51 protein-coding genes, 3 rRNA genes and 2 pseudogenes (2 of these 56 running past the window's edge) are annotated in these 57,671 nt (G+C 67.5%); 41 read left to right on the forward strand and 15 right to left on the reverse strand.

Annotated elements, in window-relative coordinates:
- The 14 genes and pseudogenes from MVF96_RS09375 to MVF96_RS09440 form a co-directional block, all read left to right on the forward strand.
- Positions 1-614, forward strand: partial view of a N5-glutamine methyltransferase family protein gene (locus tag MVF96_RS09375; protein ID WP_137810075.1) — the 3' portion only. Its footprint begins 295 nt before the window's first position; the window shows 614 of its 909 coding nt (coding positions 296-909); its start codon lies off the left edge, out of view; the stop codon is at positions 612-614.
- A gap of 4 nt (positions 615-618) precedes the next feature.
- Positions 619-1,278, forward strand: coding sequence for an L-threonylcarbamoyladenylate synthase (locus MVF96_RS09380; RefSeq protein ID WP_137810076.1), 660 nt, complete (start codon positions 619-621; stop codon positions 1,276-1,278).
- On the forward strand, positions 1,275-2,534 hold the full coding sequence (locus MVF96_RS09385) for a serine hydroxymethyltransferase (RefSeq protein WP_137810077.1): 1,260 nt from the start codon (positions 1,275-1,277) through the stop codon (positions 2,532-2,534). The genes MVF96_RS09380 and MVF96_RS09385 overlap by 4 nt, the downstream gene beginning before the upstream one ends.
- A gap of 51 nt (positions 2,535-2,585) precedes the next feature.
- Positions 2,586-3,784: pseudogene (locus MVF96_RS09390) on the forward strand (glycosyltransferase family 4 protein).
- 283 nt (positions 3,785-4,067) lie between these two features.
- Complete coding sequence (locus MVF96_RS09395) at positions 4,068-4,481, forward strand: hypothetical protein (RefSeq protein WP_004021250.1); 414 nt, start codon at positions 4,068-4,070, stop codon at positions 4,479-4,481.
- Positions 4,478-5,227, forward strand: a complete 750-nt coding sequence (atpB, locus tag MVF96_RS09400) for a F0F1 ATP synthase subunit A (RefSeq protein WP_055474992.1) — start codon at positions 4,478-4,480, stop codon at positions 5,225-5,227. The genes MVF96_RS09395 and atpB overlap by 4 nt, the downstream gene beginning before the upstream one ends.
- A gap of 136 nt (positions 5,228-5,363) precedes the next feature.
- Complete coding sequence (locus MVF96_RS09405) at positions 5,364-5,615, forward strand: F0F1 ATP synthase subunit C (RefSeq protein ID WP_004021252.1); 252 nt, start codon at positions 5,364-5,366, stop codon at positions 5,613-5,615.
- Between the two features lie 47 nt (positions 5,616-5,662).
- Positions 5,663-6,151, forward strand: coding sequence for a F0F1 ATP synthase subunit B (locus tag MVF96_RS09410; RefSeq protein ID WP_055474991.1), 489 nt, complete (start codon positions 5,663-5,665; stop codon positions 6,149-6,151).
- 2 nt (positions 6,152-6,153) lie between these two features.
- Entirely contained in the window at positions 6,154-7,578 is a 1,425-nt protein-coding gene (locus MVF96_RS09415) for a F0F1 ATP synthase subunit B/delta (protein WP_137810078.1), read from the forward strand.
- Positions 7,579-7,664: 86 nt separating this feature from the next.
- Positions 7,665-9,293, forward strand: a complete 1,629-nt coding sequence (atpA, locus tag MVF96_RS09420; protein WP_055474989.1) for a F0F1 ATP synthase subunit alpha — start codon at positions 7,665-7,667, stop codon at positions 9,291-9,293.
- 45 nt (positions 9,294-9,338) lie between these two features.
- Entirely contained in the window at positions 9,339-10,262 is a 924-nt protein-coding gene (locus tag MVF96_RS09425) for a F0F1 ATP synthase subunit gamma (protein WP_055474988.1), read from the forward strand.
- A gap of 68 nt (positions 10,263-10,330) precedes the next feature.
- Entirely contained in the window at positions 10,331-11,779 is a 1,449-nt protein-coding gene (gene atpD, locus MVF96_RS09430) for a F0F1 ATP synthase subunit beta (RefSeq protein ID WP_010842985.1), read from the forward strand.
- A 9-nt stretch (positions 11,780-11,788) separates the two neighbouring features.
- Positions 11,789-12,169, forward strand: a complete 381-nt coding sequence (locus MVF96_RS09435; protein ID WP_055474987.1) for a F0F1 ATP synthase subunit epsilon — start codon at positions 11,789-11,791, stop codon at positions 12,167-12,169.
- A gap of 216 nt (positions 12,170-12,385) precedes the next feature.
- Positions 12,386-12,826, forward strand: a complete 441-nt coding sequence (locus MVF96_RS09440; RefSeq protein ID WP_058252759.1) for a DUF2550 domain-containing protein — start codon at positions 12,386-12,388, stop codon at positions 12,824-12,826.
- Here the strand turns inward: MVF96_RS09440 and MVF96_RS09445 are convergent.
- A complete protein-coding gene (locus tag MVF96_RS09445) occupies positions 12,823-13,515 on the reverse strand; it encodes a cob(I)yrinic acid a,c-diamide adenosyltransferase (protein WP_137810079.1) in 693 nt (230 codons plus the stop codon). The genes MVF96_RS09440 and MVF96_RS09445 overlap by 4 nt on opposite strands.
- A gap of 98 nt (positions 13,516-13,613) precedes the next feature.
- Between MVF96_RS09445 and murA the strand changes: the two genes are divergently transcribed.
- From murA to MVF96_RS09480, 7 genes are all read left to right on the forward strand, one after another.
- The gene (gene murA / locus MVF96_RS09450) at positions 13,614-14,870 is read left to right on the forward strand and encodes a UDP-N-acetylglucosamine 1-carboxyvinyltransferase (protein WP_058252773.1); all 1,257 of its coding nucleotides are present in this window, start codon (positions 13,614-13,616) and stop codon (positions 14,868-14,870) included.
- 138 nt (positions 14,871-15,008) lie between these two features.
- Positions 15,009-16,280, forward strand: a complete 1,272-nt coding sequence (gene mdo / locus MVF96_RS09455) for an NDMA-dependent methanol dehydrogenase (RefSeq protein WP_137810080.1) — start codon at positions 15,009-15,011, stop codon at positions 16,278-16,280.
- A 96-nt stretch (positions 16,281-16,376) separates the two neighbouring features.
- Positions 16,377-17,474 carry a MadB family AAA-type ATPase gene (locus tag MVF96_RS09460; protein WP_247452084.1) on the forward strand — a complete coding sequence of 366 codons (1,098 nt, stop codon included), beginning with the start codon at positions 16,377-16,379 and terminating at the stop codon, positions 17,472-17,474.
- The gene (madC, locus tag MVF96_RS09465; protein WP_137810082.1) at positions 17,471-19,018 is read left to right on the forward strand and encodes a MadC family VWA domain-containing protein; all 1,548 of its coding nucleotides are present in this window, start codon (positions 17,471-17,473) and stop codon (positions 19,016-19,018) included. Before MVF96_RS09460 ends, madC begins: the two co-directional genes overlap by 4 nt.
- Positions 19,019-19,096: 78 nt before the next feature.
- The gene (locus tag MVF96_RS09470) at positions 19,097-20,272 is read left to right on the forward strand and encodes an iron-containing alcohol dehydrogenase (RefSeq protein ID WP_137810083.1); all 1,176 of its coding nucleotides are present in this window, start codon (positions 19,097-19,099) and stop codon (positions 20,270-20,272) included.
- Positions 20,272-21,651 carry a MadS family sensor histidine kinase gene (locus MVF96_RS09475; RefSeq protein ID WP_137810084.1) on the forward strand — a complete coding sequence of 460 codons (1,380 nt, stop codon included), beginning with the start codon at positions 20,272-20,274 and terminating at the stop codon, positions 21,649-21,651. Before MVF96_RS09470 ends, MVF96_RS09475 begins: the two co-directional genes overlap by 1 nt.
- Positions 21,648-22,304 carry a MadR family response regulator transcription factor gene (locus MVF96_RS09480; protein ID WP_058252764.1) on the forward strand — a complete coding sequence of 219 codons (657 nt, stop codon included), beginning with the start codon at positions 21,648-21,650 and terminating at the stop codon, positions 22,302-22,304. Before MVF96_RS09475 ends, MVF96_RS09480 begins: the two co-directional genes overlap by 4 nt.
- Here the strand turns inward: MVF96_RS09480 and mftM are convergent.
- On the reverse strand, positions 22,234-23,202 hold the full coding sequence (gene mftM / locus MVF96_RS09485; protein ID WP_247451909.1) for a mycofactocin oligosaccharide methyltransferase MftM: 969 nt from the start codon (positions 23,200-23,202) through the stop codon (positions 22,234-22,236). The two genes, MVF96_RS09480 and mftM, sit on opposite strands and share 71 nt — an antisense overlap.
- 736 nt (positions 23,203-23,938) lie before the next feature.
- Here mftM and MVF96_RS09490 point away from each other — a divergent pair.
- From MVF96_RS09490 to rrf, 3 genes are all read left to right on the forward strand, one after another.
- A 16S ribosomal RNA gene (locus MVF96_RS09490) occupies positions 23,939-25,461 on the forward strand.
- Positions 25,462-25,915: 454 nt separating this feature from the next.
- A 23S ribosomal RNA gene (locus tag MVF96_RS09495) occupies positions 25,916-29,047 on the forward strand.
- A gap of 189 nt (positions 29,048-29,236) precedes the next feature.
- Positions 29,237-29,353: ribosomal RNA gene (gene rrf / locus MVF96_RS09500) — 5S ribosomal RNA — on the forward strand.
- Together the 16S, 23S and 5S rRNA genes form the textbook arrangement of a ribosomal RNA operon.
- Before the next feature lie 67 nt (positions 29,354-29,420).
- Here the strand turns inward: rrf and MVF96_RS09505 are convergent.
- Positions 29,421-30,299, reverse strand: a complete 879-nt coding sequence (locus MVF96_RS09505) for a universal stress protein (protein WP_058249974.1) — start codon at positions 30,297-30,299, stop codon at positions 29,421-29,423.
- Positions 30,300-30,389: 90 nt separating this feature from the next.
- Here MVF96_RS09505 and glsA point away from each other — a divergent pair, with 90 nt between their 5' ends.
- Positions 30,390-31,823, forward strand: coding sequence for a glutaminase A (gene glsA, locus MVF96_RS09510; protein ID WP_247451910.1), 1,434 nt, complete (start codon positions 30,390-30,392; stop codon positions 31,821-31,823).
- A 46-nt stretch (positions 31,824-31,869) separates the two neighbouring features.
- A complete protein-coding gene (gene nucS, locus MVF96_RS09515; RefSeq protein WP_058249976.1) occupies positions 31,870-32,553 on the forward strand; it encodes an endonuclease NucS in 684 nt (227 codons plus the stop codon).
- A gap of 173 nt (positions 32,554-32,726) precedes the next feature.
- On the opposite strand, the gene MVF96_RS09520 is transcribed toward nucS, so the two are convergent.
- Positions 32,727-33,692, reverse strand: coding sequence for a coiled-coil domain-containing protein (locus MVF96_RS09520; RefSeq protein WP_058249977.1), 966 nt, complete (start codon positions 33,690-33,692; stop codon positions 32,727-32,729).
- 152 nt (positions 33,693-33,844) lie between these two features.
- Complete coding sequence (gene mce, locus MVF96_RS09525; RefSeq protein ID WP_211538756.1) at positions 33,845-34,315, reverse strand: methylmalonyl-CoA epimerase; 471 nt, start codon at positions 34,313-34,315, stop codon at positions 33,845-33,847.
- 85 nt (positions 34,316-34,400) lie between these two features.
- Here mce and MVF96_RS09530 point away from each other — a divergent pair, with 85 nt between their 5' ends.
- The 4 genes and pseudogenes from MVF96_RS09530 to MVF96_RS09545 all read left to right on the forward strand — a co-directional run bounded on the left by MVF96_RS09530 (position 34,401) and on the right by MVF96_RS09545 (position 38,356).
- Entirely contained in the window at positions 34,401-35,603 is a 1,203-nt protein-coding gene (locus MVF96_RS09530; RefSeq protein ID WP_065629062.1) for an acetyl-CoA C-acetyltransferase, read from the forward strand.
- 62 nt (positions 35,604-35,665) lie between these two features.
- The gene (locus MVF96_RS09535; protein WP_058249980.1) at positions 35,666-36,061 is read left to right on the forward strand and encodes a DUF3817 domain-containing protein; all 396 of its coding nucleotides are present in this window, start codon (positions 35,666-35,668) and stop codon (positions 36,059-36,061) included.
- A 92-nt stretch (positions 36,062-36,153) separates the two neighbouring features.
- Complete coding sequence (locus MVF96_RS09540; RefSeq protein WP_203235917.1) at positions 36,154-37,305, forward strand: MFS transporter; 1,152 nt, start codon at positions 36,154-36,156, stop codon at positions 37,303-37,305.
- 95 nt (positions 37,306-37,400) lie between these two features.
- Positions 37,401-38,356, forward strand: a pseudogene (locus tag MVF96_RS09545) (tetratricopeptide repeat protein).
- Between the two features lie 73 nt (positions 38,357-38,429).
- Here MVF96_RS09545 and glgB read toward each other — a convergent pair.
- From glgB to MVF96_RS09570, 5 genes are all read right to left on the reverse strand, one after another.
- A complete protein-coding gene (gene glgB / locus MVF96_RS09550) occupies positions 38,430-40,652 on the reverse strand; it encodes a 1,4-alpha-glucan branching protein GlgB (RefSeq protein WP_159370585.1) in 2,223 nt (740 codons plus the stop codon).
- A 7-nt stretch (positions 40,653-40,659) separates the two neighbouring features.
- On the reverse strand, positions 40,660-42,660 hold the full coding sequence (locus tag MVF96_RS09555) for a maltotransferase domain-containing protein (protein ID WP_058249983.1): 2,001 nt from the start codon (positions 42,658-42,660) through the stop codon (positions 40,660-40,662).
- 163 nt (positions 42,661-42,823) lie between these two features.
- The gene (locus tag MVF96_RS09560) at positions 42,824-44,920 is read right to left on the reverse strand and encodes an ATP-dependent DNA helicase (RefSeq protein WP_247451911.1); all 2,097 of its coding nucleotides are present in this window, start codon (positions 44,918-44,920) and stop codon (positions 42,824-42,826) included.
- Between the two features lie 124 nt (positions 44,921-45,044).
- Positions 45,045-45,656: an isochorismatase family protein gene (locus tag MVF96_RS09565; protein ID WP_247451912.1), complete on the reverse strand. Its 612-nt coding sequence runs from the start codon at positions 45,654-45,656 to the stop codon at positions 45,045-45,047.
- 49 nt (positions 45,657-45,705) lie between these two features.
- Positions 45,706-47,010, reverse strand: coding sequence for a nicotinate phosphoribosyltransferase (locus tag MVF96_RS09570; RefSeq protein ID WP_065629058.1), 1,305 nt, complete (start codon positions 47,008-47,010; stop codon positions 45,706-45,708).
- Between the two features lie 19 nt (positions 47,011-47,029).
- Between MVF96_RS09570 and clpS the strand changes: the two genes are divergently transcribed.
- The 11 genes from clpS to rdgB all read left to right on the forward strand — a co-directional run bounded on the left by clpS (position 47,030) and on the right by rdgB (position 54,641).
- Positions 47,030-47,353 carry an ATP-dependent Clp protease adapter ClpS gene (gene clpS, locus MVF96_RS09575; protein WP_033203522.1) on the forward strand — a complete coding sequence of 108 codons (324 nt, stop codon included), beginning with the start codon at positions 47,030-47,032 and terminating at the stop codon, positions 47,351-47,353.
- Positions 47,354-47,423: 70 nt separating this feature from the next.
- Positions 47,424-47,999 carry an oxidative stress transcriptional regulator AosR gene (gene aosR, locus MVF96_RS09580; RefSeq protein ID WP_137810879.1) on the forward strand — a complete coding sequence of 192 codons (576 nt, stop codon included), beginning with the start codon at positions 47,424-47,426 and terminating at the stop codon, positions 47,997-47,999.
- A 48-nt stretch (positions 48,000-48,047) separates the two neighbouring features.
- On the forward strand, positions 48,048-49,148 hold the full coding sequence (locus MVF96_RS09585; RefSeq protein ID WP_159370588.1) for a P1 family peptidase: 1,101 nt from the start codon (positions 48,048-48,050) through the stop codon (positions 49,146-49,148).
- 112 nt (positions 49,149-49,260) lie between these two features.
- Entirely contained in the window at positions 49,261-49,668 is a 408-nt protein-coding gene (locus tag MVF96_RS09590) for a M67 family metallopeptidase (RefSeq protein ID WP_065629055.1), read from the forward strand.
- A gap of 2 nt (positions 49,669-49,670) precedes the next feature.
- Complete coding sequence (locus tag MVF96_RS09595; RefSeq protein ID WP_065629054.1) at positions 49,671-49,958, forward strand: MoaD/ThiS family protein; 288 nt, start codon at positions 49,671-49,673, stop codon at positions 49,956-49,958.
- 2 nt (positions 49,959-49,960) lie between these two features.
- Positions 49,961-50,932, forward strand: a complete 972-nt coding sequence (locus MVF96_RS09600) for a PLP-dependent cysteine synthase family protein (protein ID WP_065629053.1) — start codon at positions 49,961-49,963, stop codon at positions 50,930-50,932.
- A 25-nt stretch (positions 50,933-50,957) separates the two neighbouring features.
- Positions 50,958-51,587: a rhomboid family intramembrane serine protease gene (locus tag MVF96_RS09605; protein ID WP_137810875.1), complete on the forward strand. Its 630-nt coding sequence runs from the start codon at positions 50,958-50,960 to the stop codon at positions 51,585-51,587.
- Positions 51,587-52,393: a glutamate racemase gene (murI, locus tag MVF96_RS09610; protein WP_203235942.1), complete on the forward strand. Its 807-nt coding sequence runs from the start codon at positions 51,587-51,589 to the stop codon at positions 52,391-52,393. Before MVF96_RS09605 ends, murI begins: the two co-directional genes overlap by 1 nt.
- A 78-nt stretch (positions 52,394-52,471) precedes the next feature.
- Positions 52,472-53,236: a cyclic nucleotide-degrading phosphodiesterase gene (locus tag MVF96_RS09615; protein ID WP_058249993.1), complete on the forward strand. Its 765-nt coding sequence runs from the start codon at positions 52,472-52,474 to the stop codon at positions 53,234-53,236.
- 35 nt (positions 53,237-53,271) lie between these two features.
- Entirely contained in the window at positions 53,272-54,027 is a 756-nt protein-coding gene (rph, locus tag MVF96_RS09620) for a ribonuclease PH (protein WP_058249994.1), read from the forward strand.
- Entirely contained in the window at positions 54,027-54,641 is a 615-nt protein-coding gene (gene rdgB / locus MVF96_RS09625; protein ID WP_226513020.1) for an RdgB/HAM1 family non-canonical purine NTP pyrophosphatase, read from the forward strand. The genes rph and rdgB overlap by 1 nt, the downstream gene beginning before the upstream one ends.
- A gap of 28 nt (positions 54,642-54,669) precedes the next feature.
- Here rdgB and MVF96_RS09630 read toward each other — a convergent pair whose 3' ends face one another.
- The 5 genes from MVF96_RS09630 to MVF96_RS09650 form a co-directional block, all read right to left on the reverse strand.
- On the reverse strand, positions 54,670-55,308 hold the full coding sequence (locus MVF96_RS09630) for a GNAT family N-acetyltransferase (RefSeq protein WP_058249996.1): 639 nt from the start codon (positions 55,306-55,308) through the stop codon (positions 54,670-54,672).
- Positions 55,305-55,877 (reverse strand): TetR/AcrR family transcriptional regulator, encoded by a 573-nt coding sequence (locus MVF96_RS09635; RefSeq protein ID WP_137810873.1) that lies wholly within the window; start codon positions 55,875-55,877, stop codon positions 55,305-55,307. The genes MVF96_RS09630 and MVF96_RS09635 overlap by 4 nt, the downstream gene beginning before the upstream one ends.
- Positions 55,878-56,023: 146 nt before the next feature.
- On the reverse strand, positions 56,024-57,130 hold the full coding sequence (locus tag MVF96_RS09640) for a glycosyltransferase (RefSeq protein WP_137810872.1): 1,107 nt from the start codon (positions 57,128-57,130) through the stop codon (positions 56,024-56,026).
- A 49-nt stretch (positions 57,131-57,179) separates the two neighbouring features.
- A complete protein-coding gene (locus MVF96_RS09645) occupies positions 57,180-57,530 on the reverse strand; it encodes a DUF3817 domain-containing protein (RefSeq protein WP_247451913.1) in 351 nt (116 codons plus the stop codon).
- Positions 57,527-57,671 carry the end of a hypothetical protein gene (locus tag MVF96_RS09650; protein WP_058250000.1) on the reverse strand. The gene runs 293 nt beyond the window's last position, so the window shows 145 of its 438 coding nt (coding positions 294-438); its start codon lies beyond the right edge, outside the window — the gene reads right to left on this strand; its stop codon occupies positions 57,527-57,529. Before MVF96_RS09650 ends, MVF96_RS09645 begins: the two co-directional genes overlap by 4 nt.

The raw sequence follows: 57,671 nt of genomic DNA on the forward strand, positions 1-57,671 counted from the left end.
AGACCGAGTACCTCCTCGAATGGGCGGTCGACCGACTCCGGGCCACCCCCGGACCGCATTCCGCGGCCGATTTCTGCAGCGGCAGTGGGGCACTGGCGATCGGCATCGCCGCGATGAGTCCGGCGACGCGGGTCGTGGCGATCGAGGCCGACGAGGACGCGCTGGTGTGGTTGCGTCGCAACGTCGCCGCCGCGACACCGGCCGTCGGGTCACGGGTCGACGTCGTCGCCGCGGACGTCACCGACCCGGATCAGGTCGGGGGAGCCGTGCCGGCCGGCAGCGTGTCGGTCCTGGTCACGAACCCGCCCTACGTGCCGCTCGACGCCGTGGTCGGACCGGAGGTCGCCCACGACCCGGCTCGCGCGGTCTTCGGCGGCGCGGACGGGATGTCGGTCATCGTGCCGATGGTGCCGGTCATCGCCCGCACGCTGACGCCGGGTGGCGTCGTCGGGATCGAACACGACGACACGACCGCCGACGCCGTCGTGTCGTGCCTGCACGCGCACGGCGACTTCGAGGAAGTCACCCGTCACACCGATCTGACGGGCCGGCCGAGGTTCGTGACGGCGCGCCGACGGCAGGCCGGGTCCGTCGGACGCGGCATGGCAGGATGATCGCGTGAGCACTGTTTTCGACTGCAACGATCCACAGAACCGCTCGTCGGGGATTCGGGCGGCGGTCGGGGCGGCGAAGGCCGGACGGCTGATCGTGATGCCCACCGACACGCTCTACGGAGTCGGTTGCGACGCCTTCGATTCCGACGCCGTCGGTGCACTCCTCGCGGCCAAGCACCGGGGACGCGACATGCCCGTGCCGGTCCTGGTCGGTTCGTGGCACTCGATCGACGGCCTGGTCCTGTCCGTCCCGCAGCCCGCACGCGACCTGATCGAGGCTTTTTGGCCGGGCGGTCTGAGTCTGGTTGTCCGACAAGCACCCTCGCTGGCATGGGACCTCGGCGACACCGACGGCACCGTCATGCTGCGGATGCCGCTGCACCCGGTCGCGATCGACGTGCTGCGCGAGGTGGGGCCGATGGCGGTCTCGAGCGCGAACGTCTCGGGGCGTCCGCCGGCGACCACCGCCGACGAGGCGCGCGACCAACTCGGTGACGAGATCGCGGTGTATCTCGACGGTGGCCCGGCGCCGGCCGCGCAGGCGTCGACGATCGTCGATGTCTCCGGGCCGAGTCCGCGCATCCTGCGCGAGGGTGCGGTCTCGACGGACGCCGTCGCCGACGTACTCGACACGGACCCGGCCGCGCTGCTCGCGGAGCGATGAGCCCCGACGCGCCGAGGTTCGGACCACCCGGCGTCGAGGCGGGCGGCGCCCCGACCGGCGACGCCGCGGTCGACGCCCTGGTGAGCCGCGAGGTCGGCCGGCGCCGCGACACCTTGCAGCTGCTCGCCAGCGAGACCGAGCCGACGCCCGGGGTGCGGGCCGCGATGGCGTCGGTCTTCGACGCGAAGTATGCGGAGGGGTATCCCGGCGCGCGCTACCACGGCGGTTGTGAAGTGGCCGACGAGCTCGAGGAGCTCGCCGTCGGACGGGCCCGCGCGCTGTTCGGCGCCGAGTACGCCAATGTCCAGCCGCTGTCGGGGAGTGCGGCCAACCTCGCCGTCTATGCCGCCTTCGCCCAGCCCGGAGACCCGGTGCTCGCGCTGCGCCTCGAACACGGCGGCCACCAGACGCATGGTTCTCGGGCGAACTTCTCCGGGCGATGGTTCTCGCCGTTGCACTACGAGGTCCGCCGCGACGACGAACTCGTCGACTACGACCAGGCCCGGGATCTCGCGCTGGTGCACCGCCCCCGCATCCTCGTCGCCGGCGCCGCGTCCTACTCGCGGACGTTCGACTTTGCGTCCCTGCGCCGGATCGCCGACGAGGCCGAATGCATCCTCTGGGTCGACGCCGCACATCTCGCCGGGCACATCGCGGCCGGCCTGCTGCCCTCGCCGGTGCTGCACGCCGACATCGTCACCCTGTCCACCAACAAGGTGATCCGTGGTCCGCGCGGCGGGGTCATCCTCGCGCGGGCCGAACACGGCGAGGCCCTGCGCAAGGCGGTCTTCCCGTTCGTGCAGGGCGGTCCCGCGATGCACGCCGTCGCCGCGAAGGCGGTCGCCTGCGCGGAATCCGGTACCGACGAGTTCGCCGGCTACGTCCGTCGTGCGGTTGACAACGCCCGCGGTCTCGCCGCGGAACTGGCGTCTCGGGGCGCCCGGGTGGTGTCCGGCGGCACCGACATCCACCTCGCGGTCGTCGACGTCAGCGGCTTCGGCATCTCCGGGATGGAGGCGCAGCACCGGCTCGGCGCGGCCGGGATCGTCGTCGACAAGGCGGTCCTCCCGTTCGACACCCGCCCCGTCTCCGAGGGATCGGCGATCCGGATCGGTACGCCGGTGGCCACCGAGCGCGGCATGACCGCCGCGATGCATCCGGTCGTCGCCGACGCGATGGCCGCGGCGATGTCGACGCGCGACCGTGAGACACACGAGCGGATCCGTCGCGAGATCGCCGCACTGGCCTACGGGTAGCGTGGTCGCAATGTCAGAGACCCTTGCCCGTCTGACACCGGTGGTGGCGCGATGACCGGTGGCGCACCGGCCTTGCTCGCCGCCGCCGCGGACGGGGAGGGACGGGGGTTCCTCTGCGCGAGCTCCTGCTCGTGGGGCTCACTGCCGCGGCCATGACCTACCTCCTGACCTCGGCGGTCCGCGTGTTCGCGATCCGCGCCGGCGCGGTCGCCGTGCCGCGGGTCCGCGACGTGCACGTGATCCCGACACCTCGCCTCGGCGGGCTCGGGATGTTCGGTGGGGTGGTGGCCGGGATCGCGCTCGCCGCGAACCTCCCCGCGCTCAATCGCGGATTCGCCTACACCACGGACATGACGGCGGTGATCGCCGCCGGCACGGTGATCGTCCTCGTCGGCGTCGTCGACGACCGGTGGGGCCTGGACGCGCTGACCAAATTCGTCGGTCAGCTCACCGCCGCCGGCGTTCTGGTGCTGCTCGGCATCAGCTGGCTGCAGCTCTACATCCCGTTCGCCGACATCGGCACGCTGGTGCTCGACCCGCTGCAGGCCGGTCTCCTCACGGTCGCGATCACGGTCGCGACGATCAACGCGATCAACTTCGTCGACGGCCTCGACGGTCTGGCCGCGGGATTGGGACTCATCGCCGCGGCGGCGATCTGTATGTTCTCGCTCGGTCTGCTGCGCGACCAGGGCGGCGACGTCAGCTACTACCCCCCGGCCCTCATCTCGGTGGCACTGGCCGGCGCGTGCCTCGGATTCCTCCCGCACAACTTCTCGCCGGCACGGATCTTCATGGGTGACTCGGGTGCGATGCTGATCGGTCTGCTGCTCGCCGCGGCCTCCACGAGTGCCTCGGGCCGTATCGCCGTGAACGCCTACGGACCGGCCGACATCTTCACGCTGCTGTCCCCGCTGATCCTGGTCGCCGCCGTCGTCTTCATCCCGATGCTCGACATGCTGCTGGCGGTGATCCGGCGGACCCGGGCCGGCGTCGGTTTCTACACCCCGGACAAGATGCACCTGCACCACCGCCTGCTCGAACTCGGGCACTCGCAGCGCCGGGTCGCGCTGATCATCTATCTGTGGGTCGGGGTGCTCGCGTTCTCGGCGGCGGCCAGCACGCTGTTCCCGCTGTCGGTGGTCGCCCCGGCCTTCGGTGCGGGCCTCGTCGTCGCGATGCTGGTGACGATGGCGCCGCGCCTGCATCGACGCCTCGCCGAACTGCGAACGTCGACGAAGGCGTACCGCTGACCGGCGTCTGCGACCCTGTCATTTCCGTGAGGGCGATACCTGGGCCTAAGGTAAGGAAACCGTAAATTATCGTGTACTATCGCCCGTAGTAGTCAACATGTGCGCAGACCCGGACACAAAGCCCCGGTTCTGTCTCACACGACGCAATACCCCCGGTGAGACACCAAGAATGGTGTTGGTAGGGTCACAACGAAACGCGAGCTGACGCCCAGCGGCCATGTGTTGCTGCACGTACGCGGGTGATCCGTGCCATCGGTATGGAGTAGGAGAGCTGAGGAGGGACATGACCGCATCTGCCCCTGATTCGGCCCCCGTCTATCCCCAGGCGCCGACCGGACTCCGCCGCCCCGCGCTCATCGCGGGCGGGTTCATCGTGGTCGTGGCTGCCGTCTCGCTCGCCGTCGGACATCCGCTCTTCGCGGTGTTCTTCCTTCTCGGTGTCGCCGGGATCTTCGTCAACGCGATCCTCGTCCGACGTGCCGTCGACGTCGTGGTCGCCGACGAGAACCCGCGCAAGACCGCCCTTGCTCTCAACTCCGCCATGCGACTCGGTGCCATCACGGCGCTCGCGCTGCTGGCGGCTTTTCTGGTCCAACCCGACGGGTTGGGCGCGATGTTCGGACTCGCCATCGGCCAAGTGGTCTTGGTGCTGAACACGGTCATTCCGGTGATGAAAGGACTTCGTAGCCAACCATGACGACCGCCTTCAACCTTGCCGCAGAGGATGGCGAACCGGCCATCCAGGTGGGTCACTACACCAAGTTCGAGCTGTTCGGACTGACCTTCAACCTGGAGACCATCATCGCGACGGCGCTGGCCGCGGCGATCATGCTCGCGCTGGCGTTCTACCTGAAGTCGAAGGTCACCTCGACCGGCGTGCCGTCGGGTGTGCAGCTGTTCTGGGAGGCCATCACCATCCAGATGCGTGGGCAGGTCGAGAGTGCCATCGGCATGAAGATCGCCCCCTACGTTCTCCCGCTCGCGGTCTCGCTCTTCACCTTCATCCTGATCTCCAACTGGCTGTCCATCCTGCCGGTCCAGGTCGGTCACCACGAGATCCTCAAGCCGCCGGCCGCGGACGTGAACTTCGCCTACGCCCTTGCGCTCTTCGTCTTCGTCTGGTACCAGATCGCCGGCTTCCGGAAGCGCGGCCTGCTGGGTCACCCGAAGCGGATCATCAAGGGCCACGTCGCATTCCTCGCGCCGATCAACGTCATCGAGGAGTTCACCAAGCCGATCTCGCTCTCGCTGCGACTCTTCGGCAACGTCTTCGCCGGCAGCATGATGGTCGCCCTGATCGCACTCTTCCCGCCGTACATCATGTGGGCGCCCAACGCGATCTGGAAGTCCTTCGAGCTCTTCGTCGGTCTGATCCAGGCGTTCATCTTCGCGCTGCTGACGATCCTCTACTTCTCGCAGTCGATGGAGACCGAGGATCACTGACCCGCCCGAACCCGGGCACCGCGCGGAGACGGACACGGCCGCGCCCACAACCGAACATGACGACCTGCTCCGGCACCTGTCGGCGCAACTCCAGACCTGACACACCAGATGTCAGCAACGAAAGGGAAATATCACAATGGATCCAATGATTGGCCTCGGCGCACTCATCGGTGGCGGCCTGATCATGGCCGGTGGCGCCGTCGGTGCCGGTATCGGTAACGGTCTGGCCGGTAGCCAGCTGATCGCCGGTATCGCTCGCCAGCCCGAGGCACAGGGTCGCCTGTTCACCCCGTTCTTCATCACCGTCGGTCTGGTCGAGGCGGCCTACTTCATCAACCTGGCCTTCATGGCGCTCTTCGTGTTCGCCACCCCGATCAGCGCCGGCTGATCGTCGCTCTCCCTTTTGTCGCCGAGTAGAAACGACACCTCACCACAATGACGCTTGCTGCAGAGAACTTCCTGCTCCCGAATGGAACGTTCTTCGTTGTCCTGCTCATCTTCGTGATTTTGCTGCTGGTCATCCGCAAGTTCGTGGTTCCGCCGATCCAGCAGGTCCTCGAGGAGCGGGACGCGATGATCCACCGCACCGTGGAGGACAACCGGACCGCCGCCGCCGAATTCGAGGATGCGGACGTCCAGTTCCGTTCGCTCCTCAAGGAAGCGCGCGGTGAGGCCACCGCCAAGCGCGACGATGCTCGCGCCCAGGGGCGGGAACAGCTGAACGAGATGAAGCAGCGAGCGACCGCCGAGGCCGACGCCGCCCTGCAGTCGACCAGCTCCGAGCTGGCGACGCAGGGTGAGCAGGCCGCCTCGACGGCTGCAGCTGATGTGGACGCACTCGCCAAGACGCTTGCGGCGCGTGTGCTCGGTGTCGACTCGGCAACTCTTTCCGATACCCGATCGACGAGCGGAGCGGTGAACTGATCATGGCTGCCAACACTGAGACCGAATCCGACCAGGGCCCCATCGGCACCTGGCTGCACGACATCGGTGCTGCGTTCGACCCCGCGATCTTCATCGCTCAGCTCTTCGGCTTCGCGGTCATCCTCTTCCTCCTGTGGAAGTACGTCCGGCCGCCGGTGGCGAAGATGATGCGGGATCGACAGGAGACCGTGCGTCAGCAGCTCGCCGAGAGCGAGGCCGCTGCCAAGCGCGTCGCCGACGGCAAGCAGGCCCGCGAGAAGGCGGTCGCCGAGGCCAAGGCTGAGGCGGAACAGATGCAGAAGGACGCCGCGGCTGACGCCGAGGCGATCACCTCCGACATCCGCGCACAGGCCGACCACGAGGTCAAGCGCATCTCCGAGCACGGCCGCAACCAGGTCGCCCTGGTGCGCGCCAACCTCGTTCGTCAGCTGCGCACCGATCTCGGACTCACCGCGGTCGACAAGGCCGGCGAACTGGTGCGCAACCATCTCGCCGACGACTCGGCCCAGGCGGCGAGCGTCGACCGGGTCATCGACGAACTCGAGGAGATGTCGTCGGGTTCGACGAACGCGGTTCCCTCGAGCGCCTCGCTCGTCGGTCTGCACGCGATGCGTGCCGCCAGCCGCGACGCCGCTCTCGCCGTGTCGGAGCACTTCGATTCGGCGGCAATCGATCTCGACGGTTCGGCACTTGCCGACGCCTCGGGTGACCTCACCGCGGCGATCAACTTCCTCGGCGAGAACCCGGTCCTGCGCAAGCGCCTGGTCGAGGACGACGAGAACCCCGAGGGCAAGAAGGCCATGGTGCACCGTCTGTTCGACGGCAAGCTCGCCCCGGTCGTCGTCGAGGTGCTCGCGACCGCGTCGAGTCAGCGGTGGTCGTCGTCGAGCGACTTCGTCGTCGGTCTGCGTCGTCAGAACTCCCTGATCGTCCTCACCGCCGCCGAACGCGACGGGGTCATCGAGCAGGTCGAGGACGAGCTCTTCCGGGTGAGCCGAGTCCTCGAGGCCAACCCGCAGCTGTCCTCGCTGCTGTCCGACCACGGCAAGGACGCCGACAAGCGCGTCGACCTGCTGAAGAAGCTGGTCGGCGACAAGGTCGGCACCCACACCTGGACGCTGCTGTCCTCGACCGTGCGCCTGCTGCACGGCCAGGCCGCCGACGTCGCGGTCGATCAGCTCGCCGAGCTGGCCGCCGCCCGTCGCGGCGAGTCGGTCGCCCACGTGGTGTCCGCCTCTCCGCTGTCCGATGCCCAGATCGATCGACTGTCGGGCGTGCTCGGCGGAATCTACGGTCGGACCATCTCGGTGCAGACCGAGATCGCCCCGGAACTGCTCGGCGGTCTCCGGATCAGTGTCGGCGACGAGGTCATCGACGCCGATGTCGCGACACGGCTGGCCAAGGCCGCCGAGACGCTGCCGCGCTGACGACCACCCCGACACACCCGAACCCACGAAGCCCAGAGCTCAGAGCCTTCGAGACTCCGAGCCACATCAAGGAAAGACGAGAACCCATGGCGGAGTTGACGATCTCACCAGACGAGATCAAGGGAGCGATCGAGCAGTACGTCTCGTCGTTCGAAGCCGAAGCGTCGCGTGACGAGGTCGGCATCATCACCGATACCTCGGACGGCATCGCCCACGTCAGCGGCCTTCCGAGCGCAATGGCCAACGAGCTCCTCGAGTTCCCCGGCGGCGTCCTCGGCGTCGCACTGAACCTCGACGAGGACGAGATCGGCGCCGTGATCCTGGGTGACTACGAGTCCCTGGAAGAAGGCCAGCAGGTCAGCCGCACCGGCGACGTGCTCTCCGTCCCCGTCGGTGATGCGTTCCTGGGACGCGTCATCAACCCGCTGGGTGCCCCGATCGACGGCCAGGGCGACATCGAAGCCGACGAGCAGCGCGTCCTCGAGTTGCAGGCCGCCACCGTGCTCGAGCGCCAGCCGGTCGAGGAGTCCCTCGCCACCGGCATCAAGGCCATCGACGCCATGACCGCCATCGGCCGCGGACAGCGTCAGCTCGTCATCGGCGACCGCAAGACCGGCAAGACCGCGGTCTGCATCGACGCCATCCTGAACCAGAAGGCCAACTGGGAGACCGGCGACCCCACCAAGCAGGTTCGCTGCATCTACGTCGCGATCGGTCAGAAGGGTTCGACCATCGCCGGCGTCAAGTCCGCCCTCGAAGAGGCGGGCGCGATGGAGTACACCACCATCGTCGCGGCTCCCGCCTCGGACTCGGCCGGCTTCAAGTGGCTGGCCCCGTACACCGGCTCGGCCATCGGCCAGCACTGGATGTACCAGGGCAAGCACGTCCTCATCGTGTTCGACGACCTGACCAAGCAGGCCGAGGCCTACCGCGCCATCTCGCTGCTGCTGCGTCGTCCGCCGGGCCGCGAGGCATACCCCGGTGACGTCTTCTACTTGCACTCCCGTTTGCTGGAGCGTTGTGCGAAGCTGTCCGACGAGCTCGGCGGCGGCTCGATGACCGGTCTGCCGATCATCGAGACCAAGGCCAACGACGTCTCGGCGTTCATCCCGACCAACGTCATCTCGATCACCGACGGCCAGGTCTTCCTGGAGTCGGACCTCTTCAACAAGGGTGTTCGACCGGCCATCAACGTCGGTACCTCGGTGTCGCGCGTCGGTGGCGCCGCCCAGACCAAGGGCCTCAAGAAGGTCTCGGGATCGCTGCGTCTGGAGCTGGCCCAGTTCCGTGAGCTGGAGGCCTTCTCGGCCTTCGCCTCCGACCTCGACGACGCCTCGAAGGCACAGCTCGAGCGCGGTGCCCGCTGGGTCGAGATGCTGAAGCAGGACCAGTACAGCCCCTTCTCGGTCGAGGATCAGATCGTCTCGATCTACCTCTGCGGTGAGGGCCACTACGACTCGGTCCCGGTCGACGACGTGCGCAACTTCGAGACCCAGCTGCTGAGCCACCTGCACCACAACGCGACCGGTGTCTACGACTCGATCGCCGGCGGCAAGGTGCTCAGCGACGACCAGGCCGAGGCCCTGATCGCCGAGACCAACAAGTTCAAGAACGGCTACCTCACCCACGACGGCCGTCGCGTCGTCAACGAGGCCGAGGCCGAGGCGATGGATGCCGACAACGTCGAGAACGAAGAGATCAAGATCCGCAAGTGATCTCAGACGTCAACGGACATCGCGAAAAGGAAGGGGTGAGGGCTCATGGCCAGCATTCGTGAGCTGCGCTCACGCATCCGGTCGGTCCAGTCGACCAAGAAGATCACCAAGGCTCAGGAACTGATCGCGACCTCGCGTATCACCAAGGCACAGGGACGGGTGGCGGCGGCCAAGCCGTACTCGCAGGAGATGACCGCCGTGCTCTCGGAGCTGGCGAGCAACTCGGGATCGCTGGACAACCCGCTGCTCAACGAGCGGGAGAACCCGAAGCGCGCGGCGATCCTGGTCGTGACCAGCGACCGCGGTATGTGCGGTGGTTACAACGCGAACGTGCTCAAGGCGACCCGCGAACTCATCGCGCTCCTGCGCGACGAAGGCAAGGAAGCGGTCCTGTTCGTCATGGGTCGCAAGGGTGTCGGGTTCTTCAGCTTCCGGGGTCTGGAGATCTCGGACTCGTGGACGGGCTTCTCGGAGTCACCGCAGTACTCGGACGCGGCGACGGCGACCAGCTTCCTGGTGGACCTCTTCCAGGCAGGATCGGGCACCGAGGTCGAGCGCCCAGAAGGAGACGGCACCCTCGAGGGTGTCGACGAGCTGCACCTGGTCTACACGCGGTTCCAGTCGATGCTGGCGCAGGTGCCCGAGGTCCGGCGGATCGCCCCGCTGGTCGTGTCGCACGACGAGGATTCGTCCGACGACACGCCGTCGCGCAACTACACCTTCGAACCCGGGGCCGACGCCCTGCTCGACGCGCTGCTGCCGAAGTACGTGGCGACGCGGGTCTACGCGGCGCTGCTGGATTCGTCGGCATCGGAGTCGGCCGCGCGCCGCACCGCGATGAAGGCCGCGACGGACAACGCCGAAGAACTGTCCAAGTCGTTGTCGCGCGAGGCCAACCAGCTCCGCCAGGCCCAGATCACCCAGGAAATCAGCGAGATCGTCGGCGGCTCGAGCGCACTGGCGAATTAGCGTGCGCGCCAGCCGAGTCGGATCGACGAGAACCCATACTTCGATAAAGAGGAAGTGACCCAAGCACCATGACCGCAGCAGTAGAAACCCCCTCCGCGCAGTCGGCGGGTTCCGCCGACGGGCGGGTCGTCCGCATCATCGGCCCCGTGGTCGACGTCGAGTTCCCGCGGGGCTCGATTCCTGAACTGTTCAACGCCCTGCACGCCGAGGTCGCTCTCTCCTCGGTCGCCAAGACCCTGACCCTCGAGGTCGCGCAGCACCTCGGTGACAACCTGGTGCGCACGATCTCGATGCAGCCGACCGACGGCCTGGTCCGCGGCGCGGCCGTGTCCGACACCGGCAAGTCGATCGTCGTGCCGGTCGGCGACGTCGTCAAGGGCCACGTGTTCAACGCCCTCGGTGACTGCCTCGACAGCCCGGGCCTCGGCCGCGACGGCGAGCAGTGGAGCATCCACCGCAAGCCGCCGGCCTTCGACGAGCTCGAGGGCAAGACCGAGATCCTCGAGACCGGCATCAAGGTCATCGACCTGCTGACCCCGTACGTCAAGGGCGGCAAGATCGGTCTGTTCGGTGGTGCGGGCGTCGGCAAGACCGTCCTCATCCAGGAGATGATCACGCGTATCGCGCGTGAGTTCTCCGGCACCTCGGTGTTCGCCGGCGTCGGTGAGCGCACCCGTGAGGGCACCGACCTCCACCTCGAGATGGAGGAGATGGGCGTTCTCCAGGACACCGCGTTGGTGTTCGGTCAGATGGACGAGCCGCCGGGCACGCGTATGCGCGTGGCGCTGTCGGCGCTGACCATGGCGGAATACTTCCGCGATGTGAAGCACCAGGACGTGCTGCTCTTCATCGACAACATCTTCCGCTTCACGCAGGCGGGCTCGGAGGTCTCGACCCTCCTCGGCCGTATGCCGTCCGCGGTGGGCTACCAGCCGACCCTGGCCGACGAGATGGGTGAGCTCCAGGAGCGCATCACCTCGACCAAGGGCCGATCGATCACCTCGCTGCAGGCGATCTACGTCCCCGCCGACGACTACACCGACCCGGCACCGGCCACGACCTTCGCGCACCTCGACGCGACCACCGAGCTCTCGCGTCCGATCTCACAGCTGGGTATCTACCCCGCCGTGGACCCGCTGACCTCGACCTCGCGCATCCTCGAGGCGTCGATCGTCGGCGACGAGCACTTCCGCGTCGCCAACGAGGTCAAGCGCATCCTGCAGAAGTACAAGGAACTGCAGGACATCATCGCCATCCTCGGTATGGACGAGCTCTCCGAAGAGGACAAGGTCACGGTGCAGCGTGCGCGCCGTATCCAGAAGTTCCTCGGCCAGAACTTCCTCGTCGCCGAGAAGTTCACCGGCCAGAAGGGCTCGGTCGTCCCGCTCGCCGACACCATCGAGGCCTTCGACCGTGTCGCCAAGGGCGAGTTCGACCACCTGCCCGAGCAGGCGTTCAACAGCTGCGGTGGACTCGACGACGTGGAGGCCGCCGCCGCCAAGATCAGCGGAAAGTAGCGGTTCGCCATGGCTGAGAAGTCCTTCCACGTCGAGGTTGTCTCCGCGGATTCGAGCCTGTACTCGGGAGAGGCCACGTTCGTGATCGCGCAGACCACCGTCGGTGAGCTGGGTGTCCTGGCCAACCACGAGCCGCTCCTGGGCCAGCTGGTCCCGGGTGGCTTCGTGGTCATCGTCGAGGAGAACGGCAACCGTCGTGCGGCAGCGGTCGAGGGCGGGTTCCTCTCCGTCACCGGCGAGGCCGTCACGGTGCTGGCGGAGTCGGCCGACTGGGCCGACGACGTCGACGTCAACGCGGAGAAGACCGCGCTCGACGAGGCGGAGCCGGATTCGCCCGAGTACCACCGTGCTCACGCGCGTCTGACTGCGGCACAACACCTTTCCCGGTAGAGCGAGCCGCGCGAGCGGTTCGGGTCAACGATCGACCTCGGCCGGCCATCGGAATTCTCCGTTGGCCGGCCGAGGTCGTTTGGCGTCTCATGTGCACGTTCTGGCATGCTTGTTCCACAGCCCCCCCTGTCCCGCGTGTATGCAGCCCAAGCCGTCTGGAGCCCTACCGGGTTCGACGCTTCGCCTATCCGCGGTGACTGCACGAAGGAGTAGGTGATGTCGCTGGCGGTCGTGATGCTCAGTGTGCTGCTGGCGGTGGCGCTCCTGTTGTGTGGCTTCCTGGCGCTGCGGCTGGCGCAACTCCGTCGCGCGGGCACTCCGGTCCTGCTGCGCACGGTGCCGGCCGGCGTAGACCAGGGATGGCGTCACGGCACCGTGCACTACAGCGACGACTCTCTGCGCTACTACCGGCTCACGTCGCTGAAACCGGGGCCGAACGTGACGTTCGCACGACAGGGCATGGAGATCTCCGGTCGTCGCGCCCCCGAGGGCACCGAGACGGAGATCCTCGACGGCATGCTCATCCTCCAGGTGCAGACCGCCGGCCGGGCCGAGGACGACTACGAACTGGCGATGGGCCCGGGTGCGGTGACCGCGTTCCAGTCCTGGCTCGAATCCCGGCAGTCCGCGAGATCGCAGCGGCGCCGCAGCGCCTAGGAATCCGGCTGCGCCGGGGCTTTCCCGCCCGTCTTCGCCGGGTCTTGATGGACCGGCTTCGCCGGGGGCCGTTGCCGGTTGCCGCCCGGAACCCACTTGACGTCGCCGGGCGAGTTCGCGCCCTGTTGGTCACCTCCCGCGGCGGGGCGAGTGCGGTTCGCCACCCGCGACAGGATGAACAGCAGATCCGACAACCGGTTCAGGTATTTCGCGGGCAGCACGCTGGTGTCGTCGGGGTGGGCGGCGACCGCGGCCCACGCCGAGCGCTCGGCCCGTCTGGTCACCGTTCGTGCCTGATGCAGCAGGGCAGCCAGCGGTGTGCCGCCCGGCAGGATGAACGAGTCCAGTGCGGGCAGATCGGCACCGAAGGAGTCGCACCAGCGCTCGAGGGCGTCGATGTAATCCTGTGCGATGCGCAGCGGTGGGTACTCGGGGTCGTCGACGACCGGCGTGGAGAGGTCGGCGCCGGCGTCGAAGAGGTCGTTCTGGACGGTCGTGAGCACTTCCCGGAGGTCGTCGGGGACGTCACCACCGAGTGCCAGGGCGACACCGATGACGGCGTTCGCCTCGTCACAGTCGGCGTAGGCGACGACACGCGGATCGGTTTTGGGCACCCGGGAGAAGTCGCTCAGCCCGGTGGAGCCGTCGTCGCCCGTTCGGGTGTAGATCCTCGTCAGGTGTACCGCCATGCGTCGAATGTACTGCGCCGGACGCACAGGATCGGGAGCACGGTCGGAGGACGTACTGGCCGGTGGGCCGGTGACCCCGGACGGTTAAGGTGGCAGTCGTGAGCGATCGGTTTCTGGTGTCCGGGGGAGCGCGTCTGTCCGGCGAGGTGGCAGTGGGGGGCGCGAAGAACAGCGTCCTGAAACTCATGGCCGCGGCCCTCCTCGCCGAGGGGACGACCGTGCTGACCAACGCACCCGAGATCGCCGATGTCCCGCTGATGGCGGACGTTCTCCGCGGTCTGGGTGCGGTCGTCGACATGGACGGCGAGACGGTCACCATCACGGCGCCGGCGGAGCCGAAGTTCCATGCCGACTTCGCGGCGGTCCGGCAGTTCCGCGCCTCGGTCTGTGTCCTCGGCCCGCTGATGGCGCGTTGTCACCGAGCCGTCGTGGCGCTGCCCGGCGGAGACGCGATCGGGTCGCGGCCGCTCGACATGCACCAGGCGGGTCTGCGTGCCCTGGGCGCCACCAGCTCGATCGAGCACGGCTGCGTGGTGGCCGAGGCCGACACGTTGGTCGGCGCACCGATCGCGCTGGAGTTCCCGTCGGTGGGGGCGACCGAGAACATCCTCATGGCCGCCGTGCTCGCCGAGGGACAGACCACCATCGACAACGCCGCCCGCGAGCCGGAGATCGTCGACCTGTGCGTGATGCTGCAGCAGATGGGCGCACAGATCGACGGCGCCGGCACCTCGACGCTGACCGTCGTCGGTGTGGACCGGCTGCATCCGACGACACACCGGGTGGTCGGAGACCGCATCGTCGGTGCCACCTGGGGGATTGCGGCCGCCATGACGCGCGGTGACGTCACCGTGCGCGGCGTGAAACCCGAGCACCTGCAGCTGGTTCTGAACAAACTGGGCGACACCGGCGCGGTGGTCGACACCTTCGACGACGGCTTCCGGGTCCGGCACGATCGCCGGCCCACCGCCGTCAACGTTTCGACTTTGCCGTTTCCCGGATTCCCCACCGATCTGCAGCCGATGGCGATCGGCCTCGCCGCCATCTCCGACGGCATGTCGGTGATCACGGAGAACGTCTTCGAGGCCCGGTTCCGCTTCGTCGAGGAGATGGTCCGTCTCGGTGCGGATGCGCGGACCGACGGCCACCACGCCGTCATCCGCGGGATCGACCGCCTGTCGAGTGCGCCGGTCTGGTGTTCGGACATCCGGGCGGGCGCCGGCCTCGTGCTGGCCGGGCTCGTCGCCGACGGCGTGACCGAAGTACACGACGTCGAGCACATCGACCGCGGGTACCCGCACTTCGTGGAGATCCTGCGCAGTCTCGGCGGTGAGATCGAGCGCGTGCGCGACTGAACCCTGTCCGATCGGACAGGTACCGGCCCGTCCGGCCGGGTGCACTGTGGTCGAGGACGGGCAGGACCCCTTGTCCCGGTTGTGATCTGGACGACATTCTCGTTGTGACAGACCAACCGTCACAAGGAGTTCACCACCATGGCCATTGAGCTGAACCAGATCTGGGACTTCCCGATCAAGGAGTTCCACCCGTTCCCGAAGGCGAAGCTGGGTGTCGGCGCGCACGACATGCTCGGTGTCGAGGCCAAGGACCTGGGCATGACCCGTGCGCTCCTGATGACGACGGGTCTACGCGGCTCCGGGATCATCGAGGAGCTGATCGGCAAGATCGAGTACCAGGGCGTCGACGTGGTGCTCTACGACCAGGTGGAGTCCAACCCCAAGGACTACAACTGCATGGACGCCGCGGCCCTCTACCAGTCGGAGAAGTGCGACGGCATCATCTCGGTCGGTGGCGGCTCCAGCCACGACGCCGCCAAGGGTGCACGTATGGTCATCGCCCACGACGGCCGCAACATCAACGAGTTCGAGGGCTTCTCCAAGGCCACCAACAAGGAGAATCCGAAGCACATCGCGGTCTCGACGACGGCCGGCACCGGCTCGGAGACCTCCTGGGCGTACGTCATCACCGATACCTCGGACATGAACAAGCCGCACAAATGGGTGGCCTTCGACGACACCTGCCTCGTCGACCTGGCGATGGACGACCCGCTGCTCTACTACACGTGCCCCGAGCACTTCACCGCCTTCTGCGGTTTCGACGTGCTCGCGCACGCGAGCGAGCCCTACGTGTCGCGTCTGGACTTCGCACCCTCGCTGGGCAATGCCAAGTACTCGATCGAGCTGATCCGCGACCATCTGCGCACCGCCGTGTACGACCCGCGAAACCTGGCGGCCCGCACCGGGATGATGTACGCGCAGTACATCTCCGCGCAGGCGTTCAACTCCGGCGGCCTCGGTCTCGTGCACTCGCTGTCGCATGCGGTGAGCGCGTTCTATGACAGCCATCACGGGCTGAACAACGCCATCGCCCTTCCCCGCGTCTGGGAGTACAACCTGCCGTCTCGCTACGAGCGTTACGCCGAGATCGCCGCGCTGCTCGGTGTCGACACATCGAAGATGACGACGGTCCAGGCCGCCGACGCCGCCGTCGAGGAGGCCATCCGCTTGGGCAAAGACCTCGGCATCCCCGACAACTTCGGTCAGCTGTCGACGAGCAGTTACGACAAGAACCGGATGAACACCGGCAAGTACGAGGGTCGTGGCGAGACCATGGACACCTCCGACAAGCAGATCCGCGCCATCGCCGAGCACATGATGGACGACTGGTGCACGCCGGGCAACCCGCGTGAGAGCACCGTCGCATCGCTGATTCCGATGGTGGCGCACGCATTCACGGGCAGCTACTGATCCGCCCTGCTCACCCCGCCTGATCCGCGAACCCGATCCGATAGCCCCGATCCGAAAACCGCAGGCCGACAAGGAGTCCGACAACCCATGACGCACATGTGCGCAACCAGGCCATCGAACCAGGACGTCACCGGGGACACCACCGAGGGCAGGTCGTTTTCCTCCGTGGAGGCGCTGACCGACGCCCTGGGTGGGCAGGGGTATCTGATCGGACCGGAACTGGCGGTCGTCGTCCACCTCGCGACGCTCCTCGACCGGCCCCTTCTCCTGGAGGGGCCGGCCGGGGTCGGCAAGACGGAACTGGCGAAAGCACTGGCCGCGGCATCGGGGCGTGAACTCATCCGGTTGCAGTGCTACGAGGGTCTCGACGAGTCCCGCGCCCTGTACGAATGGGACTACGCGCGACAACTACTCCACGTGCAGATGCTGCGCGACCGGATCAGTGCCGAACTCGCCGCCGAGACAACCCTCTCGGCCGCGAGCTCGGCGCTCGCGCGCGCCGAGGTGGGCGTCTACACCGAGGACTTCCTCGTCGCCCGACCGCTGCTGGCGGCCATCACCTCACCGTCTCCGACCGTCCTGCTGGTCGACGAGATCGATCGCACCGACGAGGCGATGGAGGCGGTGATGCTCGAGGTCCTCGCCGAGCGTCAGGTGACGGTGCCCGAACTCGGGACCTTCGCGGCACGTTCATCGCCGTGGGTCATATTGACCTCCAACGACACTCGTGAGCTTTCGCCTGCACTCAAGCGCCGCTGCCTGCACTTCCAGGTCGACTACCCGGACCCGCAGACCGAGCGCGACATCGTCGCGGTCCGCGCGCCCGACGTCGAGAAGACGATCATCGGCGAGGTGGTCGACCTCGCGCGGCGTCTGCGGGAGCTCCCGTTGCGCAAGAGTCCGTCCATCGCGGAGGTCATAGACGCCGCGCGAGCTGCTTCCTACCTCGGGTCCCGGGACGGAGAGCCGGGAAGGCCGATCGGCGCAGACGACCACAATGCGCTGCTGGCGTTGCTGGTGAAGTTCGGTTCGGACGGCGAGATCGCCCGTCGCGCTCTGTCTTCCGAACACGGAGGACCGCCGGCGGAAGGCTCGCCGATCGGCGTGGACGGGACCACGCCCGGCGGGTCGGTGACCGCGCGCGCCTTCGGAGCGGGGCGCGCCCGCAGTGCGGGTACCCGTCCGGGCCGATGATCCCGATGTCTGTGCCGGTCGCCGCGTCGAGGCGTGCCGACCCGCTCGATCTTGCCGCGGTCGCGTTCGGGAGGGTGTTGCGGAGCTCAGGGGTTGCCGCTTCGCCCGCCGAGGTGATCGAGATCCGGCGGACCCTGTCGATGGTGGGCACCGCCGAACCGGCGATCCTGCGTGCGGCCCTGCAGAGCGTCTGTGTCAAATACGGTTATGAGACAGCTGGTTTCGAGCGGTCCTTCGAGCTCTTCTTCCTCGGTGCCGAACCCGATCCGGACGGCGGAGACGACCTTCCGCGGGTGCGTGGCGTCGCGGCCGATCTGCCCGATGACGTCGTCTGGGACGAGGAGTTCGAGGGCGCGGCCCGGCAGATCGGCGCCGACGAACACACCGACGAGATCGGCCACCTGATGGCCGAGGACCCCGATGCCGCACACCGCGACGCCGAGAGCGCCCATCGCGAGGAGAACGACTTCAGCGTGTCGGCGGGAGCGGAGCAGCTCGGCGTCGACCCGGACGGCGGAGCGACCGGTGGGGGAGTGACGTACACGGTCGAGGTCGACACCGCGGACTCGTCGACCGTCGGCGAACTCACCGGACCGGCGACTCGCGTGTCGAGCCGGCCGCTTGGGCTCACCGGCGCCGCCGCCATCCTGGCCGCCCTCGATGCCTACGATCCGCGCAAGGCGTACGGTGCCGACGGCAACGAGGACCTCGGCGATGCGCGGAGAGCCGAACTCGAACGCGCACTAGGTGCTTTCGTCGACGCACTGGTCGCCCGACTGGACGCCGACGGAGTCGTCGAGGCAGTGTCCGGCGCGGACCGGCGGGCCGAGGGGTACGTCGACCAGGCGGAGATCGATCGCGCGTGCCACCGGCTGATCCAGCGCATGCGCGGCGCGCCGCGACGGGTGGTCCGTCCGGTCGACCGTGGTGCGCTGGACATCAGGGCAACGATGCGGGCGGCGGCCGCGACCGACGGTGTGCCCGCCGAACTGTGGCGACGCCGCCGGCGCCCCGGTCCGGTCCGGATGCTCGTCCTCGTGGACGTCTCGCTCTCGGTCCGGCCGGTCACGGGGTTCATCCTGCGTCTGGCACAGACACTGCACCGCTTCGGTGACCGTTGCGAGGTCATCGCGTTCGTGGATAGGCCGGTGCGCGTCACGACCGCATTGCGGACCGCGGCCGCCGACTCGGCCCTCGCAGCGGTGCTGGCCGCCGACGGTCTCGATCTCGCCGCGACGAGCGATTACGGGCGCATGTTCGGCGAACTGCTGGGCGAGTTCGGAGACCTGATCAGCAGACGGACCTCGGTACTGGTCGTCGGGGACGCGCGCAGCAACGGACTCGACCCGCGCGTCGACCTCGTCGCCGAGGTGGGCCGGCGATCGCATCGGATCGCCTGGATCACACCGGAACCCGAACGCTACTGGCAGCAGTCCGGGTGCGCGATGGCCGACTACGCCGACCACTGCAGCGGCGTCGTTAGCGTGCGTGACGGTGCCGAGATGCTCGCGCGTTGTGACGAGCTGGGTGCGGCGCTGAGGTGACCTGGGTAGCGTCGGGGTACCGCCGGGGCGAGGTGGTCGGACGGTGCGGTCGGAGTGGATGGAACGGAGGCGGGACGAATGGTGGGTGACGTCCGTCGGCGCGCATCGGGCCAGGTCGCCAAGTTCCACACCCCGGAGATCGTGCTGGGCCCGGGCGCCTTCGGGGAGGTGCCGGTCGCGACGGCGGGACTCGGGATGCGCCGACCGTTCGTGGTCAGCGATCGTTGTCTGGAACGCACCCCCTGGTACGCACAGCTGATGGCCGGGCTGCGTGCCTGCGGCCTCGACGCGGCGTCGTACCTGGATGTCTCGCCCAACCCGCGGTCAGGCGAGGTCGCGGCGGCGTTCCTCGCCTACAAGGCACACGATGCCGACGGCCTCGTCGCCCTGGGCGGCGGTTCGGTGATCGACGCCGCCAAGGGTGTCGCGGTGTTGGCGGCCAACGGCGGTCACATCCTCGAGTACGAGGGAATCGACCGTGCCCGACGACCGCTCCCGCCACTCATGGCGGTGCCGACGACGGCCGGCAGCGGCGCCGACGTCTCCCAGTTCTGCATCATCAACGACGCCGAGCGGCGTACCAAGGTGACCATCATCGGGCGTTCACTCGTGCCGGACGTGACGGTGAGTGACCCGACCCTGCTGATGACCGCGCCCGCCGCGGTCACCGCCCAGGTCGGCATGGATGTACTCACCCACTGCGTCGAGGCCTACGTCTCACTCGCGCACGGACGACTCACCGATTCGCTTGCGCTGGAATCCATTCGTGGCGTGTGGACGCATCTCGAACGCCTCGTCGACGATCCGCGGGACCGGGTCGCGGCCGAGGAGATGTCGCTCGCGGCGCTACGGGCGGGGATGGCGTTCACCAACGCGATACTCGGCGCCACGCACGCGATGAGTCACCCGGTCGGCGGGCACTGCGACGCCCCGCACGGCGCGATCAACGCCGTCCTGCTGCCGCACGTGATCCGCTACAACGCCCATGTGTGTGCCGACGGCTTCGTCGACCTGGCCGACGCCATCGGGGTCGAGACATCCGGTGACGCCCGGACCGTCGCCGACCGACTGGCCGATGCGATCGCCGCGCTCGGCGCCCGGGTCGGCATGCCGGCGTCGCTCGAACCGCTGGGCGTGCGCAGCGCCGACCTCGACCGCCTCACCGCCCACGCGCTGGCCGATTCGTGCATGACCACCAACCCGCGGCGTCCGCAGGCCGCAGGCATCCGGGACCTCTACGCCGAAGCGCTGTGATGACCGGTCCGTCGCCCGAGCGGAGCGCTCTCCCCGAACAAGCCGACCTCGAGAGCCTGGTCGGACTCCGCAGCGTCAAGGGCAGCCACTACGCGGCGCTGCGCGGGGTCGAGGCGCGGCTGAGTCGGGTGGTCGGTGCGCTGGAGCGGATCTCGCGTGCTCTCGTCCGTACCGCCGAAGGGCCCGAGGCTTTGGTCATCGCGGTCGTCGAGGCGGCACGGGACCATCTGGGCGCGGACTGGGTCGTCTTCGCGCTCGCGGACGGCCGACTCGAGCAGTCGGCCCCGCGCCACCTGATCAGCGCGAGCGGTGGTCGGCTCTACGCCTTCGAAGGGTCCGAGCGGGCCGCCACACCCGACGACCTGCCCGACGAGGTGCTCAACCGGCTCAACGACATCCTCCGCGGACACGAGACCGTCCTGCACGGCGCGATCCTCCAGGAGGACCACGTCCACGTCCCCGTCGAACTCGACGGCAACGTCGTCGGGGGACTGTCGGCCTGGACACCGGTCGGTCGCATGGTCGATCCCACCGATCTCGTCGTGCTGCGCATCCTGGCCAGCCAGGCGATCGTCGCACTGCTCAACGCCGAGCTGTTCTCCGAGACCGACCGCCACGCAATGGAACTCGCCGAGCGCAACACCGAACTGGAACGTACCCAGCGCGAACTGTCGGCGGCGATGCGGGCGACCGTGCTCAACGAGGAGCGCGGACGGATCGCCCGCGAGCTCCACGACTCGGTCACCCAGTCGGTGCTGTCGGCGGGGGTGCAGATCGAACTGTGTCGCGGCCTCGTCGAAGGTCCCGCACTCGATCGCCTGGAGATGGCGGGCCGGCTGACCAAGGAGGCCGTGGAGCAGTTGCGGTCGTTCATCTACGCGCTCAACAACGCTACGAACGCGCCGTCGCCGAGTGTGCGCGACGTCCTGACCGAGCTGTGCTCGTTGCACATGCCGCCGGACCTGCGCACGGCGGTCCACATGCGCGGCCGGGAGCGCGATCTTGCCGATGAGGTCCAGCACGCCCTGCTGCGGATCGCCGGCGAGGCCCTCTTCAACACCGCCGTCCACTCGCGTGCCCACCAGGTCACGGTGACCCTCACCTACGCCGTGGACACCGTCGCACTGTCGGTCGACGACGACGGCGTCGGTGATCCCGAACATCTGCGCCGGGTGATGCGCACTGCGTCGCTCGGCGATCTCACGGCCGGACGGCACCGCGGCCTGGCCAACATGTCCTCGCGCGCCGCCGAGCTCGGAGGCGAACTGCGGATCCGCCGGTCGCGCATCGGCGGTATCCGCGTCGCGGTGGTGCTGCCGATCGGCACGGCCGGCACCGCGACGCCCGACGACCCGCTCAGAACGAAGGAGTTCGGTTGAGCGACAACGACATCAGGCGCCCCATCCGGACCCTTCTCGTCGACGACCACGCCCTCCTGCGCCAGGGGATGCGGTCGCTGCTGGAGCGCGAGGACGTCGTGGACGTGGTCGGCGAGGCGGGATCGGCCGACGCCGCGCTGGCCGAGGTGAACGCCCGACACCCCGATGTCGTCGTGGTCGACCTCAAGCTGTCGGCGGGCACCGAGTACGAGGGGCTGCGGCTCATCGAGCAGATCGCGCAGCGCCACCCGGAGGTCGCCGCGCTGGTGCTGACCACGTTTCTCGACGACGATCTGGTCGTGCGCGCCGTGCGGGCGGGAGCCCGGGGGTACGTGGTCAAAGATGTCGACACGACCGAACTCGTGCGCGCGATCCAGGCGGTGTCCGGCGGCGGCAGCGCCTTCGACCCGCGCAGCGCGGCCGTCGTCCTCCGCGCGGTGTCCGGCGAGAACGAGAAGTCCGAGGCACTCAGCGACCGGGAGCGCGAGGTCTTGCGGCTCCTCGCCGACGGGCTGTCGAACAAGCGGATCGGCGAGACGCTCTACATCTCGGAGTCAACCGTGAAGTTCCACATTCGCAACATCATTCGCAAGCTCGGGGTGTCCAAGCGGACCGACGCGGTGTACATCGCCAGCAAACGCGGGCTGATCTGACGCGGTCGCTCGGTACCGCGGCCGGACTCGAGGAATCAGGACCGGGGGTGAGGACGAGCCATCCGCCGTGATCGACGAGGACCTCGGCGCCGGCATGCGGGACGGCTCGAGCCCAGCCGCACAGGTCGTTCTCGGTGAGCCGGACGAGGTGGCCGAAGTGCGGGCTCGGCTCGTCTTCGAACGGCACGCCGATGACCACGCGCTGCCGGGCGACCCGGAGGGCCTCGCCGATCGCGGCGTGCGCCCCCGCAGGATCGAGGTGCTCGAGGAGATGGATGAGCGTGACGGTGTCGGCCGAGTCGTCGGCGTAGGGGAGAGCGATCGCGTTCCCGACGGTTGCGACGACGGGCAGTCGGAGTCGGTGAGCGGCGTCGGAGAGCAGCGACACCGCGCCGGGCGAGATGTCGCAGGCCGCGACCTGGAGACCGTCCAGGGCGCAGGCGAGAGCGAAGAAGCCGAAGCACGATCCCACCTCGAGGACGGCCCCGCCCGAGACGAGGCTCCGCGCGCGTTTGTGGACGGGCGCGAATGCCGATGCGCCCGTGCGTAGTTCGCGAAGCGAGTTGTCGTAGAAAGCCGCCCACGCGTCGGTGGACCTACTCGCCGAGGTGCGGATGATCCCCATCGCGGCGGATTCGAACTGCGACTGGCCGGCCAACACGCCGGCCTCGACGAGAGCGACGAGTCCGTCGACGACCACGGCGTCGGAGATGCTGTGCTCGTCGAAGGGATGGGCGATGTGCAGGACGCCCGCCTGTCGGCGCCAGGAGAGGAGACCGCAACGCGTGAACCCCTCGGGGACAAGCGCGGACGAGACAACCCGCGGTGGGAGTCCGGGTACCGGCGATGCGCCGATGGGCGCGGTCGTCGGGGTCGTGGCCAGTTCGGTCGCGGTCATGTTTCGACCGTATGAGCGCTCTGACCTGCGCATAACTGACCGACCGGGGGTGATGACCTGTCCGAAAGGACGGTCTGCGACGCACGTCACATCGATGTGATTCACCGAAATCCGCGAGCAGCAGCGGGATTCGACTCCGATGGGAAAGCGATGACCTGCGACGATGGCTGTACTGGCGGGCGGCGAGCAGGCGATTTGACCCCAGCGATCCGCTTGCGTAACTTTCTTCAGGTCAGCGAGCCACGGCGCCGCCCCGGAAGGGCCTGAGAGGGTCTGATGGTGGGGAGTGGAGACCGGGTTTCTTGGCTGGCCGCCCCTGAATGTTTTGGCTTGAGTTGTTGTGGCTTGGGTAGAGTGTTTGGGGTTGCTGGGTCTCTCAGTGGTTCGGAATTCTTCGGGGTTGCGGGCTGTGGGTGGGGTCTGGTAGGCTGGAAGAGTTGCCCCGGAGACGGGGTGGCTGGCAAGGTTGAATGCGAAGTCTGCTGGTGGGAGCCCTGATGTGGGGTGGGTAGCTGGTGGGTGTGTGTTCTTTGAGAACTCGATAGTGTGATGATGAATTGTCTGATGCCAATTTGGCATCGTGCATCTTTTGTGGATGTAGATGTTTGTTTTTTGTGTGGCGTCCGGGCCCCGTCCTGGGTGTCACATTTTGCTAGGTTTATTTTGGTCAGGTTGTGCTTTCCTGATTGTGTTGAAACGCCGGCCTCTTGTGGGGTTGGTTTTGTTTCACTGTTTTTTCATGGAGAGTTTGATCCTGGCTCAGGACGAACGCTGGCGGCGTGCTTAACACATGCAAGTCGAACGGAAAGGCCCAGCTTGCTGGGTACTCGAGTGGCGAACGGGTGAGTAACACGTGGGTGATCTGCCCTGCACTCTGGGATAAGCCTGGGAAACTGGGTCTAATACCGGATATGACCAACTGTCGCATGGTGGTTGGTGGAAAGCTTTTGCGGTGTGGGATGGGCCCGCGGCCTATCAGCTTGTTGGTGGGGTAATGGCCTACCAAGGCGACGACGGGTAGCCGACCTGAGAGGGTGATCGGCCACACTGGGACTGAGACACGGCCCAGACTCCTACGGGAGGCAGCAGTGGGGAATATTGCACAATGGGCGCAAGCCTGATGCAGCGACGCCGCGTGAGGGATGACGGCCTTCGGGTTGTAAACCTCTTTCACCAGGGACGAAGCGGAAGTGACGGTACCTGGAGAAGAAGCACCGGCCAACTACGTGCCAGCAGCCGCGGTAATACGTAGGGTGCGAGCGTTGTCCGGAATTACTGGGCGTAAAGAGCTCGTAGGCGGTTTGTCGCGTCGTCTGTGAAATTCTGCAACTCAATTGCAGGCGTGCAGGCGATACGGGCAGACTTGAGTACTACAGGGGAGACTGGAATTCCTGGTGTAGCGGTGAAATGCGCAGATATCAGGAGGAACACCGGTGGCGAAGGCGGGTCTCTGGGTAGTAACTGACGCTGAGGAGCGAAAGCGTGGGTAGCGAACAGGATTAGATACCCTGGTAGTCCACGCCGTAAACGGTGGGTACTAGGTGTGGGTTCCTTTTCACGGGATCCGTGCCGTAGCTAACGCATTAAGTACCCCGCCTGGGGAGTACGGCCGCAAGGCTAAAACTCAAAGGAATTGACGGGGGCCCGCACAAGCGGCGGAGCATGTGGATTAATTCGATGCAACGCGAAGAACCTTACCTGGGTTTGACATACACCAGACGCGGCTAGAGATAGTCGTTCCCTTGTGGTTGGTGTACAGGTGGTGCATGGCTGTCGTCAGCTCGTGTCGTGAGATGTTGGGTTAAGTCCCGCAACGAGCGCAACCCTTGTCCTGTATTGCCAGCGGGTTATGCCGGGGACTTGCAGGAGACTGCCGGGGTCAACTCGGAGGAAGGTGGGGATGACGTCAAGTCATCATGCCCCTTATGTCCAGGGCTTCACACATGCTACAATGGCTGGTACAGAGGGCTGCGATACCGTGAGGTGGAGCGAATCCCTTAAAGCCAGTCTCAGTTCGGATTGGGGTCTGCAACTCGACCCCATGAAGTCGGAGTCGCTAGTAATCGCAGATCAGCAACGCTGCGGTGAATACGTTCCCGGGCCTTGTACACACCGCCCGTCACGTCATGAAAGTCGGTAACACCCGAAGCCGGTGGCCTAACCCCTTGTGGGAGGGAGCTGTCGAAGGTGGGATCGGCGATTGGGACGAAGTCGTAACAAGGTAGCCGTACCGGAAGGTGCGGCTGGATCACCTCCTTTCTAAGGAGCACACAACATCACCCATTTCTGCCGGCGTATGTCTGTGCGGTGGGTGTGTGTTCGAGGGTGAAACATCAGACAGGCTCACCTCTTCTACACCGGTAGAAGGATGGGGGGTCACTGCGGGTCCGTGAGGGCTGGCGGGTTCATTGTCACGCTATCGGGGTTCTGAGGGAACACATGCGTGTTGTCTCTGATCTAGCTCATGACTGGGGTGCGGGTGGTGATCGTGACTGTGATGGTCGCGGGAGCGCGTGCACGGTGGTGGGTGTGTGTTGTTTGAGAAGTGCATAGTGGATGCGAGCATCTTTATTTCAAACCAATGCTTCGACTGTTGTTGGAGTGCTGGTCTGTGATTTAGCAGAATTTGTAGTGTTGTGTGATGTCTACATTCGATCCTCGTTCATGGCTGGCCTTGTGTTGGTTGTGGGTGGGGGGTTGTTTGTAGGTGTTGTTGTAAGTGTGTAAGGGCGTTCGGTGGATGCCTTGGTACCAGGAGCCGATGAAGGACGTGGTAGGCCGCGATAGTCCTCGGGGAGTTGTCAAACGAGCTGTGATCCGAGGGTGTCCGAATGGGGAAACCCAGCACGAGTGATGTCGTGTTACCACCAGCTGAATGTATAGGCTGTGTGGGGGGAACGTGGGGAAGTGAAACATCTCAGTACCCATAGGAAGAGAAAACAATTGTGATTCCGTGAGTAGTGGCGAGCGAAAGCGGAGGAGGCTAAACCATGCGCATGTGATACCGGGTAGGGGTTGTGTGTGTGGGGTTGTGGGGTTCGTCTTCTTCCATCTGCCTGTGGAAGCGTGAGTGAGAAAACTGTGTGTTAGGTGAAGTGGCCTGGAATGGTCTGCCGTAGTCGGTGAGAGTCCGGTAGCTGAAAACACATGGTCTTGCGTGACGGTGTCCCCAAGTAGCAGCGGGCTCGTGGAATCTGCTGTGAATCTGCCGGGACCACCCGGTAAGCCTGAATACTTCCTGGTGACCGATAGCGGACTAGTACCGTGAGGGAAAGGTGAAAAGTACCCCGGGAGGGGAGTGAAATAGTACCTGAAACCGGACGCTTACAATCCGTCAAAGCCTGTGCCTTCGGGGCGGGTGATGGCGTGCCTTTTGAAGAATGAGCCTGCGAGTTAGTGCTCGGTGGCGAGGTTAACCCGTGTGGGGTAGCCGTAGCGAAAGCGAGTCTGAATAGGGCGAAAGAGTCGCCGGGTCTAGACCCGAAGCGGAGTGATCTACCCATGGCCAGGGTGAAGCGTCGGTAAGACGTCGTGGAGGCCCGAACCCACTTCAGTTGAAAATGGAGGGGATGAGTTGTGGGTAGGGGTGAAAGGCCAATCAAACTCCGTGATAGCTGGTTCTCCCCGAAATGCATTTAGGTGCAGCGTCACATGTTTCTTACTGGAGGTAGAGCTACTGGATGGCCGATGGGCCCCACAGGGTTACTGACGTCAGCCAAACTCCGAATGCCGGTAAGTGAGAGTGTGGCAGTGAGACTGCGGGCGATAAGGTTCGTAGTCGAGAGGGAAACAGCCCAGATCGCCGGCTAAGGCCCCTAAGCGTGTACTAAGTGGAAAAGGATGTGGGGTCGCGAAGACAACCAGGAGGTTGGCTTAGAAGCAGCCACCCTTGAAAGAGTGCGTAATAGCTCACTGGTCAAGTGATCCTGCGCCGACAATGTAGCGGGGCTCAAGTACACCGCCGAAGCCGCGGCACTCACACGTTAGCCCGTCGATCTTTTACGGAGGGTCGACCAGGTGTGTGGGTGGGTAGGGGAGCGTCCTGCATCCGTGGAAGCGCCGGAGTGATCCAGGTGTGGAGGGTGTGGGAGTGAGAATGCAGGCATGAGTAGCGAAAGCAGAGTGAGAAACTCTGCCGCCGAATGACCAAGGGTTCCTGGGCCAGGCTAATCCGCCCAGGGTGAGTCGGGACCTAAGGCGAGGCCGACAGGCGTAGTCGATGGACAACGGGTTGATATTCCCGTACCCGTGTATCCGCGCCCATGCTGAATCAGTTGTACTAACCATCCTGATCCCCCAGGAGCACCTTCGGGTGCCGAGTTGGGGTGATGCATGGGACCTTGGCTGGTAGTAGGCAAGCGATGGGGTGACGCAGGAAGGTAGTGGGGCCAGTCAGTGGTTGTACTGGTGTAAGCCTGTAGGGCGAGTGATAGGCAAATCCGTCACTCACAGAGCCTGAGAGGTGATGCGTAGCCGTTGTGGCGAATTCCATGATCCTATGCTGCCGAGAAAAGCCTCTAGTGAGTTGGTACACGGCCCGTACCCCAAACCAACACAGGTGGTCAGGTAGAGAATACTAAGGCGATCGAGAGAACTGTGGTTAAGGAACTCGGCAAAATGCCCCCGTAACTTCGGGAGAAGGGGGACCCATCCTGGTGACGATCTTTTCGGTCTGAGCTGGTGTGGGTCGCAGAGACCAGAGAGAAGCGACTGTTTACTAAAAACACAGGTCCGTGCGAAGTCGTAAGACGATGTATACGGACTGACGCCTGCCCGGTGCTGGAAGGTTAAGAGGACCGGTTAATCACCTTCGGGTGGTGAAGCTGAGAATTTAAGCCCCAGTAAACGGCGGTGGTAACTATAACCATCCTAAGGTAGCGAAATTCCTTGTCGGGTAAGTTCCGACCTGCACGAATGGCGTAACGACTTCTCTGCTGTCTCAACCACAGACTCGGCGAAATTGCAGTACGAGTAAAGATGCTCGTTACGCGCGGCAGGACGAAAAGACCCCGGGACCTTCACTATAGCTTGGTATTGGTGTTCGGTTCGGTTTGTGTAGGATAGGTGGGAGACTGTGAAGTGGGCACGCCAGTGTTCATGGAGTCGTTGTTGAAATACCACTCTGATCGTATTGGACTTCTAACCTCGGACCCTGATCGGGTTCAGGGACAGTGCCTGGTGGGTAGTTTAACTGGGGCGGTTGCCTCCTAAAAGGTAACGGAGGCGCCCAAAGGTTCCCTCAGCCTGGTTGGCAATCAGGTGTTGAGTGTAAGTGCACAAGGGAGCTTGACTGTGAGACGTACATGTCGAGCAGGGACGAAAGTCGGGACTAGTGATCCGGCACCGGCAAGTGGAAGCGGTGTCGCTCAACGGATAAAAGGTACCCCGGGGATAACAGGCTGATCTTCCCCAAGAGTCCATATCGACGGGATGGTTTGGCACCTCGATGTCGGCTCGTCGCATCCTGGGGCTGGAGTAGGTCCCAAGGGTTGGGCTGTTCGCCCATTAAAGCGGCACGCGAGCTGGGTTTAGAACGTCGTGAGACAGTTCGGTCTCTATCCGCCGCGCGCGTAAGAAACTTGAGGAAACCTGTCCCTAGTACGAGAGGACCGGGACGGACGAACCTCTGGTGTGCCAGTTGTCCCGCCAGGGGCACTGCTGGTTAGCTACGTTCGGAAGGGATAACCGCTGAAAGCATCTAAGCGGGAAGCCTGTTCCAAGATGAGGTTTCTCACCCCCTTTGCGGGGTTAAGGCCCCCCACAGACCATGGGGTTGATAGGCCAGAACTGTACGCACAGCAATGTGTTCAGGTGACTGGTACTAATCGGCCGAGGACTTACCAACAACACCCACAACATCACCAAACCTCAGGTTCGGTTGGTGTTCGCATCCACTATGTACTTCTGAAACAACACACTCCTCCGGGTGGCTTCGCCCCCCCGGACACCCCTCAGCAACACCACGGTGTGACGGGGTGGTGAGAGGTGACAAACAAACACACGCACACTACGTGAGCGTGTTGTTTCACAAAGTTACGGCGGCTATAGCGGAGGGGAAACGCCCGGCCCCATTCCGAACCCGGAAGCTAAGCCCTCCAGCGCCAATGGTACTGCACCCTAATCAGTGTGGGAGAGTAGGACACCGCCGAACACAACATCCCATTGTGGCCCCTCACGATTCGTGAGGGGCCACAATGCTTTTCTGGGTCGAGACGTGATCAGTCGGTGCCCTTCGGAACGACGATCATCGGAACCGACACCGCGCGAAGGATTTTCGCTGCGGTTGTGCCGAGGAAGAGCGTGTTGGGCGCCGCCAGCCGGCTGGAGCCGACCATGACCACATCGCCGTCCTGCCAGTCCAGGGAGCCGACTGCCTCCTCGATGGTCGACCCCTGGGCGATCGCCGAGCTGACCGGGAAGTCCGGTGGCAGTTGTTCTCTGGCCGCCTCGAGACTGCGTCGCGCGTGTTCGCGAGCGTGGTCGAGGGCCCGTTCTTCCGGCTCGGTGCGCCAGGGTTGGACGTCGTCCACGGCCACCAACGAGATCAGCCGGATGGGCCGATGTGCACGCACACCGCTGCGCAACGCCGTCTGGAACAACAGCTGGGTGCCGGGCCGGCTACCGATCGCGACCGAGATCTCTCGCACCTCGTCGGCGCCGAGATGCGCGAACCCCGGTGGCGCCACCGCCACCGGGACCGGTGCGGAATGCAAGATGTCGTTGACCACGGTCCCGAGTGTGTGCCGGCCGCGGATACCGCCACCCGCGCCGCCGATGACCAGCATGTCCGCCGATGTGCGCCGGGCCTGCACGATGAGACCCTCCCCGGGGTTGGCGTGTTCGGCGATCGTCGTGGTGGTCTGGATGTCGTCGGGGAGTCTGGCGGCAGCGGCGTCGAGCCAGCGGCGGGCCGCATTGTCCAGGGCGTCGGAGAGGCGTTCGACCGAGACCTGTTCGGACGGGTCGGCGCTGTCCGGCTCGGGTGGGATGACGATGCAGAGCTCGAGTTCGGCGTCGAAGGTCCGCGCGAGGCATGCGCCGAGGGCGACCGCGTCGTCGCCTCCCGAGGTGGCGATGTATGCGACGAGCAGCTTCATCGGTACTCCCAGCGTCGGTGTCTCGGTCCCCGGTCATCGCCAGCCTAGTCATCTCCGACGGGGTGCCGGGGGACACGCTTAGATGGGGTCATGGACTCCCTCGTCGACGGTTACCTCAGCCACATCATGGACGAATGCCATTCGGACCGATCCGGTCATGTCGCCGACTACATCCCGGAACTGGCCGCCGTCGACCCCGAGGGTTACGGCCTGTCGATGTGCGTGCACGACGGCCACACCTACTCACATGGTGACTCCGCGACGGCGTTCACCATCCAGTCGGTCTCCAAGCCCCTCACCTATGCGATGGTCCTGAAGAAGCACGGCACCGCGGCGGTCGACGCGAAGATCGGCGTCGAGCCGTCCGGCGAGGCATTCAACGAGATCAGCGTGGACGAGCGCCGACGCCCGAAGAACCCGATGATCAATGCGGGGGCCATCTTTGCCGCATCCATGCTGTTGCCGCCGACCCGGGACGTGGCCGAGGCGGCGGTCGACGCCGCTTTCCGGGAGGTGCTCGAGTTCTACTCCGGATGTGCCGGACGGCGCCTCACGATGGACGAGGGGGTCTATGCCTCCGAGGCCGCGACGGGTTCGCGCAACCGCGCGATCGCCTACATGCTAGACAGCTTCGGGGCTCTAGAGACCAGCCCGGACGCCGCTCTCGACCTCTACTACCGACAGTGCTCGATTCGGGTGACGACCGACGACCTGGCCGGGATCGGCGCGACGATCGCGAACGGCGGGATGAATCCCCGCACGGGTCGGACGGTCTTCTCCAACGAGACCGCGCAGCGGTTGCTGAGTGTCATGACGACGTGCGGGATGTACGACGGCGCGGGGGACTGGGTCACCTCCGTCGGCCTGCCGGCGAAGAGCGGCGTCGGTGGCGGGATCCTCGCGGTGCTGCCGGGGCAACTCGGCATCGGCGTGTACTCGCCACGGCTCGACGGTCACGGCAACAGCGTCCGCGGCGTCGACGTGTGTCGGCATCTGTCCACCGACCTGGGTCTGCACATGTTCAACGTGACACGGGAGAGTCGGGTGACGATCCGGTCGGTCTACGACCTCGCCGACACCCCCGTCAGCGCGGAATGGGGCGAGCAGGAGCGCAGCTATCTGCGGACCTGTCGCGACCGCATCCGCGTGTACGAACTGCAGGGAGACCTGACCTTCGTCGGCGCCGAGAGTGTCCAGCGGCGCCTCATGGCCGACATCGACGCATACACCGTCGTCATCGTCGAGATCTCCCGCATCGGGGTGATCGACGCGGTCGCACGCACGATGGTGCTGAGCATCAAACGGCTGCTGGACGACAGCGGCCGGCGGGCCGCGCTCGTCGACCCGGACGGCGTCGTCCGCGCCAGCGTCGATCGGCACCGTGACGACGCGGCGGTGCCCGATCTCGATGCGCCGCCGGAACTCCGGGGATTCGACCCGGCGCTTCCGCACGTGCACTCGACGATGGACGACGCGGTCGTCGATGCCGAGACGTTTCTGCTGAAGCACTACTACGACGAGTGAGCGGGCCGCGCCGCCCGGTTCCGGGACACACCACTAGGGTGGGCACGTGCGTCTCGTCATCGCGGAGTGTCAGGTCGACTACGTCGGGCGGCTGACCGCCCATCTGCCCATGGCCCGGCGGTTGCTGCTGATCAAATCGGACGGATCGGTGAGCGTGCACGCCGACGACCGGGCCTACAAGCCGTTGAACTGGATGAGTCCGCCGTGCTGGCTCACCGAGGCGCAGGTTCCCGACGGTACGCAGGCGGAGGCGTACTGGGTCGTCACCAACAAGGCGGGCGAGGAACTCCGCATCACCATCGCGTCGATCGAGCACGACTCCCAGCACGACCTCGGCATCGACCCCGGCCTCGTCAAGGACGGCGTCGAGGCGCACCTGCAGGAGCTGCTCGCCGAGCATGTCGAGACGTTGGGTCCGGGTCACACGCTCATCCGCCGCGAGTACATGACCGCGATCGGGCCGGTGGACCTGCTGTGCCGGGACGCATCGGGTGCCACGGTGGCGGTCGAGATCAAACGGCGCGGGGAGATCGACGGCGTCGAGCAGCTCACCCGGTACCTCGAGCTGCTCAACCGCGACACCACACTCGCCCCGGTGGCCGGCGTCTTCGCCGCCCAGCAGATCAAGCCGCAGGCCCGCACGCTGGCCGAGGACCGCGGAATCCGTTGCGTGGTGCTCGATTACGACGAGCTTCGCGGCGCGGAGAGCACGGAGTTCCGGCTCTTCTAGGCCCACCCTGCGGAGCAAGCGGCGTGGCCCACCCCTGCTCCCTGAGGTGCGAGCGCAGCGAGCCACGAAGGGCCCTCGCCCTCGTCTTGCCAGGCCCTTCGTGGCTCGTCGCTCGCGCTCCTCGCACCTCAGGGAGCAGGGGCTGGGACCTGAGGTTGTGTGGTTCTTTCGGATCAGGCGGAGCGAACCTCCGGCGACCGCGCCTCGGGCGAGAGCTTGCGGTTGAGGAGGTCGAGATCGTCGGCGTCGGACAGCACGGAGTACTCGGAGTCGTCGGGCTGGGCGAGCAGTTCCGGCAACTCGGCCAGCTCCTCGCGTAGCCGCCCGAGGTTGGCGGCGATGTCCTGACGCGTGCGATCAGCCGCCTGCGCGAGTTCGCGTGATCGATCGAGTCGTTCGGTCGCGATGTCGAGCGCGGTCTGACGGATGTGTGCCGCCTCGTCGAGTGCGCGTTCGCGCTGATCGGCGAGTTCGGCATCATGGCGTTCCCGCTCGGCCCGGCGTTCGGCGGCGCTGACCGCCTCGAGTTCGGCGACCTCGGCTTTCGCCTTCTCCACCACTCGGCGGGCCTCGTCCTTGGCGGCCTGCATGGTCTTGGTGTGTTCGGCCTCCATCGCGGCGGTGCGCTCGGCGATGAGGCGGGCGGACTCCGACTCGTTGGCGGCCGCGGTCTCCTTGACCTGCCGTGCCCGGGCGGCGGCCTCGTCGACCAGCTTCTTCGCGGCCGTGCGTGCCTCGCCCCGGACGCGCTCGGCGTCGGTCGCGGCCGACGACCGCATGTCGGCGGCCTCCTGGCGCGCGATGGACAGCGTCTCGGCGGCTTCGGCGGCCGCTTCGGCGCGCATCTCCGACGCTTCGTCGGACGCCAGCTGCAGCATCCGCGACAGTCGCTCGCTCATCCCTTGCGCGGTGGTCGGCGGGACCGAGAGCTTGTCGACCTCCCGGCGCAGTTCGGCTATCTCGTCGCGCGCGTCCTCGAGATGCGCGGCGAGTTCGTGTGCGTTGGCGGTGGCGGCGTCGCGATCGGCGGCGAGGACGCGCAGATCGGCGTCGAGGCGCTGGAGGTGATCGGCGACCTGCTCACGGTCATAACCGCGCATCACGATCGCGAAGGGCAATTGCCGTGCGGGACCTGGCATGGCGGCCAGTGTATCGGAGAGAGTGCGGGATCTCCTCGACGTCGGCGACGCCGTGCGTGGAGGTGCCGAGCCGGCCGGTCCACGGATGGGAGCGGCCGGCTCGGCATGTCGAGTCAGCTAGCGGCGCAACGGTTTTCGGCCGTTGCGGCGGATCAGTGTGCGGTGGCGGCGGGTTCCACGAGTTCGAGCAGCACGCCGCCCGCGTCCTTGGGGTGGACGAAGTTGATGCGGGAGCCCGCGGTGCCCCGCTTCGCGGCAGGATAGAGGACCCGGACGCCGGCTTCGGTGAGTCGTGCCGTGACCGCGTCGACGTCGGTCACCCGCACGGCGAGCTGCTGGAGCCCAGGACCGTTGCGGTCGATGAACTTGGCGATCGTCGACGACTCGTCGAGCGGGGCGAGCAACTGGATGACCGCACCGGTGCCGCCGGCCGGGCCGACCATGGCCTCCTCGACGCCCTGCTCGGCGTTCGTCTCCTGATGCAGCGTCTCGAACCCGAGGTGGGTGGCGTACCACTCCTTGGCGGCGTCGAGATCGGGGACGGCGATGCCGACGTGATCGATGGCGACGATCAGGTCGGAGATGAGTGCGGTGGCGCTGGGGTCCGTTGCTGAGGAAGACATGGGACAACGGTAGCGTTGAGGTGTTGAGCGCACAGAGCGGGCGCTCGGTTGGCCCCCTATCTAGACACTTCCCGGAGGTTCCCTCATGACTTCGACTGCCGACAAGACCACGGTCATCGTCGCCGGCGCACGCACCCCCTTCGGCCGCCTGCTGGGCTCCCTGAAGGACTTCAGCGGGGTCGATCTCGGCGCGGTCGCCATCAAGGGCGCACTCGAGCGGGCCGGCGTTCCGGCATCCGAGGTCGAGTACGTGATCATGGGCCAGGTGCTGACCGCGGGGGCCGGTCAGATGCCCGCCCGCCAGGCCGCGATCAAGGCCGGTATCGGCTGGGACGTCCCGACCCTGACCATCAACAAGATGTGTCTGTCGGGGATCGACGCGATCGCGCTGGCCGATCAGCTCATCCGGGCCGGAGAGTTCGACGTCGTCGTCGCCGGCGGCCAGGAGTCGATGACCCAGGCGCCCCATCTCCTGCCCAACAGCCGCGGCGGCTTCAAGTACGGCAACACCGAACTCGTCGACCACATGGCTTTCGACGGGCTCTTCGACGCCTTCACCGATCAGCCGATGGGGGCGCTGACCGAGCAGGGCAACGACGCCGACGGGTTCACCCGTGAGCAACAGGACGAGTTCGCGGCACGAAGCCACCGGCTCGCCGCAGCCGCGTGGAAGAACGGCGTCTTCGACGACGAGGTCGTGCCGGTGGCCATCCCGCAGCGTAAGGGCGACCCGATCGAGTTCGCCGAGGACGAGGGGATTCGCGCCAACACCACCGTGGAGTCGCTGTCCGGGCTGCGGCCGGCCTTCCGCAAGGACGGCACGATCACCGCGGGCAACTCGTCGCAGATCTCCGACGGCGCGGCGGCCGTCGTGGTGATGAGCAAGGCCAAGGCCGAGGAACTGGGCGTCACGTGGCTGGCCGAGATCGGCGCCCACGGCGTCGTCGCCGGCCCGGACTCCAGCCTGCAGGCGCAGCCGGCCAATGCGATCGTCAAGGCCTGTGACCGCGAGGGCATCGCACCCGCGGACCTGGACCTCATCGAGATCAACGAGGCCTTCGCGGCGGTCGGGCTGTCCTCGACCAAGCAGCTCGGCGTCGATCCCGAGATCGTCAATGTCAACGGTGGTGCGATCGCCGTCGGACATCCGATCGGGACCTCCGGGGCGCGCGTCGCGCTGCATGTCGCGCTCGAGCTGAAGCGACGGGGCGGTGGCGTCGGTGCAGCCGCGCTCTGTGGAGCCGGCGGCCAGGGTGACGCGCTGATCATCCGGGTTCCGAAGTCCTGAACGAACGAGATGTCTACGACATCTTGTAGTAGTTTGCTGTCCGATTCGGCACAATGAGGGCCATGCTGTCATTCTTCGACCTGACCACTCCCGCCAAGCGCTTCCGGTTCGTCGCCGTCGCCGAGGCGATCACCTGGGCGGTCCTGCTGGTCGCCATGGTCGTCAAGCGGGTCAACGACGACGACGAGGCCATCGCCAAGCCGGGCATGATCCACGGGATCGTCTTCGTGATCTTCGTGGTCGTCGCTCTGATCACAGCGATCCAGCTCAAGTGGAACGCGGTGAAGTGGGAGCTGCCGGTGGGTTCGCGGCGGATCGGAATCCCGATCGTCACCCTGCTGGCGCTGGTCTCGAGCCTCCCGCCGTTCGGCACGATCGTGTTCGAGTGGTGGGCGCGCCGTAACGGCCATCTCGCCGAACTGTCCGCCGACCGCGCGCCCAGGCAGGCCACGGCCTGACCGCCCCGATCCCGCCTTCGATCGCCCCGACGCTCCGGCGCTCCCGCCGCAGCGTCGGGGCGATCTTCGCGCTCAACGGGTTTCTCGCCGCGATGTGGGTGGCCCACATCCCGGTCATCAGTGCGCGCACCGGAGTCGATCACGACCAACTCGGCGGACTGTTGCTGTTGCTCGGCGCGTCGGCGTTCGTCGGCATGCAGGTCTGCGGCCGTCTGATCGACCGTCGGGGGTCCCGGCCGGTGACGATCGGTGCCGCGCTGCTGCTGTCGGCGGTCATCGTCGCCCCGGTGCTCGCCGCCGACGCCCTGACGCTCGCCGCCGCGCTCGTCGCCTTCGGATTCGCCAACGGTTGCCTGGATGTGTCGATGAACGCGCAGGCGGTCGTGGTCGAACGGGCCTACGGCCGACCGATCATGTCGTCGTTCCACGGGTTCTTCTCGTCGGGCAGTCTCGTGGGTTCGGGAGTGGTCGCGGCAACCCTGTGGGCCGACGTCGGTGTCGTCCTCACCGTGGCCTGCGCCGCGGCGGCCGGCATCGGCGTCGTGGCGTGGAACGCGCGCGGTCTGGCTGGTCGCGAGGTGGGGACCGACGATGCGAGTGCACGCGGTGCAGACGCCGACGGCCCCGCGTCCGGGAAGTGGTGGCACACCGTGGACCGGCGCCGCCTGGTCCTGCTGGCGGTGGTCGCGTTCGCACTCATGCTCGCCGAGGGCACCGCCTACGACTGGAGTGCACTGCACGTGGTCGAGACCTTCGGTTCCGCCGAAGCCGTCGGCGCCATCGCGTTCGGCGCGTTCAGCGCGACGATGACCGTTGCGCGATTCGTCATCGATCCGGTCGTCGGGTCGGTGGGACCGGTGGCGGTCGTCCGCTACGGCGGCCTGCTCGGCACCGCCGGAATCCTGATCGCGGTGCTCTCGCCCGTACCCCTCCTCGCCATCGTGGGATGGGGCGTGTTCGGATTGGGTCTGGCGGGGCTGATCCCGCAGATCTTCACCGCGGCGGGCAATCTGTCGGGGGAGTCGAGCGGCCGGACGATCTCCGCCGTCGTCGGATGCGGCTATCTCGGCATGCTCGCCGGTCCCGCGGTCGTCGGCTTCATCAGCAGCCGGACCTCGCTGAACACCGGGTTGCTCGCGGCCGTGGCGGCGCTCGTCCTCGCCGTCGTGCTCGCGCCGGTCGTTCGCCCGGACCGCACGCGCACCGCCGCGCCGGACGGAACGCGTTCGCCCGACGTCGTCTGATTCCGCGTGGGCGGTCGTGACACACTGGAGGGGTGACGCGACCAACCAATCGTCAGCAGGCCGCCGCCGCGGCCCGACAGCAGGCGGCAGCAGCCATGGCCATGTCCGGCGCGGTGGATCTCGGCGTACTCAAGGAGCGGGCCGAAGCCGAACGCGCACAAGCGCAACGGGCCCAGTCGCAGGCCGCAGCACGACCTGCCGCGCCCGGTGAGCCGCCCGCCGAGGGCGGGCAATCGCCGGCCGCCGGTGCGGGAACCGCGGCGGCCGCGGTCCTCGACGTCACCGAGGAGACGTTCGAGGCCGAGGTGCTCAACCGGTCGATGCAGCAGCTCGTGGTCATCGACCTGTGGGCGGAATGGTGCGGGCCGTGTAAGCAGTTGTCGCCGGTCCTCGAACGCCTCGCCGCGCAGTCGGGCGGGCGCTGGGTGCTGGCGAAGGTCGACGTCGACGCCAATCCCCGTATCGCACAGGCGTTCCGGGTGCAGTCGATCCCGATGGTCGTCGCGATCGTGCAGGGACAGCCGGTGACCGCCTTCAACGGGGTGCGCTCCGAGGCCGAGATCACCCAGTGGATCGACGACATCTTCGCCCAGATCGGCGACATCCTCCCGGGCGTTCCCGACGGGCCCGCACCCGAGCCGGAGCCCGAGGACCCGAGGCTGGTCGCCGCCGAGACGAAGCTGAACGACGGCGACTTCGACGGCGCACTCGCCGACTACCGGGCGATCGCCGAGGCCGAGCCGGAGAACCTCGAAGCGGTGTCCGCCGCGCGGAACCTCGAGTTCATCCTGCGGGCGCAGGCGCACGATCCCGCCATCGTGGAGTCGGCGTCCCCCGTGACGTCGACGCGCAGCTCGCGGCCGCGGACGTCCTGCTGCTCAACCAACAGCCCGAAGCCGCGTTCGACCGCATCATCGACGTCGTGCGCGTGACCGCGGGGGAGGAGCGCACCCGGGCGCGCACCCGGCTGCTCGAGCTGTTCGAACTCTTCGATCCCGCCGAGCAGTTCGTCGTGAGCGCCCGCCGCAAGCTCGCCAGCGCCCTCTACTGACGGGCTGAGGCCACTGCCGCGGGAGTTTGAGTGATGTGTTTCGGAACCAGGCGACTGATTCCGAGACACACCACTACTCCCGCGGCACCAGCCAGATCGCCGAGTTGGCGGGCAGCATGACCCGAGCCGACACGGGACGTCCGTGATAGGACGGCCCGTCCGCCGTGATCGAACCCATGTTGCCGCGCCCGGCACCGCTGTAGGCGTCGGCATCGGTGTTGAGGATCTCGTCCCAGACCCCGGCCGAGGGCAACCCGACCTGATAGTCGGCGCGGTCGGAGCCGCTCAGGTTGAACAGGCACGCGACGACCGATCCGTCGGTGCCGTACCGGAGGAAACTGATCACGTTGTTGGCGGTGTCGTTGGCGTCGATCCACTCGTAACCCAGTGAATCGATGTCCTGGGTGTACAGCGCCGGTCGGGACCGGTAGATCCGGTTCAGGTCGGTGACGAGGGCCGAGATGCCGGAGTGCAGTTCGCCCTCCCAGCCCTCCAGCTGATGCCAGTCCAGACTCCGGTTGTCGGCCCATTCGCCGGTCTGCCCGAACTCCTGTCCCATGAACAGCAGTTGCTTGCCGGGGTGGGACCACATGTAGGCGAGGTAGACCCGCACGCCCGCGGCCTTGGCGAACGAATCGCCCGGCATGCGCGTCCACAGGGTGCCCTTGCCGTGCACGACCTCGTCGTGGGAGAGCGGCAGCACGAAATTCTCGCTCCACGCGTACACCAGCGAGAAGGTGATCTCGTGGTGGTGGAAGCTGCGGTGGATCTGATCGCGGGACAGGTAGTCGAGGGTGTCGTGCATCCAGCCCATGTTCCACTTGAAGCTGAACCCCAGCCCGCCGAGATCGGTCATGCGGGTCACGCCCGGCCATGCGGTCGACTCCTCGGCCACCGTGATCACGCCCGGGAAATGTTTGTGCACAGTCGCGTTGGTCTCCTGGAGGAACTGCACCGCCTCCAGGTTCTCGCGACCGCCGTGCACATTGGGGCGCCATTGCCCGGCCGGTCGTGAGTAGTCCAGGTAGAGCATCGAGGCCACCGCGTCGACGCGGAGACCGTCGATGTGGAACTCGCTGAACCAGAACAGGGCGTTCGCCACGAGGAAGTTGCGGACCTCGTGCCGGCCGAAGTCGAAGACGTAGGTGCCCCAGTCGAGCTGCTCGCCGCGCATCGGATCGGCGTGCTCGTACAGCGGGGTGCCGTCGAATCGGGCGAGCGCCCAGTCGTCTTTGGGGAAGTGGGCCGGCACCCAGTCGACGATCACGGCGATGTCACGGGAGTGGAGGTGATCGACGAGGTAGCGGAAGTCGTCGGGCGTTCCGAAGCGCGCCGTCGGCGCGTAGTACGACGTGACCTGGTAACCCCAGGAACCGCCGAACGGGTGCTCGGCGACGGGCAGGAACTCGACGTGGGTGAAGCCCTTCTCGACGGCGTAATCGGCCAGCTCGTGCGCGAGTTCGCGGTAGCCGAGGCCCTGACGCCAGGACGCGAGGTGGACCTCGTAGACGCTCATCGGCTCACGCTCGGGCGCGGACCGTTCCCGGCGCGCGATCCACGCGTCGTCGGTCCAGACATGTTCGGACACGGTGACCCGGGACGCGGTTGCCGGGGGCGTGCTGGTGCGGAAGGCCATGGGGTCGGCCTTGTCGCGGATGACGCCGTCGGCGCCATGGACGCGGAACTTGTAGTGGGTCCCGTCGCCGACGTCGGGGATGAAGACCTCCCACACCCCGCTGACCCCGACCTTGCGCATCGGCGCAACGCGCCCGGTCCAGTCGTCGAAGTCGCCGATCACGGTGACACCGTGGGCATTCGGCGCCCACACGGAGAAGGCGGTGCCGTGCACATCGCCGTCGGTGGTCGTGTACGACGTCACCCGCGCACCGAGGGCATTCCACAGTTCCTCGTGGCGGCCCTCGCTGAACAGATGGATGTCGACGTCGCCGAGGCTCGGCAGGAACCGGTAACCGTCGGCCACGACGAATTCCGACGTGCCCCCGGTGGAATCGGGGTAGACGACGCGGTACCGGTAGTCCATCAGGTCGGCCATCGGCACGGTGACCACCCACAGGTCGTCGGTCTGACGGGTCATCGGATGATCGACTCCGCCGATGACCACCGACACCGAGATCGCGTTCGGGCGCAGGGTGCGCAGGATCGTCGCGCCGCCGGGCGCGTCGTGGGCGCCGAGGAAGGCGTGTGGATCGGGATGGGTCTGCGCCGCGAGCCGACGCAGGTCGTGGTCGGTCGCGTAGGGGTCGGGCAGGTCTGGCGGATCGGTGCGATCGGTCACTGATACCTCACTGGATCCGATAGGCGAGCTGTTGTGCGGCAACAGGTTCGAGGGGCGGCAAGGCGAGGATGTGCGCCACCGCCCGCCATGGCTCGAGCCGGACGTAGTTGTCCTGGCCCCACCAGTACTCCTCGCCGGAGACCTCGTCGCGGACGGGGAAGCGGTCGTACCACTCGAAGCCGAGCTTCGGCAGGTCGAGCCAGACCGTGGAGTCCTCGGGACCGAACGGGTTCAGGTTGATCACGACGATGACCCGGTCGCCCGACACCGGGTCGATCTTCGAGTAGGCGATCAGCGACGGGTTGTCGACATGGTGGAAATGGATGTTGCGCAGCTGCTGCAGTGCGGGGTGCCGGCGCCGGATCTCGTTCAGCGAGGTGATCCACGGCTCGAGCGACTCGCCGCGGCTCGCCGCCGCCTTGTAGTCACGGGGCCGCAGCTCGTACTTCTCCGAGTTGAGGTACTCCTCGCTGCCCTCGGTCACGGCGACGTGCTCGTACAGCTCGTATCCGCTGTAGACACCCCATGTTGGGGCCAGGGTCGCGGCGAGCGCGGCGCGCAGTGCGAACATGCCCGGACCGCCGTGCTGAAGACTCTCGTGCAGGATGTCGGGGGTGTTGACGAAGAGGTTGGGGCGGGCCTCGTCGGCGTGGTCGGCGATCTCCCGGCCGAACTGCTCGAGCTCCCACTTCAGCGTCTTCCAGGTGAAGTAGGTGTAGCTCTGGCTGAAGCCGAGCCGGGCGAGGCCGTAGAGCCGCGCCGGCCGGGTGAAGGACTCGGAGAGGAAGAGCACGTCGGGGTGGCGCTTCTTCACCTCACTGATCAGCCACTCCCAGAAGTTCGGCGGCTTGGTGTGCGGATTGTCGACGCGGAAGATGTCGACTCCGAGCCCGACCCAGTGCAGGACGACCTTGAGGACCGCTCGGTAGATGCCGTTGCGGTCGTTGTCGAAGTTCAGCGGGTAGATGTCCTGGTACTTCTTCGGCGGGTTCTCCGCGAAGGCGATGGTGCCGTCGGGCTGGGTGGTGAACCACTCCGGATGCTCGAGCGCCCACGGATGATCCGGTGCGCACTGCAGGGCCAGATCGAGCGCGACCTCGAGGCCGAGTTCGCGAGCCCGGCCGACGAAGTACTCGAAGTCCTCCTCGGTGCCGAGGAGGGGATGGATGGCGTCGTGCCCGCCGTCGGATGATCCGATGGCCCACGGCGAACCGACATCCTCGGGTCCCGCGACGAGGGTGTTGTTGGGGCCCTTGCGGTTGATCTCACCGATCGGGTGGATCGGTGGCAGGTAGACGACGTCGAAGCCCATGTCCGCGATGCGCGGCAGATCCTGGGCGGCGGTGAGGAACGTGCCGTGGACGGGATTGCCCTCACCGTCCCAGCCGCCGGTCGAGCGCGGGAACAGTTCGTACCACGAGCCGAACAGTGCGCGCTTGCGATCGACCCACACCCGGTAGGTACGGCTCTTGGTGACGAGCTCGCGGACGGGATGGGCGGTCAGCAGTTCGACGACCTCGTCGGAGACCGCCAGACCCACCCGGTTCTCGACACGGCGCCGACGTGCCCGGAGTTGGCGCGCGGCGTCGAGCAGGAGTTCTCGGTCATCACCGGCGACCAGGTCGGCTGCGGTGTCCAGTACCCGCGCGCCGGTCTCGATGTCGTTGGCGAGGTCGGCGGCGCCCTGCCCGGCGTCGAGCTTCTTCAGAACGGCCGAACGCCACGTCGCGTAGGGGTCGCTCCAGGCCTCGATCCGGTACGACCAGAATCCGACGGCGTCGGGGACGAAGGCTGCGTTGAAGGTGTCCGGTTCCGGCGCGGGAACCATCCGGACATCGAACGGCCCGCGTCGCGGAGCCTCGACGTGCAGTGTGACGCCGAGCGCGTCGTGTCCTTCGCGCCAGGCCGTGGTACTGACCGGGAAGTATTCTCCCACAACGGCTTTGGCAGGTTGCTGGCCCGCTGACACAAGGGGTGCGATGTCGTCGATACCCATGCGCCCGATCACGTGGAGCCTCCTGTCGTCAGCTCCCGTGAGTGGCCGGGGTGCGCTGTCGGTCTCGCCTTCGTTGGTATCACCGGTACCCAACCTAGTGCCCCGCGGACGGGATTGTCTTGTCATGGATCGCCCGCCGTGTCGGGCGGGCGGGGCGCGGCGGGGTCGGTCGAGGTCAGCCCACCGAACGGGCGGGATCGGTCAATCGGGTCAGTGCCGAACGGACGACCGCGGGGTCGGTGGTACGCCACATCGGGGGCAGCGACGCGAGCAGATAACCGCCGTACCCCGCCGTGGCCAGTCGGGAGTCGAGGACCGCGACGACCCCGCGGTCGTCGACCGAACGCAGCAGGCGGCCGGCGCCCTGGGCGAGCAGCAGCGCGGCGTGGTTGGCCGCCACCGACAGGAATCCGTTGCCGCCGCGCGCATCGACCGCACGCTGCCGGGCGGTCAGCAGCGGATCGTCGGGACGAGGGAAGGGGATGCGGTCGATGAGCACGAGGCTCAACGACGGGCCCGGCACGTCGACCCCCTGCCACAGGGACAAGGTGCCGAACAGGCAGGTCGCCGGGTCGTCGGCGAACCGCCGGACCAGGGTGGACGTCGTGTCGCCACCCTGGCACAGCACCGGGTGGTCGGTGCGGTCGCGGATCGCGTCGGCGGCTTCGCGCGCCGCGCGCATCGAGGAGAACAGACCGAGCGTGCGTCCGCCGGCGGAGTTCACGAGCTCGGCGATCTCGTCCATCGTCCGCGACGAGATGCCCGAGCGGTCGGGTCGGGGGAGGTGACGTGCGACGTAGAGGATCGCCGACCGCGGATAGTCGAAGGGCGAGCCGGCATCGAGGCCGGTCCAGCGTGCCGAACCCGAATCGGACGGGACCGCCTTCCCGCTGGCGGTGACGTCGGCTGTGCTCGACCCCGCTGCGGGGCTCGTCTCGTCTGTCACCGGACGGTCGGTCCCGCGCCCCGATGCCGGGAGTCCCCAGGTCGCGGCGAGGGCGTCGAAGGAGCCGCCGATCGTGAGGGTCGCCGAGGTCAGGATGACCGTGGCGTCGGCGAACAGGGAGGCCCGCAGCAGGCCGCCGACCGACAGCGGTGCGATGTGCAGGATGGGCCGGGGCTCGGCCCCGCGGCGTGAGGTGTCCAGTGACGCCCACACGACGTCGCGCCGCTTCGCCTCGTCGGGTTCGTCGAACGCACCGAGTACGCGGACGACGGTGTCGTGCATGTCCTCGAGTGAGGTCAGGGCCGCCGAGCGGGCGGCCGCCGCGCCGTCGTCGGCGCCGGCCATCCGTACCGGTCCGATCGCGGTGCGCGCCTGCCACAGCCGGTCCCGCAGCATCACGAGGACAGCGGTGGCGTCGGACGGCAGGCCGGTCCACTGGCGCATCGGCGCGTTGTCGAGCAATTCGCCCAGCTGTTCACCGGCGCCCAGGAGGGCGTCGGCGGTCTCCTCGTCGACGAGCTTCCCGCACCGGCGTGCGACGAGCGCCACCGAGGCCGCCGACAGTTCGTCGGTGGCCACCGACGTCATCCGGTCGACGAGCTCGTGGGCCTCGTCGATGACGACGACGTCGTGCTCGGGCAAGACGTTGGCCGGGCTCGTGGCGTTGATGGCCAGCAGCGCGTGGTTGGTCACCACCACGTCGACCTTCCCGGACCGACGGCGGGACTGCTCGGCGAAGCAGTCCTCGCCGTAGGAGCAGTTGGCCGCGCCCAGGCACTCGCGGGCGGTGACGCTGACCTGTCGCCACGACCGGTCGGAGACGCCGGGGACGAGGTCGTCCCGGTCGCCGGTCTCGGTCTCGCTGCTCCACTCCCGCAGACGCGTGACCTCCCGGCCGGTGCGCGACAGCTCGAACGGGTCGAACAGCTCGGTGTCCGGCTCGTCGGCGGTACCGGAGTGGATCTTGTTCAGGCACAGATAGTTTCCGCGCCCTTTGAGAATTGCGAAGGTGGGCTCGCGGCCGATCGGCTTCTTCAGCGCCGTGGCCAGGCGGGGGAGATCGCGCTCGATGAGCTGGCGCTGCAACGCGATCGTCGCGGTGGACACCACGACGGTGCGGCCGCTCTCGACGGCGTGCCGGATGGCCGGCACGAGGTAGGCCAGCGACTTGCCGGTGCCGGTGCCGGCCTGGACCGCGAGATGCTCGCCGGTGTCGATGGCATGCGCCACCGCGGAGGCCATCGCGACCTGACCGCCGCGGCGGTGACCGCCGAGTGCGGTGACCGCCGCGTCGAGAAGGTCGGTCACCGGGGGTGTGTTGGGCATGAGGTGTGTTCCGGTTGTCCTTGCTGGGTTCGCCGTGCGCGGGAACGGTGTTCTTTCAGACGTATCGCGGGCCCGGTCGGTTCCCGCTGTCGAGATCGGGATCGTGGTCGGGACCGCGGCGCTGCTACCCGGTCCGACTCGACCCGTCGTAGAGCAGGTCGCCCACGAGTTCGACACCCGCCTGCCGCAGCGCCGAGAGAGCCTTCGACGTCGTCTCGGGCGCGACACCGGCGGTGAAGTTGAGGAGGACGCGGGTGCTGAAACCGGCCTCCACGGCGTCGAGCGCGGTTGCCCGCACGCAGTGGTCGGTGGCGATGCCGACGATGTCGACCGACTTCACCTTCCGTTCCCGCAACCACACGGCGAGGGTGGAGCCGTCGGCGGCCGCGCCCTCGAAGCCGGAGTATGCGGCGCTGTACTCGCCCTTGGAGAAGACCTCGTGCGCCGCCGCGGCGTCGAATTCGCGGTGGAACGCGACACCGTCGGTGCCGACGCGGCAGTGCGGTGGCCAGGTGTCGACGTAATCGGGGTCGTCGGAGAAGTGCGCACCGGGGTCGATGTGATAGTCGCGGGTCGCGACGACGGTCTGGTATTCGTCGAGGATCGACGTGACCGCCCGTGCGACCGCGGCGCCACCGTTCACCCCGAGGGCGCCGCCCTCGCAGAAGTCGTTCTGCACGTCGACGACGATCAGCGCGTCGGCGGGACGGGTGCCGTCGCTGCGTTCGGCGCTCATCCAATTCTCCTGTCGTCGGGGGACATCGGTTCCGGGCGTCGGGGTGCGGTCAGCCGAGCTCGTAGCGGGTCGGAACCGCGGGATCTCCATGGGACAGGCCGAGACCCTCCCAGGGCAAGCTGACCAGGCCGGCCGCGAGGTGCGCGCGGGCATCGGTGAGAGTGGGCAGCGACGCCACGGGCGTCCCACCGCGGACGAGCGGGATCTGCAGGTCCCGGATGCCGAGCCCGTCCGGCGCGGGGCGGGTGCCGTCGGCGCGATACACGATCTCCTCGACGATCGTGCCGCTGGACCGGGCCGCCCGCACGGCCGACTTGGCGCCGCCGCGTGACTCCTTGTGACTCGCCCGTTTGGCGACCGGCAGGCCGTCGACCTCGACGAGTTTGTAGACCATCCCCGCCGTCGGCGCCCCGCTCCCGGTGACCAGGGATGTCCCGACCCCGTAGGTGTCGACCGGCTCGGCGCGCAGCGAGGCGATCGCGTACTCGTCGAGATCGCCGGACACGACGATCTTCGTCTCCGTCGCGCCCAGGTCGTCGAGTTGCGCGCGGACCTGGCGCGCCAGCACCCCGAGGTCGCCGGAGTCGATGCGCACGGCACCGAGTCCGGGGCCGGCCACCTCGATGGCGTTGCGCACGCCCTGGGTGATGTCGTAGGTGTCGACAAGCAGCGTGGTACCGATCCCGAGGGCCTCGATCTGCGCGGCGAACGCGGCCTTCTCGTCGGGCCCGTCCGGGCCGGTGAAACCGAGGGTGAAGGCGTGGGCGGCGGTGCCGGCGCTGGGCACGCCGAAGCTCCGGGCCGCCTCGAGGTTTGAGGTGGCGGCGACGCCGGCGATGTAGGCGGCGCGCGCACTGGCGACCGCGGCGCGCTCATGGGTGCGCCGCGAGCCCATCTCGATGATCGGGCGCGACCCGGCCGCGCTGACCATGCGGGCCGCGGCCGACGCGATCGCGCTGTCGTGGTTGAGGATCGAGAGGATCAGGGTCTCGAGCAGGACCCCCTCCGCGAAGGGCGCGCGGACGGTGAGGATCGGCGAACCGGGGAAGTAGAGTTCGCCCTCCCGGTAACCGTCGATGTCACCGGAGAACCGGTAGTCCCGCAGCCAGGCCACCGTGTCCGCGTCGAGGAATCGCTCGACCACGGCGATCTCCTCGTCGCCGAACCGGAACGCTGCGAGTTCGTCGAGAACGCGGCCGGTTCCGGCCACCACGCCATAGCGCCGGCCGTCGGGGAGGCGGCGCGCGAAGACCTCGAATGCGCACTGGCGGTGCGCAACCGGGTGGCGAAGTGCCGCTGCGACCATCGTCAGTTCGTACTGATCGGTCAGCAGCGCGGTGTTGTCGTTGCTCACAATCGCCTACCCTGTCCTCATGGCGCCTGACGAAACTCGTGCGCACGAGGCTACCCCCGGCGGTACGGCGGTTGCCGAACCAGAGGTCGCCGACGGCGCGGCGGGACTCGACAAGCCCTGGATGACGATCGTGTGGGACGACCCGGTCAATCTGATGCGGTACGTCACCTTCGTCTTCCAGAAGATCTTCGGCTACTCCGAGTCCCGCGCCAACGAACTGATGATGCAGGTCCACACCGAGGGCAGGGCAGTGGTGTCCTCCGGAGACCGGGACAAGGTCGAGGCCGACGTCGCGAAGCTGCACGCCGCGGGGCTGTGGGCGACGATGCAGCGGGATTCGTGACCCGGACCGGCCGCGGACGACTCCGAACCGGTCGGTCGGCCTTCGCGGCGCGGCAGGCACACTGAGACGCGTGCGCACCTGGAAACGCAAGGGGCGCGGCGAGACGATGCGCATCGCATCGCAACTCGACGCGCACGAAGCAGAGCTGCTCGCGTCGATGGTCACGTCGATGTGCGAATTGCTCACCGAACGAGCCGATTCCGCGCCCCGCGACGACCTCGCGAGGCTGACCGGTATCGACGTCGGGCACTCGCAGGCACCCGACGATGTGACCCTGGGCCGTCTCCTCCCGGATTTCCACCGGCCCGACCAGGACGACGAACTCTCCGCCGAGGTCGTCAACGGCGAACTGAACTCGGCGCTGCGGAGCGTGCACGAACCACAGATCATCGACGCCAAGCTCGGCGCCGCCCGGGTGTTGCTCGACACCCTGCCGGCCGGCGGCGGGGACTTCGCCCTGACTCCCGACGAGGCCGCGGCGTGGCTCACCTCGCTCAACGACGTGCGACTGGCACTCGGCGCGATGCTCGGGATCTCCGAGGACACGCCCGAGCAGTTGCCACCCGACCACCCGCATGCGGCGCATCTCGACGTCTACCACTGGCTCACGGTGATGCAGGACCTCCTCGTCGAAGCCCTGATGTGATCTAGGGTTCCGTTCGGGAACTTCGTCCGCTTCGACGTCAGGGGTCTCGTGAGCACACTCGGCCGACCGGCCCCGGCCGGCAATCGCATCACCGACATCGCCGGCCTCGCCGTCGGGCACGCGCACCGCGTCGACCCCGACGCCCGGGTCGCCGGTGCACCGGAGGCCCCCGACGGTCACGGGTGGGCCACCGGGACCACCGTCGTACGGGTGTCGGCGCCGGGCGCCATCGCCGCCGTCGACGTCCGCGGTGGCGGTCCGGGTACCCGCGAAACCGATCTCCTCGACCCGTCGAACACGGTCCAGACCGCGCACGCCATCGTGCTCAGCGGAGGTAGTGCCTACGGACTGGCCACCGCCGACGGGGTCATGCGCGCGCTCGAGGCCGACGGGATCGGACTCCCGCTCGACGACCGCGGGCACGTGGTGCCGATCGTCCCCGCCGCGGTGATCTTCGACCTCCCCGTCGGTGCCTGGGACCACCGACCCGACGCGGACTTCGGAGTGGACGCGGTCCGCGCAGCGGACACGGAATTCGCCGTCGGGTGTGTGGGTGCGGGTGTCGGCGCCCGGGCCGGCGCGCTCAAGGGCGGGGTCGGGACGGCGTCGATGACGTTCGACGCCGGTCCCGCGGCCGGCATCACCGTCGGCGCAGTGATGGTCGCCAACCCGGTCGGGGCGGTCATCGACCCGCAGACCGGGCTGCCGTGGGACCTCGGCGAGACCGAACTGGGCCGCCTGGGGTTGCGCCGGCCGTCGGCCGCCGACATCGACTCGCTCGCCGACCTCGCGGCGAAGCACACCGTGCTCAACACGACGATCGGTGTCGTGGCCACCGATGCCGCGCTCGACGCGCCGATGACCAAGCGGCTGGCGATGGCCGGACACGACGGTCTCGGGCGGGCGATCAGGCCCGCGCACTCGCCGCTCGACGGGGACACGATCTTCGGCATCGCCACGGGTGCGGCCCGGCCGTCGACACCGGTGCCGGCGCCGGCGGGTATGCATGCCGACGTCGCCGTGGTCGCCGAGGTGTGCCGGGCCGCGGCCGACGTCGTCCAGCAGGCCATCGTGAACGCGGTCCTCGCGGCGGAACCGGTCGCATCGATCCCCACCTACGCACAGACGGCGCCGTCGGCGTTCCGCTGACCGGGGTCGTCGCGAACGGCGAACGGAATAGGTGCCGCGGCGACGATGTTGCGCCTCGGGGAACCCCGGGGTCCCGGGTGTGGACACGTCTGGACAGGAGAATGCGACACCGATGCTGAAGATCGGGCAGGAGCTGGTCGACGCCATGGTCGCGCACGCGCGCGCCGACCATCCCGACGAGGCCTGCGGGGTGATCGCCGGGCCGGAGGGTTCCGACGATCCGCAGCGTTTCATCGCGATGATCAACGCCGAGCGGTCGCCGACCTTCTATCGTTTCGACTCGGCCGAGCAGCTCGCGGTCTGGCGGGAGATGGACCGCCGTGACGAGGAACCCGTCGTGATCTATCACTCGCACACCGCCACCGAGGCGTACCCGAGCCGCACCGACATCTCCTACGCCGGCGAGCCCGGCGCCCATTACGTGCTGGTGTCCACGCGCGACCCCGAGACCGCCGAGATCCGTAGCTATCGCATCGTCGACGGTGCGGTCACCGAAGAAGAGATCGAGATCAGGAGCTGAGCATGTCTGTCACCGTATCCATCCCGACGATCCTGCGTACTCACACCGGCGGGGAGAAGCGCGTCGAGGGGTCGGGTTCGACGCTGGCCGCCCTGATCGACGACCTCGAGACGGGCAACGCCGGGCTGAAGGAACGACTCGTCGCGCCCGACGAGAACGGCACCGCCAAACTGCACCGGTTCGTCAACATCTACGTCAACGACGAGGACGTGCGATTCTCCGGCGGCCTCGACACCCCGATCGACGACGGTGACGAGGTGACCATCCTGCCCGCGGTCGCCGGCGGCTGAGCGTGGCCCGCTACGACTCCCTGATCGACTCGGTCGGCAACACCCCGCTCATCGGTCTGCAACGGCTCTCGCCGCGCTGGGACGACTCCGACGAGGGCCCGCACGTCCGCCTGTGGGCCAAGCTCGAGGACCGGAACCCGACCGGATCCATCAAGGACCGCCCCGCGCTGCGGATGATCGAACAGGCCGAACGCGACGGATTGCTGCGGCCGGGCTCGACGATCCTCGAACCCACGAGCGGCAACACCGGCATCTCGCTCGCGATGGCGGCGAAACTCAAGGGCTATCAACTGATCTGCGTGATGCCCGAGAACACCTCGGAGGAACGGCGCTCGCTGTTGCGGATGTTCGGCGCGCAGGTCATCTCCTCACCCGCGGCGGGCGGCTCCAACACCGCGGTCGCGGTGGCCAAGGGCCTCGCCGCGGACAATCCCGACTGGGTGATGCTCTACCAGTACGGCAACGCGGCGAACGTCGCGGCGCATTACGAGGGCACCGGCCCCGAGTTGTACGCCGACCTGCCCGAGATCACCCACTTCGTCGCCGGGCTCGGCACGACCGGAACGCTGATGGGCGTCGGGCGGTTCCTGCGCGAACGCAACCCCGATATCGAGATCGTCGCCGCCGAACCCCGGTACGGCGACGAGGTCTACGGCCTGCGCAACATCGACGAGGGTTTCATCCCCGAGCTCTACGACGACTCGGTGCTGACCCGCCGCTTCTCGGTGACCGGCGTCGACGCGGTCGCGCGGGTGCGGGAACTGATCGACCTCGAGGGCATCTTCGCGGGGATCTCCACCGGTGCGATCCTGCAGGCCGCGCGCGGTATCGGCCGACGGGCACTGAAGGCCGGGACCCGCGCCGACATCGGCTTCGTCGTGCCCGACGCGGGATGGAAGTATCTGTCGACCGGGGCGTACGAAGGTAGTCTCGACGACGCGGAGCAGGCACTCGAAGGCCAGCTCTGGGCCTGACCCCGCTACCGAGGACTTTCCAGCCATGAGCTCGTACACCCCGCCGGTCGGGCAGCAGCCCGCGCGACGCGCGCGTCCGCTGTGGCTGCGTTCGGCGATCATCACCGCGTGCATCGTCGCGGTGCTGTTCGTCATCGAGGCCATCGACGTGGCGACCCACTACGACCTCGACCAGAACGGCATCGAACCACGACAGGTCGACGGACTGGACGGCATCCTGTGGGCGCCGATGCTGCACGGCGACTGGCAACACCTGTTCGCCAACCTGATGCCCGGCGCGGTGCTGTGCTTTCTCGTGTTGATGACGCGGCGGTTCCTCATCGTCACCGGCATCATCTGGGTGGTGTCGGGGGTCGGTGTGTGGCTGTTCGCAGCGCCGTACTCGATCACCGTCGGGGCGTCGGGCATCGTGTTCGGCTGGCTCACCTTCCTCATCGTCCGCGGCCTGTTCAACCGCGATCTGTGGCAGATCCTCGGCGGCCTTGTGCTGTTCCTCGTGTACGGATCGATCCTGTGGGGCGTCCTGCCCTCGGATCCCCTGGTCTCCTGGCAGGCCCACCTGTTCGGCGCGATCGCCGGCGTGTTCGCGGCGTGGGCACTCGCGGCCCGGGATCGACGGAAGCCGGCGGTCACCGCACCGGGGGTTGCGCCATAATCCCGGCGGGCGGCCAGGACGCACCCATCGGGATCTTCGACTCGGGTGTCGGGGGACTGACGGTGGCGCGCGCGATCATCGATCTGTTGCCGGACGAGGACATCGTCTACATCGGCGACACGGCCAACGGGCCGTACGGTCCGCTGACGATCCCCGAGATCCGACGCCACGCCCTCGCGATCGGCGACGACCTCGCCGAGCGAGGGGTCAAGGCCATCGTCATCGCCTGCAACACCGCCTCGGCCGCCTGCCTCCGCGACGCGCGCGAGCGATACGCCCCCATCCCGGTCATCGAAGTCGTGCTGCCGGCGGTGCGCCGCGCGGTGGTCGCCACCAAGACGGGCCGAATCGGCGTGCTGGGCACCGAGGCGACGATTTTCTCACGGGCATATCAGGATTCGTTCGCGGCGGCACGCGATGCGGTGATCACCGCGGTGCCCTGTCCGCGGTTCGTCGACTTCGTCGAACGCGGGATCACCAGCGGCCGACAGATCCTCGGGCTCGCGCAGGGCTACCTCGAACCACTGCAGCAGGCCGGCGTGGACACCGTGGTCCTCGGCTGCACCCACTACCCGCTGCTGTCCGGGGTCATCCAGCTGGCGATGGGCGACGAGGTCACCCTGGTGTCGAGCGCGGAGGAGACGGCGAAAGACCTCTTCCGGGTCCTCACCGAGGCCGACCTGCTGCACCCGCACACCGGCCGCGACGCCACCCGCGTCTTCCAGGCGACCGGTGACCCGGAGCTCTTCGCGAAACTGTCGAACCGATTCCTGGGGCCGGTGATCGGAGCCGTGCAGCACGTGTGAGGGGTCAACCGCGCATCGCCGCGCACTTGTGACCCGTATGCCGCCGCCCGCGCGCGGAATCGTGGCACAGTGGGGCCTATGCGTCTCACGGTCCTCGGGTGCTCGGGCAGTGTGGGCGGACCGGGAGCCGCGTGCTCCGGCTACCTGCTCTCCGTACCCGGTGAACAACCGGTCCTCGTGGACTGCGGCCCGGGTGTCTTCGGCGAACTGCAGCGCGTCACCGACCCCAACAATGTCGCCGTCGTCCTCAGTCATCTCCACGCCGATCACTGCCTCGATCTGCCCGCGATGCTCGTCTGGCGTCGGTACGCACCACAGCCGGCACGGCGGCGGGCGCCGCTCTACGGCCCACCCGGCACCGCCCTCCGGATCGGCTACGGGTCGTCGGAATTCCCCGGACAGCTCGACGACATCACCGACACCTTCGACGTCCACGAGTGGAGCGACGACCAGGAGATCACCCTGGGCGGGATGCGAATCCGGGCGATGAACGTCAATCATCCGCCCGACACCTTCGGTCTGCGGATCACCGGTCCCGACGGCCAGGTCATCGCCTACAGCGGAGACACCGCGCCGTGCGACGAACTCATCGACCTCGCGGCCGACGCCGACCTGTTCCTGTGCGAGGCGTCGTGGACCCATGCGCCCTCGGAGCGCCCACCGGATCTGCACATGTCGGGCATCGAGGCGGGGGAGGCCGCGACCAAGGCGAACGTCCGAACACTCGCGATCACCCACGTCGCCCCGTGGTCCGATTCGGCGGAGATCCTCGCCGAGGCCCGCAGCACGTTCTCCGGTCCGACGGAGCTCGTCAGCCAGGGACAGGTCTTCGACCTCACCTAGCTGTCGTGTCCGCGCCGGTCGTTACAGTGAGACCCGTGACCACACGAGCTGACGGCAGAGCCGACGACGAACTCCGTCCCATCACGTTCACCCGCGGTTTCACCAGCCATCCGGCGGGTTCGGTCCTGGTGGAATTCGGCAAGACGCGGGTGATGTGCACCGCGAGTGTCACCGAGGGTGTCCCGCCGTGGCGTCGTGGTTCAGGCTTGGGCTGGCTGACCGCGGAGTACGCGATGTTGCCCGCCGCCACCCACGACCGGTCGTCACGTGAATCGGTCAAGGGCCGGGTGGGTGGTCGCACCCACGAGATCAGTCGACTCATCGGCCGGTCGCTGCGTGCGTGCGTCGATCTCGGTGCCCTGGGCGAGAACACCATCGCCCTGGACTGCGACGTCCTGCAGGCTGACGGCGGTACCCGCACCGCAGCCATCACCGGTGCCTATGTCGCGCTGGCGGACGCGATCACCTACCTGCGTGCCGCGGGCAAACTGTCCGACCCGCAACCGCTTTCGTGCGCGATCGCCGCGGTCAGCGTGGGGGTCGTCGACGGCCGCGTCCGACTCGACCTTCCCTACGAAGAGGATTCGCGCGCCGAGGTGGACATGAACGTCGTGGCGACCGACGCCGGCACGCTCGTCGAGGTGCAGGGCACCGGCGAGGGTGCGACGTTCCCGCGCTCGACGCTCGATGCGCTGCTCGACGTGGCCGCGATCGGAACCGAGAAGCTGTTCGAGGCGCAGCGAGCCGTACTCGCCGAGCCGTACCCCGGCGAACTTCCCGGACGGGCCTGATGTCCTCGGTGCTTCTCGCGAGCCGCAACGGCAAGAAGCTCGCCGAGCTCCAGCGCGTCTTCGACGCCGCGGGCATCACCGGGGTCGAGATCGTCGGCCTCGACGCGGTGCCGGACTACCCGGAGGAGCCCGAGACCGGTGCCACCTTCGAGGACAATGCGCTGATCAAGGCCCGCGCGGGTGCGAAGGCCATCGGAATCCCATGTCTCGCGGATGATTCCGGTATCGCGGTGGATGCCCTGAACGGCATGCCGGGCGTGTTGTCGGCGCGTTGGTCGGGCCGGCACGGGGACGACCCGGCCAACAACGCGCTGCTGCTCGCCCAGCTGTCGGACACCCCGGACGAACGACGCGGCGCCGCGTTCGTCTCGGCCTGCGCGCTCGTGCTGCCGGGCGGGACGGAGACGGTGGTGCGCGGCGAGTGGCGTGGGCGGGTCCTGCGGGAGGAGCGCGGGCCGCACGGTTTCGGGTACGACCCGTTGTTCGCCCCGGACGACGAGATCGCCGACGGCCGGTCCGCGGCGGAGCTGTCGCCGGCGGAGAAGGACGGGCTCAGTCACCGCGGAAAAGCGTTGGCGCAGTTGGTTCCGGCGCTGCGGGCGCTCGCGGGCTGACCCCCTTGCGTCGGCGTCCGGACTCCGATCAGCTCGCGGCGCCGGTGTAGATGTAGACCCCCAGCGTGTGCGGTTCGCCGTCGAGCAGGATGTCCATATCGTCGGCGCCGGCACGTGACATGCCCTGCCGCTCGTAGAATCCGAAGGTGCACAGCGAGTCTGTGTACAGGTGGAAGTCGGAGCGGCCGCGGCTTCGGAGATGGTCGAGGAACGCGCCGTACAGCGCCGCTCCGACGCCGTGTCCGCGCGTCGTCGAGGCGACGGCGAACAGGGTCAGTTCGTCGTCGAGCGACGTGCCCGTCGCGGCGCCGAGCCGGTGGGCCACCGACTCGAAAGCGAACAGGGCCCGCAGCGACTTCCACTGGGGCAGTCCGAGAATCGCAGCTCTGGCGGTATGCGCCCAGAGCAGCGCGCGGTTCTTCGTCCGCTCGCCGAGATGTGGCTCGCCGTCGATCCGTCCCAGGATGATTCCCACCACGCGGCCGTCCTTCACCGCGACGCGACTCCAGGTACTCGCGACGAGTTGCTCGCGGAGGTAGACCTCGAGTGCCGCGTCCAGGACGTGTTGTCCGTGGACGTAGCGGTGGATGTAGAACGCCTCGTCGATGATCTTCTTGACGTCTTCGGCGTCGGTGGAACGGTAGGGGCGGTAGGTGATGTCGGTCATGATCCCTTCTTTGCGTGTGTGTGGGTGAGAGCGATGAGGTCTGCTTCGAGGGCGGCCCGTTCGGTGTCGTCGAGGACGGCTCCCCACAGGGGAGCGGTGTTCGAGCCGTCGGCGGCCGCGATGATCAGCCGCGTGACCGCCGGGTCGAGACCGTCGTCGGACAGCGCGGCACGCCAGTGATCGGCGTCCTGCTGGGCGAGCGCGGCCGGGCCCGGTTCGTACATCAGGCTGGCGGCCAGCGCGATCTGGTCGCGCAGGCCGGCGGAGTCTCGCGCGTCGGCGAAACTCACCCGGATGTAGGCCCTGGTCAGCCGTCCCGGCGCGTCGTCCTCCTCGTCGGCGGTCCGTTCGACGTTCGACCGGAACTGGGCCATCAGGTCCGCCGCGAGTTCTTCGAGCAGGCCGTCCTTGGCGGGGAAGTGGTAGAGCAGTCCGCCCTTCGACACCCCGGCCGCGGCGGCGATCTCGGAGACGGACACGGCGGCACCGTGTCGCGCAATCAGCCGGGCCGCGGCGTCGAGGATCAACCGTCGGGTGTCGGCAGCACTCCGCCCGGACGTGCGTGCCATCGGACCCTCCGTGCTCGATGTCCCGGGGACTTCCCGGATCACATATAACTATACCGTCCAGACGGTACAGTTTCAATTGTGCGCTCGATCCCGTCGACCGGGCGTCGAAATGCATCGCCTGTGCACGGGGCGAAGCAGAGGGGCGCTCAGCAGCCCGCGTGGACTCCCAACATCCGCGCGACCGAGTCGGGCCAGGGGTACTGGGTCGCTCGATGACGCGCCGCCCGTTCGCGGTCGACGCGGGGGAGGCTGAGGACCTGCCGGATCGCGCTCGCGAAGCCCGGGCCGGAGTCCTCGGCAGCCGCGCCACACGTGTCGTCGACCAGGGTCGCGACCGCCGACGACTGCGACCCGATGACCGGTGTGCCGGCGGCCAGTGATTCCAGCGCGGAGAGGCAGAAGGTCTCGTGCGGACCGGGGGAGAGGGAGATGTCGGCGCTGGCGAGGAGGGCGGCGACCTGACTCCGCTCGGAGAGATGGCCCAGGAAGGTCACGGGCAATCCGCGGGCCAGATGCTGCAGCGGGGCTCGCATCGGCCCGTCGCCCGCGATCACCAGGTGCGCCGGCGTTCCCGACCGATGGAGTCTGCCGAGCGCGGCGATGCTGCGGTCGGCGCGCTTCTCCACCGAGAGGCGTCCGCAGTGGGCGATGAGCGCACTGGTGCCGTCGGACCACCGTGCGCCCAGGTTCGGGTCGAGGTGCCGTGGGTCGAAGACATCGAGGTCGACGCCGAGCGGGGCGCGGACGACGTTGGTCGCCCTCACTCGATTGAACTCCGCGGCGGCGAAGTCGGTGGTGCACACGACGGTGTCGTAGTCACGGGCGGTGGCCGCGTTCGCGCGGTCGGCCAGTGCACGTGCGGAGCGGCCGGGCATGACCTGGCCGAGCAGCCGGTCGAGGCGTTCATGGGACACCATCGTCGAATGGATGTCTCGCCTGCGAGCCCACCGGCCGAAGCCGCGCAGGGTGAGGCGGTCGGACACCTCGAGGGCGTCGGGACGGAGATGGGCGAGGACGTCGGCGACGCGGCGGGCCGACGCCAGGCGGTAGCCGCCCGAGGCGGGAATCCGCGGTGCGGCCACGGTGATCCGCGTGACCCCAGAGTTCAGCGTCTCCTCGCCGGGATCGGCGCCGGGAACGATCAGGACGACGTCGTGACCGGCCCCGGCATACCCGGCGCCCCAGCGGTCCACCGCGGTGCGCAGACCGCCGGAGCGGCCGCCGTAGAAGTTCGCGAGCTGGACGATCCGCACGGGGTCCAGTCAGCCCGACCCGGGTGAACGGCCGACCAGCGCGAGAAGATCAGAGGTTGAACTGCGCCTTCACTTCCTTGGTGCGCTTGTGCTCGAACCAGAAGGACAGGAAGGGGATGGTGCCCGCGATCGCGGTGATGATGGTCTTGCCGACGCTCCAGCGGACCTTGACAGCGAGGTCGATGGCCATGATCAAGTAGACGAAGTACACCCAGCCGTGCACGAACGGTACGAAGTCCAGAGCGTGGTTGTCGTAGCCGTAGGTCAGGACGAGTTCGACGACGAGCAGCAGCAACCACACGCCGGTGATCCAGGCGAGGACGCGATACCGCAACAACGCGCCGCGGACCTTCTCCACCGGGGCGGCGAGGGCGGGGGCGGTGGGGTCGGTCTCGGTCACTGCGGGCCTTTCGATGAGGGGGTGGGTCGAGCGTCGGTGGTGTGAGCGTCCGCGTCGCGGAGCTCGGCGAGATAGCGGTTGTATTCGACCAGGGCGACATCGTTGGCGGGGTCCGGCGATGCCAACGACGACGCGCTGGGG

Origin of the sequence: Gordonia hongkongensis (assembly GCF_023078355.1) — a bacterium.
Taxonomy (GTDB): domain Bacteria; phylum Actinomycetota; class Actinomycetes; order Mycobacteriales; family Mycobacteriaceae; genus Gordonia; species Gordonia hongkongensis.

What these genes read in the sequence shown, in the direction of transcription:
- MVF96_RS09385 (WP_137810077.1), top strand. Translation starts at nt 1,275, where the DNA reads ATGAGCCCCGACGCGCCGAGGTTCGGACCACCCGGCGTCGAGGCGGGC.
- MVF96_RS09395 (WP_004021250.1), top strand. Translation starts at nt 4,068, where the DNA reads ATGACCGCATCTGCCCCTGATTCGGCCCCCGTCTATCCCCAGGCGCCG.
- atpB (WP_055474992.1), top strand. Translation starts at nt 4,478, where the DNA reads ATGACGACCGCCTTCAACCTTGCCGCAGAGGATGGCGAACCGGCCATC.
- MVF96_RS09405 (WP_004021252.1), top strand. Translation starts at nt 5,364, where the DNA reads ATGGATCCAATGATTGGCCTCGGCGCACTCATCGGTGGCGGCCTGATC.
- MVF96_RS09410 (WP_055474991.1), top strand. Translation starts at nt 5,663, where the DNA reads ATGACGCTTGCTGCAGAGAACTTCCTGCTCCCGAATGGAACGTTCTTC.
- MVF96_RS09415 (WP_137810078.1), top strand. Translation starts at nt 6,154, where the DNA reads ATGGCTGCCAACACTGAGACCGAATCCGACCAGGGCCCCATCGGCACC.
- atpA (WP_055474989.1), top strand. Translation starts at nt 7,665, where the DNA reads ATGGCGGAGTTGACGATCTCACCAGACGAGATCAAGGGAGCGATCGAG.
- MVF96_RS09425 (WP_055474988.1), top strand. Translation starts at nt 9,339, where the DNA reads ATGGCCAGCATTCGTGAGCTGCGCTCACGCATCCGGTCGGTCCAGTCG.
- atpD (WP_010842985.1), top strand. Translation starts at nt 10,331, where the DNA reads ATGACCGCAGCAGTAGAAACCCCCTCCGCGCAGTCGGCGGGTTCCGCC.
- MVF96_RS09435 (WP_055474987.1), top strand. Translation starts at nt 11,789, where the DNA reads ATGGCTGAGAAGTCCTTCCACGTCGAGGTTGTCTCCGCGGATTCGAGC.
- MVF96_RS09440 (WP_058252759.1), top strand. Translation starts at nt 12,386, where the DNA reads ATGTCGCTGGCGGTCGTGATGCTCAGTGTGCTGCTGGCGGTGGCGCTC.
- MVF96_RS09445 (WP_137810079.1), bottom strand. Translation starts at nt 13,515, where the DNA reads ATGGCGGTACACCTGACGAGGATCTACACCCGAACGGGCGACGACGGC.
- mdo (WP_137810080.1), top strand. Translation starts at nt 15,009, where the DNA reads ATGGCCATTGAGCTGAACCAGATCTGGGACTTCCCGATCAAGGAGTTC.
- MVF96_RS09460 (WP_247452084.1), top strand. Translation starts at nt 16,377, where the DNA reads ATGTGCGCAACCAGGCCATCGAACCAGGACGTCACCGGGGACACCACC.
- madC (WP_137810082.1), top strand. Translation starts at nt 17,471, where the DNA reads ATGATCCCGATGTCTGTGCCGGTCGCCGCGTCGAGGCGTGCCGACCCG.
- MVF96_RS09470 (WP_137810083.1), top strand. Translation starts at nt 19,097, where the DNA reads ATGGTGGGTGACGTCCGTCGGCGCGCATCGGGCCAGGTCGCCAAGTTC.
- MVF96_RS09475 (WP_137810084.1), top strand. Translation starts at nt 20,272, where the DNA reads ATGACCGGTCCGTCGCCCGAGCGGAGCGCTCTCCCCGAACAAGCCGAC.
- mftM (WP_247451909.1), bottom strand. Translation starts at nt 23,202, where the DNA reads ATGACCGCGACCGAACTGGCCACGACCCCGACGACCGCGCCCATCGGC.
- MVF96_RS09505 (WP_058249974.1), bottom strand. Translation starts at nt 30,299, where the DNA reads ATGAAGCTGCTCGTCGCATACATCGCCACCTCGGGAGGCGACGACGCG.
- glsA (WP_247451910.1), top strand. Translation starts at nt 30,390, where the DNA reads ATGGACTCCCTCGTCGACGGTTACCTCAGCCACATCATGGACGAATGC.
- MVF96_RS09520 (WP_058249977.1), bottom strand. Translation starts at nt 33,692, where the DNA reads ATGCCAGGTCCCGCACGGCAATTGCCCTTCGCGATCGTGATGCGCGGT.
- mce (WP_211538756.1), bottom strand. Translation starts at nt 34,315, where the DNA reads ATGTCTTCCTCAGCAACGGACCCCAGCGCCACCGCACTCATCTCCGAC.
- MVF96_RS09530 (WP_065629062.1), top strand. Translation starts at nt 34,401, where the DNA reads ATGACTTCGACTGCCGACAAGACCACGGTCATCGTCGCCGGCGCACGC.
- MVF96_RS09535 (WP_058249980.1), top strand. Translation starts at nt 35,666, where the DNA reads ATGCTGTCATTCTTCGACCTGACCACTCCCGCCAAGCGCTTCCGGTTC.
- MVF96_RS09540 (WP_203235917.1), top strand. Translation starts at nt 36,154, where the DNA reads ATGTGGGTGGCCCACATCCCGGTCATCAGTGCGCGCACCGGAGTCGAT.
- MVF96_RS09560 (WP_247451911.1), bottom strand. Translation starts at nt 44,920, where the DNA reads ATGCCCAACACACCCCCGGTGACCGACCTTCTCGACGCGGCGGTCACC.
- MVF96_RS09565 (WP_247451912.1), bottom strand. Translation starts at nt 45,656, where the DNA reads ATGAGCGCCGAACGCAGCGACGGCACCCGTCCCGCCGACGCGCTGATC.
- clpS (WP_033203522.1), top strand. Translation starts at nt 47,030, where the DNA reads ATGGCGCCTGACGAAACTCGTGCGCACGAGGCTACCCCCGGCGGTACG.
- MVF96_RS09590 (WP_065629055.1), top strand. Translation starts at nt 49,261, where the DNA reads ATGCTGAAGATCGGGCAGGAGCTGGTCGACGCCATGGTCGCGCACGCG.
- MVF96_RS09595 (WP_065629054.1), top strand. Translation starts at nt 49,671, where the DNA reads ATGTCTGTCACCGTATCCATCCCGACGATCCTGCGTACTCACACCGGC.
- MVF96_RS09605 (WP_137810875.1), top strand. Translation starts at nt 50,958, where the DNA reads ATGAGCTCGTACACCCCGCCGGTCGGGCAGCAGCCCGCGCGACGCGCG.
- MVF96_RS09615 (WP_058249993.1), top strand. Translation starts at nt 52,472, where the DNA reads ATGCGTCTCACGGTCCTCGGGTGCTCGGGCAGTGTGGGCGGACCGGGA.
- rdgB (WP_226513020.1), top strand. Translation starts at nt 54,027, where the DNA reads ATGTCCTCGGTGCTTCTCGCGAGCCGCAACGGCAAGAAGCTCGCCGAG.
- MVF96_RS09630 (WP_058249996.1), bottom strand. Translation starts at nt 55,308, where the DNA reads ATGACCGACATCACCTACCGCCCCTACCGTTCCACCGACGCCGAAGAC.
- MVF96_RS09635 (WP_137810873.1), bottom strand. Translation starts at nt 55,877, where the DNA reads ATGGCACGCACGTCCGGGCGGAGTGCTGCCGACACCCGACGGTTGATC.